The sequence below is a fragment of the Puia sp. genome (assembly GCF_036500295.1).
In the GTDB taxonomy this organism is placed as follows: domain Bacteria; phylum Bacteroidota; class Bacteroidia; order Chitinophagales; family Chitinophagaceae; genus Puia.
Window position 1 is genome coordinate 230,687 of record NZ_DASYCH010000062.1, and the last position, 57,671, is coordinate 288,357.

Below are 57,671 nucleotides of genomic sequence, written 5' to 3' on the forward strand. Positions count from 1 at the left end.
ACAACTATTATTCCTATAAATTCCAGGATGGCTCTGTGCATCAAAGCCATATTCAGCCGACCCCCTGGGTCTCCCGCGGGAAGAACAACCTGAACAACTTCCTGAAGACGGGCTTCCTGACCAAGAATAATATCAGTTTCTCCGCGGTGACGGATAAGTCCAACCTCCGGATGTCCGTATCGAATTCCTACCAGGGCGGGATCACCCCCAATACCCAGTTGAATACGGTGAACTTCAACCTGATCGAAAGCTACCAGGTGACGGACAAGTTCAAGATCGAGGGAAATATCAACTACAATCATCAGTACACAGATAATATCCCGGACGTTGCGTACGGTCCGAACAGCCTGATCTATGATGTGGACATCTGGACCGGGGCTGACTGGAATGTCAAGGCGCCGGATATCGTCAACTACTGGCAGCCGGGTAAGGAAGGCGTTCAGTCAATGTTCGTAGAGTACAAACGTTATCAGAACCCCTATTTCATGAGCTACGAATGGCTCAGGGGTCATTACAAGAACGACCTTTATGGCTGGCTGTCCTTTAACTACAAGTTCGCGAAGAACTTCAACGTTATGCTGCGGTCGAACGTAACGACCTATAACGTACTGCGCACGGAGAAACTTCCCTGGTCTGCTCACCCGTATGGTGACGAGCACAACCATGGCAACTACCGGGAGGACCGTCGTGATCTTTGGGAGAACAACACCGAACTGCTGTTGGGCTATAATAAAGAGAATATCGGGAACTCCGGATTTTCGCTCACTGCCAACGCGGGGGTCTCCGGCCGGAATATGAAATACGGGTCCAGCTATAACAGCACCAACCAGCTGATCGTGCCGGGCGTATATACCTTCGCGAACTCTTATCTGCCGGTGCGGAGCTTCTCCTATGGTTCCAACCTGTTGCTGCTGAGCGCCTATTACTCCGCGGATCTGACCTACAAAAGGTTTGTCACCCTTTCCACAACCGGCCGCGTCGACAAGACCTCGGCCTTGCCGGACGGTCATAATGCGTACTTCTATCCTTCCGTGGCGTTGAGCTCAGTGATCTCCGACTATGTCAACATGCCGGAGGCTATTTCCTTCCTTAAAGTAAGGGGCGCCTTTACGAATGTGAAGGATGGCGGTACGACGCCATTCATCGGAGCATCGTTCCAGGCGTTGGGTGCAACCAGCCCTCTCGGTTATGGGAACAGCTATTATACGCCTTATGACGGGCCTGCCTACAACCTTTCCACGCCTTTTTATACGACGCTTCAGTCCTATAATAACCAGACCGGCGCTGTCGCTCCGAACTACGCGGTCGACAAGAACATCAAGCCCTCTTCCCGGAGCAACTTCGAGTTTGGGATGGATATCCGCTTCCTGAAGAACCGGTTGGGATTGGCTGCCACTTATTTCCAGTACAAGGATGGTCCGCAGATCTCGAATCAGTCGATCTCGGAGACCAGCGGGTTGAGTTATTTTACCACCAACGGCGCCACTACGAAGCGGACGGGCGGCGAACTGGCCCTGACGGGAACGGCGATCCGGACGAAGGATTTCAGCTGGGATGTCGCAGTGAACTGGGCTACGTATAAAGAGGTGTATCAGGCGTTTGCCGGCGGTGTGACGGAGGTGTCCAATGGCACCGGGTATCCCTACAAGATCGGCGACCGGGTGGATCAGTTGTATACGAACATCGAAGCGAAGACCCCGAATGGCCAGGTTATCGTCGACGAATCCGGATTTGCGGTGTACCTGCCCAAGGCGCAGAAATTCGGTCATAGCGATCCTGACTGGTCCTGGGGTATCCATAACAGTTTTAACTACAAGTCCTTTAACCTGGGCTTCCAGTTCGATGGGATGGTTGGCGGCAAGATCCATGACTATGTGTTGCAGAAGCTGACTGAAGGTGGTCGTGGGCTGAACACCGCTACCGGGGTTATCGGGAAGGCGCGGTTGTACGAATCCCAGCATTGGGGTGACCCGGGATATGCGGGAGCTGTCCAAAACGGCAAGCCGATCATGAGCGGCAACCAGGTACAGGTGGCAGGCGGCACGTCCAATATCGCTTACGATCCATCCACCGGGGTGATCACCAACGGCAAGAGCCTGACGTATGCGCGCAATACGGTAGCCACGCCCTGGGTCCAGGACTATGTCAGCAGCTTCTATAACGACGCCGAGCACACTACGATCAGCAAGACCTATGCTAAGCTGCGCGAGGTGGTGCTCTCTTATACGCTTCCCACCAAATGGTATAGCAAAGGGGCCATCAGCAAGATCGATATCTCGCTGGTGGGCAGGAACCTGTTGTACTTCTTCCCGAGCCAGTATCATGATATCGATGTCGACCAGTTTCCCGGCCGGGATCAGTTCAACAACCTGACGGGGAATGCCAACACCCTGCAGACGCCGACAACGCGGAGCTATGGCTTTAACATCAATGTGGTATTCTAAGGCTGACCTACACTAAACAACAAAAATATTTATATGAATTATCTGAAAATTCCGGCAATTATCGCGCTGGCGGCGACGATCCTTACTACCGGTTGTTCGAAAAAATTCGAGCAGTATTCACAGAATGCCAACCAGCCGTTGCCCGGTAAGGTGCCGGCCGGCATCATCCTGAAATCCATTCTGAACGATCTGGTCGTTCAACCCGGTGGGGACGCGGACAAACAAGACCAGTTCATTTGCTCCAACTACGTTTACTATGGGCTCAATTCGTATTGGACGGGGAGCGCTACCCTGGAATACGGCGATCTGAACAATACTCTCGCCATGGAAGCCGAAGCAAGAAGGGCTGCGGGTTCCGATAATAACCCTTATCATGCGTTGGGGCTTTTTTTCCGCGCGTTCTACTTCGTGGATATGAGTGAGAAGGTTGGCGACCTGCCCATGACGGATGCCTTGCAGGGGATCAAGAATACGACCCCCAAATATGATTCGCAAAAGGACATCTTCAAGCAAGCGCTTATCTGGCTTGACTCGGCCAATACCATCCTGGCCGGGCAGATCGCGAGCAAGGTTTTCGAATTCTCCGGGGATTTCTACTATTCCGAAAGGATCAATAACCCACTAGGCCCGATCGCAGCGCTTTCCGAGTGGCAGAAAGTGGTCAACAGCTACAAGCTGCGTGTTCTTATCGAGCTGAGCAAAAGGGCGACCGATAATGCCGATCTGAATATCCCCCAGCAATTCGCAACTATCTTTAATAACCCCACCCAGTATCCTATTTTCACCGCTAGTGCAGACAACCTGCAATATGTGTACAATAGCAGCTACAACTACTATCCCGATAATATCACCAACTATGGTAACAACCAGATCCGTCTGAACCTGGCGGCCACCCTGGAAACGACCCTGGGCCAGCTGCATGACATCCGGGCGATGGTCTTCGGCGAGCCGGCAAGAGGTCTTGGCTTTGCCGATACGGCCTATGAATCGTTTGTCGGAGCGCCATCGGGAATGGACCTTAGCACGATGTCCAAACTGATCGGATCCGGACTGGCCGATTCGAAACTTTCCCTTTATAACCGGAATCTCTTTTATTCCGGCTACACGGGTCAGCCCACTTATATCCTCAGCTATCCGGAAGTATGTTTCTGTATCGCGGAAGGGATCAACCGGGGTTGGATCACGGGCGATGCCAATACCTGGTATATGAACGGGGTAAAGGCCGATCTTGCTTTCCATGGGATCGTCGACGGCGCCAATGTGGTGACGCTGATGGCGGCCTCGGGCGCCGAGATCGCCTATCCGAAATTTTTCGGCTTCGCCGATTATTTCAATCAGCCGGCGATCAAATATGCGGGTAACAATGCCATGGGGCTGGCGCAGATCCTTACGCAGAAATACCTGGCCTATGCCCGGAACTCGGGTTACCAGGCCTATTTCCAATGGCGGAGAACGGGAGTGCCCAAGTTTGATGTGGGCTCCGGCACGGGCAATGGCGGAGTGATCCCCAGGAGATGGCAATATCCCACCAACGAGGGGACGTCCAACGGCGCCAACTATCAGGCTGCATTGCAGAGTCAGTACGGCGGCAGTGACGACATCAACCAGGATGTGTGGATGGTAAAATAAATTAATTAATTATTAAAAGGGAAGCTCCGGTGTGAGCTTCCCTTTTTAATTAGTCGCATTTTCGATAGATTGTAGGATTATTAATAAAATCATCCTTATGACTGCTGAGCAAGCCGAAAAGATCACAAACGAGATAATGGACCTTTACCGGGGATATGGCGGCGCCGGGTATGCGGGGGAGAAGGTGTCCCAGCTGGAACATATGGTTCAGGCGGCTCAGCTCGCTGAAGAACAGGGGTATGACGAAGAGGTCGTTCTGGCGGCTTTTCTCCATGATATCGGCCATATCTCGGAAGCGGCGAAGGGGGACAATGAAATGGACGGGTTCGGCATCAAGGACCACGAAGCCCTCGGCGCGGATCTCCTTCGGGAGAAAGGGTTCTCCAGGAAGGTCGCCCGGCTTGTGGAATCCCATGTGGAAGCCAAGCGATATCTCACCGTAAAGGATCCCGCTTATTATGACCAGCTGTCCGAGGCCAGCAAAAAGACCCTGGAATACCAGGGAGGGCCCATGACCCCGGAGGAGGCCGAAGCCTTTGAACAATATCCGCTTTTCGAACTGATCATCCAGATGCGCAAATGGGACGAACAGGCGAAGATCGAGAAGAAGCCCCTGCCCGACCTGGGTCATTACCGGCAGATGATCTTTCGCCATCTCTCCAAACATCCATAATCGCTTTTCATATGAGCTCTATCCAATTAGTTGTTTTTGATATAGCCGGGACTACGGTACGGGACAATGGCAGTGTCGCGGAGGCCTTTATCGCCGCCTTCCGGGACTTCGGTTTTGAAATGCCGCCGGCGCAGGTAAAGAAAGTGATGGGCTTTCGCAAGATGGATGCGATTGCCCTGTTGCTGGAGAAATTCGCCCCGACGCATAAGGACGATGATGTGCTGATCGATCGCATCCACACGCGGTTTATCGACAAGATGATCTCCTTCTACCGGAGTGATGAAGAGCTGGCGCCCTTCCCGCATGCCGAGCAGGTTTTTTCCGAGCTGAAGCAGCAGGGGATCAAGATCGCCCTCAACACCGGGTTCACGCGCAGCATCACCGACACCATCCTTCACCGGCTTCGCTGGGATGACCGGAGCGGGCTGATCGACAGGGTCATCTGCAGCGACGAGGTTCCGCATGGCCGGCCTCATTCCGATATGATCGAGACGCTGATCAGTGACCTGGGTATCGCCTCTTCCGCGAGCGTGCTGAAAGTAGGGGACACCGAGGTGGATGTCGAAGAAGGGCGCAATGCCGCCTGCGGGACGGTGGTCAGCGTCACCACCGGTGCGTATAGCCGCGAGCAGCTGGAACCTTATCGGCCCGATTTTATCATCGACGATCTGCGCGAGCTGCTGCCCATCATCGAAAAGGCTTAAATTCCTCTATATGTCACCTTCACCGGCCACGCCTCCCACGATGCCCGCCGCAGTCTTGCCTGCGGGTGGCCGGCTGACGTTAAAAGCCCGGCTCCAGCGCAGCCCCGCCTGGGTCTTCGTACTGTATGTCTCCTTAACGTCCTTTACGGTATATGCTTCCATGTATGGCTTTCGGAAACCCTTTACCGCGGCCTCCTTCGACGGCATCACCTTCCTGGGCATTTCATACAAGGTCGTGCTGGTCATCTCGCAGGTTCTGGGCTATTGTCTGAGTAAATTCTATGGCATCCGGTTCATCGCCGGGATGCGGCCGGAGCGCCGGGCCTGGTTCATCGTCGCGCTGATCGGTACGGGCTGGCTTTCGCTGTTACTGTTTGCGCTTGTCCCGGCGCCTTACAATTTTGTCTTTATGTTTGTCAACGGCCTGCCGTTGGGGATGGTATGGGGGCTCGTCTTCGGTTTTGTCGAAGGCAGGCGGGTCACGGAGCTGATGGGCGCGGTCCTGGCCACGAGCTTTGTCTTTGCCTCGGGGCTTGCGAAAACGATCGGGAAGGCCTTGTTGCTGCATGGGATCAGTGAATTCTGGATGCCCTTTCTGGCGGGCGCCGTTTTTGTGTTACCTGCGTTGATCAGCACCTGGCTGCTCAACCAAACCCCGCCCCCTACGCCGGAAGATATCGCCCAGCGAACCATCCGTTTACCGATGGGAAAGGAAGAACGCCGGGCCTTTCTGCGCAGGTTTGGCGCCGCGCTGATCCCGGTGGTGAGCGCCTATGTGATGCTCACCATTCTCCGCGACTTCACCGAAGACTTTGCCAACGAGCTGTGGACGGAGACGGGGTATAAGGACAATGCCGAGGTCTTTGCGGGCACCAGCACCATCGTGTCGCTGATCGTGCTGGCGGTGATCGGCGGGTTCTTCCTGATCCGCAACAACTACCGCGCCTTTCAGCTCAACAACGTTATCATCATCGGCGGGTTTATACTGGCCGCGGGTTCGACCCTGGCCTTTCATTTGCATTTTATCTCGCCGGTGATCTGGATCGTCACCGCCTCTGCCGGCCTCTACCTGGGCTATGTTCCCTATAACTGCTTTTATTTCGAGCGCATGCTTGCCGCCTACCGGGTGCCGGGCAATGTCGGCTTCCTGATCTATATCGCCGACGCCTTTGGCTATCTGGGTACTGTCGTTGTACTGTTGGTAAAGGAATTTGTTCATGTCCGGTACAACTGGGTCGATTTCTTTACGGGGATGTTCTATGTCGCGGCGATTGGGGGTATCCTCGTGGTCTTGTGGGGCTCTGTGCTCTTTGCAAAAATTTACAGGAAAAATAATTAACAAAGGACGTTATGGCATCGAGATCAGCTATCGTTATCGGCGCGGGCATTGTAGGACTGGCTACGGCAAGGGCCCTTGCCGTTCAGGGTTTTTCGGTAAAGGTCTTTGAACGTACGGACCGGGCGGTCGGTGCTTCGATCCGCAACTTCGGGATGATCTGGCCTATCGGTCAGACCGCGGGTAAGATGTATGACCGGGCGGTGCGCAGCCGCAATATCTGGAAAGAGATTGCGCCGCGTGCGGGGTTCTGGCATGAAGGCGCCGGCAGCCTTCACCTCGCTTATCATGCCGATGAATGGACCGTGCTGCAGGAGCTGGATGAGACCTTCCGGGGGGAAGGCCGTCCCATCCGGCTGATGGACAAGGCCGCGATAGCGGCCTCTTCGCCGGCGGTAAAGACCGAGGGACTGATCGGCGGGTTACACAGCGGCGACGAGGTGATCGTCGATCCCCGCGAGGCGATCGCCACCCTTCCCGGCTGGCTGGCAGAACAATATAAGGTGGAATTCTTCTGGGGCAAATGCGTTTCCTATATCTCCGACCAGATCGTTTATATCGGCAACGACAAAGAATACGAAGCCGATCTGGTCTTTATCTGCAGCGGGGCGGATTTCGAGACGCTCTATCCCGAGCAGTTTGCCGAACAGCCGGTGACCAAATGCAAGCTGCAGATGATGCGGCTGGTCTCGCAACCCGATGAATGGCGTATCGGCCCCGCGCTCTGCGGCGGGCTCTCCCTGATCCACTACAACAGCTTCAAGGCTGCGCCTTCGCTTGCCGTCCTGCGCGAGCGGTATGCCGCGGAGATGGCCGACTATCTGCAATGGGGTATCCATGTCATGGTCTCGCAAAACGGCCGGGGCGAACTGACGGTAGGGGACAGCCATGAATATGGGCTTACCCACGACCCCTTCGACAAAGACTTTATCAACCGGATGATCCTCGACTATCTCCGGAAGTTTGCCTGTTTCCAGGACTGGTCCGTGGCGGAGACCTGGAACGGCGTATATGCGAAGCTGACGGATGGAGAGGCGGACCTGTTCTTTTCGCCCGAGCCTTATGTCTATGTCATCAACGGCGTCGGCGGGGCGGGGATGACGCTTTCCTTTGGTTTGGCTGAGGAACTGGTGGCGGGGTTATAGCCAATTCCGTATTTTTACGGGATGAAGACGCTCAGGGCGATAATCGCCGGCAATCGCCTTTTTTTTGCATTCTGGGGGTTGTTTTTCGTTTTGGGGCTGATCCTTGTCCTGTACATGGGAAAGGCGGGCTCTTTTGTCGAGCTCAATCCATATCACCGGACCACGCTGGATACCGTATTTATGTCGGTCACCTTCATGGGTGATGGACTTTTCTCCGTGATCGTCATCGTTGTGTTCCTGCTTCGGCGCTGTTGGTCGAAGGCTACCCAGGTGCTGGCCGCTTTTCTGCTTTCCGCCCTGGTTGCGCAGATCCTCAAAAATCTCTTCTCGATGCCCCGGCCCATGCAATTCTTTCCGCCCGGGGCCTATCCCTATTTCATCAAGGATGTGACGCATCTGGGTTTTGCGAGTTTCCCCTCGGGCCATACCACTTCTATTTTCGCGCTGGCCACCATACTGGCCCTTTTTACCCCCGATCGGCGGGCCAAGCTGGTTTATCTGTTTGCGGGCGTGCTGGTGGGTTATTCCCGGATCTACCTGGGGCAGCATTTCCTGAATGACGTGCTGATGGGGTCCGTTATCGGGACGCTGGTAGCGGTGCTTGTTCATTGGCTCTTCGTCGCCAAAGGCGAAAGGTGGTTCGCCCGCCCGAGGGGCAATATTTAGATAATTTTCGTAGGTTTGCCCACAATTTTTTATAAATCAGCCCGTAATTCATGATCCTAGGCAAAAAACTGGTAATTGTCCTTCCCGCCTACAATGCGGAACTGACCCTTCGGAAGACCTACGCCGAGATACCTTTTGATATCGTAGACGAGGTAGTGCTGGTGGACGATAACAGCAGCGACCGGACCGTGGCCGTGGGCAAGGAACTGGGCATCCGGCATATTATCCGTCATGACAAGAACCGCGGCTATGGCGGTAACCAGAAAACCTGCTATAACAAGGCGCTGGAGCTGGGTGGCGATATCGTCATCATGCTCCATCCCGACTACCAGTACACTCCCAAGCTGATCCCTTCGATGGCCTATCTCATCGCCAATGACGTCTACCAGGTGGTGCTCGGAGCCCGGACCCTCGGAAAAGGGGCGTTGCGGGGCGGGATGCCTTTGTACAAGTATATCTTCAACCGGGGGCTCACCTTTTTTGAGAATGTCATGCTTCGCCAGAAGCTGGCTGAGTATCATACGGGTTACCGTGCCTTTTCCCGGGAGATCCTGCAGCGGATTGACTATGAGATCAATTCGGAGGATTTCGTCTTCGACAATGAAATGCTTTCCCAGATCGTGTACCTTGGTTATGAGATCGCCGAGATCACCTGCCCGACAAAATATTTCGAGGAGGCGTCGAGTATCAACTTCAGCCGCAGTGTGACCTATGGGCTAGGGGTGCTGCGGGTATCCGTGGTCCATCGCCTTTGTAAATGGGGCCTGATGAAGCGAGAAATGTATAAACCAATGAAATAATTTATATTTGGGTAGGTGGCCCTTCTGAACAGGACCCCGACTCTGTAGTAGCTGCAAATAAAAAACAACGAAAAATGGCAGCGAACAACCTTGGCAATCCCGCTGAATATACCGGGAAGCTAACCCTTACCAATAAGGCGATGTCCTTCCACGGGACAACGATCCTGCTGGCGAATATCTCCAAGTTCGATCAATACGGCATTGTCCGTACCAACAAAATAAGCATGGGGCTGATGATCATCGCAGGGATCCTCGGCTTCTTTGCAGTCCAACATTTGTTGACCTGGGGGCCGGTAGTGGTGATCCCGGCCGCGTTGATCCTGTACCTGGGTATCCGGGAACGGCGCCGTCCCAACCTGTTCGGGCTGACGCTGCATCTCAACTCGGGAGAAAGGCATAATATCATCAGCGAGGATAAGGAGGGTATTGGAAGGCTTTATCACCTGATCGGAGAGGCTATTCACAAGGATCATCCGGTGAGCGCCACGTTGAACTTCAATCCGGGAAGAATAGATTTCTATACGGGGGATACTTATAATGTAAGTCAATCACAGGTGGGCGCGATTGGCGCCCAGGCTGTCGCAAACGGCACCACTTTTAATTCCGGCACGGGTCCATCGTCGCCGGCATCTTAGAAAATCAAATCGATCAGGCTATGGCAGACCACTATCACGTTTCCGATACCCAGGCCGGAGCTATCGGCAAGCAGGCAACGGCCAATAATACGACCTTTAACAACTTTGGGTCAACGGAAACAAGCGCCAACGTTCCGGCCGATCAGCCGGTCCGGAAGACAAAGACATTCCTGCAAAGGGTCGGACAATGGCTGGTCAAAGCGGCGGGTGCGCTTGGTTTGCAAGCGCTGAAGAAATTGATTTTCAAGGAATAAATAGGGGGCAGGTGTGAAGGTTATATCTTTATCTTTGCGCCAAACTTCCAGAAAGCATGCGTCTCAGCAAAACCGCCACTATCCTGTTGATCGCCGTGTTCGCCGCCCTGCTGTTCCTCCCTTTTCTGGGCCGCGTTCATCTCTTCGATTGGGACGAGATCAACTTTGCAGAGTGTTCCCGGGAGATGATCAAGATGCATGACTACACCCGGGTGTATGTCGACTTCAAACCTTTCTGGGAAAAGCCGCCGATGTTCTTCTGGATGCAGAGTACGGCCATGAAGGCATTTGGCGTCAATGAGTTTGCTGCCCGTCTTCCCAATGCCATCTGCGGCATCGTCACGCTGATCGTGGTCTTTCTGTGCGGCAGCCGCATCTATGACCGGAGGTTCGGTATACTCTGGGCTCTCGCGTTTGGCGGATCGCTTTTTCCGAACATGTATTTCAAATCGGGCATCATCGATCCCTGGTTCAACCTCTTTACTTTTCTGGCGCTGTATAATTTTATCCTCTATCACTGGAAGCGGAACGGCTATGACAAACCGGGGCTGCAAAAAAGTCAACTGACGTATGTATTGTGGTCGGGGGTGTTTATGGGCCTTGCCGTGCTGACCAAGGGACAGGTGTCGCTGATGGTCTTTCTGATGGTGCTTGGGGTGTATTTTATCTACAACCGGTTCAAGATCTTTTTCAACTGGTGGCATGCGCTGCTGTTCCTGGTTGTCGCCACGCTGGTGACGGCTACCTGGTACGGTTATGAGACCTATACCCGTGGTCCGTGGTTCATCAATGAGTTTCTCAAATATCAATGGCGGCTTTTCACCACGCACGATGCGGATCAGGCCGGCTTCTTCGGCTATCATTATATCGTATTGCTGATAGGCTGTTTCCCCGCTTCGATCCTTGCCATACCCTCTTTCTTCCGTTCGAAATACAATGGCCGCTGGGACCGTGATTTCAAGAAATGGATGCAGATGCTCTTCTGGGTGGTGACGGTGCTGTTCACGATCGTCCAGTCCCGGATCATCCACTATTCTTCGATGGCCTGGTTCCCCGTGACCTTTCTGGCCGCCTATTCCGTCTACAAATGGGAACGGCGGGAGCTGGTCTACAAGAAATATGTCGGTATTTGCCTGGGGGTTCTTGGTGGGTTGATCTCGCTGCTGATCCTGGGGGTGGCGATCCTTGGGTTGAATGTCCATCGGCTGGCGCCCTATGTGGAAGATACTTTCGCCCGCGGGAATATGGAGGCGGATGTGCACTGGTCCGGTTTTGAAGGGGCCATCGGGTTGCTGATGGTGGCGGCCCTGGTCATGGGCCTCCTGTATTTATCAAGGCGGCGATATAGCCGCGCGGCGCTGACCCTTTTTGCGGGAACCGCCATCGTTGTTTTCTTTGCTTCGGCGATCATCGTCCCCAAGGTGGAACGATACAGCCAGGGCGCCGATATCGATTTCTTTATCGCCCGTCAGGGGGAGGATTGTTATGTGCATACCCTCGGCTTCAAGAGCTATGGCGACCTTTTCTATACTTTGAAGGAGAAGCCCACCAACGCCAATTCCTACGATCAGAACTGGCTGCTCACCGGGCCTATCGACAAGCCTGTGTACTTTGTCACGAAGGTCGATCGGGTCCAGCATTGGGCGAACGGCCAGTACCCCGAGCTGAAAGAGCTGTATCGGAAGAATGGATTTGTGTTTATGAAGCGGGAGGTGCCGACGGCCCCGCCCTCGGCGCCGGTTCCGCCACCGCCTGCGCCCTCGCCCTCGCCCTCGCGTTCCGGCCGTTAGACGATCGTGTTGACGATGCCGCCCTCTGCGCGGATCGCTGCTCCATTGGTTGCGGAGGAGAGCGGACTGGCGAAATAGACAACCGTATTCGCCACTTCATCAACGCTGGTAAAACGCTGCAGAAGCGAGCTGGGCCGCCCATCGCGGAAAAAGGATCTTTCCACCTCGTCTACGGTCGTATTCCCACTCTTCGCCAGCGATTCAAGGAAATCGCCCGCGCCCCTGGACTTTGTCGGGCCCGGCAAAATGGTATTGACCGTGACGTCGGTACCCTTTGTGAGTTGGGCGAGGCCCCTGCTGACCGCCAGCTGAGCGGTCTTTGTCATTCCGTAATGGATCATTTCCGTGGGAATATAGATCGCGGATTCGCTGGAGATAAAGAGGATGCGACCCCAATTGTCGGCCAGCATACGTGGAAGGACATGTCGTGACAACCGGACGCCGCTCAGGACGTTCACCTCAAAAAGGAGACGCCAGTCTTCATCCGGGATGGCCGCAAAGGGCTTGGGCTCGAAGATGCCCGCATTGTTAACCAGGATATCGATGGCCGGGAGCCGGCCGATCAGCCGGTCCACCTCTTCGGCGTTGGAGAAATCCGCCGGGATGCCGGATACCGCTGATTTGCCGGTTATCTCTTTCAATTCCTTGACGGCTTTGTCCACACCGTGTTGATTACGGCCGTTGATGATCACCGTTGCCCCTTCTCTGAGGAGTTGTTTTGCAATGGCAAAACCGATCCCGGCAGTGGAACCGCTGATGAAAGCGGTCTTGCCTGTAAGCTGTAAGTCCATGTAATTTATTTTGATCCCGGCAGAGCTGCCGGTAGATCACTTTAACAGCCGGGCGAAAAAATTGTTGGGACGTGCTGCCGGGGCTATTTTTTCTTGCCGCCGGAGAAGAAACGCAGGATACTGCTTACCACTTTGTCGTTGGCGCCCAGCTTTCCCTTCACGGCCGTATACGCGGATATGAGGGCGTTGTCGAGCTTCACGAGCAGTTTGTTGCTGCCGTCGCCCGGTCTTGCCTGGTAATAGGTAGCCCGGCGCACCGGATTTGCTTCCACCGTGTAGTAATACAATGCGATGCTCCGGCGAAAGGTCCCTTCCGGGCACTCCATGGGCAGGGGATGACCATGGTAGGAATCGGCGTCGGTGTTGAAGATGACGCAGCGGTTGAAGACGGGTAATACGCTTTCTTCGCAGGCCTTCATCTGCTTGTCCCAGAGCTCCAGCTTGCCGCCCCAGCTCTCCTGCCAATTGTGATTCAGATAGACCAGCACATTCACCCGGCGCTGCCAGTTGCGGTGGTGGGGATGTACGGTAAAGTCGGCATGAATATTCAGGAATCCGCCGCGGGTGGACTGATGGATGCCGCCGCCTTCCAGCCCGTCATCCTTTTGTAATCCCTGGATCCCGGTGATCTGGCAAAGCCAATGGAGGAATTCGGGGGAGTTGAGGTGGTTGATGGTGCCTTTGATGGTTTCGGGGAGCAGGTCGATCTTATTCAACCCGCGTTTGTCTTCGTTATAATGTTTATAGTTGATCCAGCCGTCGGTCTCATTGAGGCGGTTGAACTCCTTTATACACTCGTCGAGGACAGCCGGGTTGAGGAAGTTTTCAAGCACGATATGGGGATAGGGATCGGCGGCCTGATACTTCTTGCTCAGTGCGGGCAACTGGGCGATCCATTTATTGTAGTCGAATATTTGGGCGGTGGATGTCGGCATACGCCGCAAAAATAGGACTTTTCTTAATCCCGCCGCGATTCGAGGGTAAACCCGATGGTGGTGCCGACATCGGGGGTACTCCGTACATGGATGGTCTGGCCGTGGGCTTCGACAATATGCTTACAGATGGCCAGTCCGAGACCTGTCCCGCCCTTGTCCCGGCTCCTGGCCGCATCGGTCCGGTAAAACCGTTCGAAGATGCGCATCAGATGCTCTTCCTCGATGCCGATGCCGTCATCGCTGATCTCGATGAGCACGTTCTTCTCGTCGATCTTATAGACGCTGGCGACGATACTACCGTTGGGCTTGCCGTACTTGGTGGCGTTCTCGACGAGGTTGATCAGCACCATGCGGATCTTTTCCTTATCGGCGAAGACGGTGATCGGTGACTCGCAGCCCTTTTTGATGGACGTGCGGATATTCTTGTTATGGGTCTTTATCGACAGGGATTCGAAGATCTCCCGGAGAAGGTCCTGGATGATGAAATTTTGTTTGTACAGGAGTTGTTCGCCGCGTTCGAGGGTGGATATTTCATCGAGGTCATTCATGAGATTGACCAGGCGGTCGACATTCTTTGCGGCGTTCTCGAGGAATTTTTTGCGGATGGCCATATCTTCCATCGCGCCGTTCAGCAGGGTGTCCACATAACCCTGGATCGCAAAAATGGGCGTTTTGAACTCGTGGGCCAGATTCTGCAGGAATTCCTTGCGGTAAGCCTCGTTCTTTTTCAGCAATTCGATCTCTTCGTTGCGCTTTTCCCCCCATTTCTCGACATCCTCGCGTACCTCATCGATACTTTTCTGGGGCAGGATGTATTTGAAATAGACCTCCTCTTTCCGGGTGGCCTTTGTCTGGTGAATAAGCTTGTAGATCAGTTTGATCTTGCGGTAGATGAATTTCTCGAGGGTGAAAAGGATCAGCCCGTAGCTGCCGCCGAAGACGAGCAGCAGGGATGTCGCGCCGACTACACCGTTTCCGGTGATGATAAAGATACCCAGGGAGATCGGGAGGGCCAAAAGTCCGGCGGTCAGCGCCGCCAGTTGTCTGGGCGATAGGTTTTTGGTAGAAGGCATGGGTTCATAAAGTTACAAATTGAACTTATAACCAACACCTTTTACTGTTGTGATGCAATCCAGCCCCAACTTTTGACGGATCTTACGGATATGTACGTCGATGGTGCGGTCGCCGACGATGACCTCGTTGCCCCACACCTGGTTGAGGATCTCGTTGCGTAGAAAAACACGCCCGGGCCGGGAGGCGAGGAGGTAGAGCAATTCGAACTCCTTTTTGGCAAGGGTCACGTCTTTGCCTTCGACCATGACCTCGAATTTGGCCGGATCTATGGACAAATTCTCGATCTTGAGCACCTTGTCCTCGGGCTCCTTGTTCACCCGGCGAAACAGGGCGTTCACGCGGCTGATCAGGACCTTGGGGCTTATCGGCTTTGTTACGTAGTCGTCGGCGCCGGTTTCGAGGCCCCGGACATGCGAGCCTTCGTCGCTGAGCGCGGTGAGGAAAAGGATCAGTGTCTCTTTAAAGGAAGGTTGGGAACGCAGCATCTCGCACACCTCCACGCCGTTCTTTTTCGGCATCATGATGTCGAGGATGATCAGGTCGGGCCGGACGATCTTGGCCTTACCGATGGCCTCGTCGCCGTCCTTTGCTGTTATCACCTCATATCCTTCTTTTGTGAGATTGTATTGAATGATCTCAAGGATATCGGGCTCATCGTCGGCTATCAGGATCTTCTTGCCTTTGGATTCCATTCTGAAAATTTACGCAAACCTACTCGAAATAAACCGGAGGGGGGAATTCCGCCAAATCAGTTTACAATTTGTTAATACATAAATAACACAAGAGCAGGCCTTATGTTGCCCGGTTTAACCCTGGGGGCCAAACCGAGCCTTTTAATTCCAATTGCTTGGAGTTATCAGGTCTGTTATCTACTTTTACCGCACTCCAAAGTTACTCCTGGTTCGTGACCTGGCGGCGCCCGGTCGAGTTTCCTAACTGATCCATCTCCTGGTAAAATCATAACATTTTTAAGGTTTTTAAAATTATTAAAATCAGACTTTTATGGCAAAAGTGTGTATACTTTTTTTGCTATGGGCCGGGTTGTGCTTACCCCTGTTTGCCCAGAAGAAGACTATTGCCGTGATCGGCAGTTCGACCGCTGCGGGGTTTCACCTTCCGATTGACGATCAAGGTCAAATCATGGAGGACCAGGATGACAACCTGGACAACGGACTGCCCCCGAATTCGTGGGTGAACCGGCTCCGGGTCTATTATGATGGCCTTCACCTTTTGAATGAGCTGGACAATTTCGCTATCTGGGGGCAGAATATTTACCAGGCGATGCCCGATGACTATCATTATGTAGGGGGAGATACCCGTGACGACGTAGACGGGCGGAACAATATCAGCAAGGCATTGAGCGTCAATCCCGACATTATCCTCGTCAATTTTCCTTCCAATAACTATGATTTCTATCCGATCGACGAGACGATGGCGCGCATCCACGATATTTATGATGCGGCTATTGCCAACGGGCATACGGTCTGTTATATCTGTACGACCCAGCCGCGAACGAGTGAAGGATTTGCGATCCTGGACAACCGGACGAACCTGAAGACGATCCGCGACCGGATCGTGGCCGACTTCCCGAATCACTATATCGATTTCTATACCCCGCTCGTCGACGACCAGGTGGAGACCTCCCCGGGGGTGCCGAATGACAACTATCTGGGTATCAAGGCGGAATTCTCGCTGGGTGACGGCACACACGTGAACGAGGCGGGTCATGGGGTACTTTATAACGCGGTGCTGGCCAAGAACCTCGTCCCGATCGCCAATCTGCCGCTCGCAGTAGGGAAGATCGGGGTAAAACGCATCGACGACACGCATATCACCGTGACCTTTACGGTCTATGAAGGGAATACGGAAAAAGAATTCTTTATTTGGGTGAAGGACAAGGCCGGCAATACGAAATCGGTCCGTGTAGTCATTCCCGACAAGACCAAAACCACTCAAACCATTACCGAAACTATTCAAATTTACTGATCATGAGAAAGGCAATAATGTTTTTAACTCTTTGCTTTGCATTGATAACTATAGTGTTGGCATCGGGTAGTTGTACGAAGAAAGTTATCGCGCCTCCGATGCCTACGGCGGAGGATCTGACTGTGGTGGTGGGTTCCGTCAGCGCCACCGGGGATACGACCATCTATCTCCAGACGGTGGTACGGCCGCATTGAACCCGTTGAATGGTAGCCTTTTTGGTAGTATTTTTGCAATTATTGTCAAAAGGTTGCCTATGTATCGACCGGTACGATCCCTTGTTTTTTTGTCGTTTTGCGCTCTGGCACTTGCAGGTCCCTCAAGGGCGCTGGCGCAGCCTAATTCCTATCCTTACAAGGTGGCGCAGGATCGTATGCTCTGGCATGACTATGTGGACAAGGAACAGCAGCGGCTGATCCAGCTGGGCGGCGGGAGGAACGACAGCCTGGTCCGGCTATCGAAGGACGAATCGGTCAACCTGCAGGTGACGGATGCGCTTATCCGCCAGGTTGACGAGCTACAGGAGCAGATAGAGCTGGATTCCACCCTCAACACCAATAACAAGAAGCGATACCTGCGCGGACTTTCGGATGTTCTGCAACGGTTTGACAGGGCCCTTCAGTCGAAAGAGATCCAGGCCACCCAGGCTCCCGGGCTGATCGACGCCTTTGTCCAGGGAATGAAGCTGGACCGAAAAGGGGAAAGCATCGAACCGGTTATCGCTGCCTGCACTTATGAGACGGGGAAGATCGTCGTCGAATGTTTTAATTATCCTGCGGAGAACAAAGGGGCGAAACCCGCCAGACTGTTGCTTACGCGAAGGTATTACGAAATGCATCCATCGTTGATCTTCAATTATTTATCAACGCACCCCGGCCTGCCTTTCGAAGACAGTCTCATCATTATCGCCGGTCGTCATGACATCGGCCAGTTATATGATTTTGCCGCGGCGGGCAATGATCTGGGTTATCATATCCGCAACAGCAAGGATTCCCTGCTGCATATGGTGGCTAAACTGGCCACGAGCCGGAGCGGCCGCCTGTATTTCCCTTTTCTCGATAACCTGGTCAAGGGCAAGATCACGATGGAGGACATCGATAAGGTAAAGGACGATGACCTCAACTACTACCGGCTGCTGGTGAAGACCCGGCTCGACTATGCCGAACGGCTGCTTCCGCCGCTTCGGGATACCCCGGTGGAAATGAATGCGCTTACCCAGATGCTGGAGAAGAAAGGCAAACAGGTGTTCGTCAGCGAGATCAATGCGCTGCACACCGCGGAAAATCCCGCGATCCGATTCAAGATACTCGATCCGCTGACCCCGCAGGAGTTGTATTATCTCGTGGTGCTGAGCGAGGATGAGATCTATACGTCGAGTTATCTTGGCGTGTACGACCGCATCTTTCAGCGAATGAGATCGCCCAATGGGGATAGTCTGCTGCTGCAGGTGCATGGGGACTACTTTCGGAAATTCATCAAGATGGCCGCGGCTTACAACAAGCTGGAGCATTTTCTGGGGACGATGGATAAGCAAAACGCCGGCACGGTCATGAAATCCTTTGTCATCCATCTCGAGAATGCGGGGGAGGAGGAAGCGGTGGATGTCGCGGACTCTTACAGCAGTATCGTGGAGAAGAGTCCTGCCCTTGCCCGGTTTATCCTCAACGAAACAAAATGGAATTACGATAAGAACGTGGCTGCCAACGACAAAAAGGGGATCATCATTTACCGGTTGTTGGAGACGCTTTTCGAGTCCGCCGACACGACGAACAAGGTCGACCTGTCTGCGAAGCTGGGGATCCCGCCGATCTATACCGTTGATCGTCAGTCGCTGACGGACGACAGCGGCCGGGTTATCGAGCAGGTGTTCTTTTATGGGGACAAGGATAAGGACGGGCAGAATTCCTTTGCGGACTTTATGCGCATCTTCCAGTCAAGACCCGGCACCCGGCCCGAATGGAAGATCACGGAGAACCCGCAATGGACGACCATTACCTCCCTCCGCGGGAAGCCTGTTCTCATCTTCGCCAATAAGCCGCTTTTGGGCGAAGACGACCCGGACGCCAAGGCGCAAAAAGCGCTTTGCGACTACCTCTACGACCGTCATCTGAAACCGACGATCGTTATCCACCGGGGCCACAGCTATCACGTCAAATATACCATCGAGCAGATGCCGGCCACTGCCCGGATCGTCGTGCTGGGTTCGTGCGGCGGCTATAACAATCTCAGTGAAGTGTTGAAGATCAGCGAAGATGCTCATATCATCTCGTCCAAGCAGGTGGGGACGAAGACGGTCAACGAACCGATCCTGCAGGCGATGAACAACACGCTCGTCGCGGGCAGGAATATCGAGTGGCTGCCGATGTGGCGTGATCTGGAAGCCGGTTTCCGGAAGGACCCGGCCGCGCGGGAAAAATTCGACGACTATATTCCACCGTATAAGAATCTAGGCGCCATCTTTATAAAAGCGTACCGCAAGGCGATGGATCAGGAGGAATAGATGAGCGGCATGCCCGATTGGCGACAAACATGCTATCTTTGCGGGCCGCGGCGGAGGCTATTTTTATCAAAAGCGAGGGTCGCGTTCAAATGGCGGAAGAGATCAAGAAAAAGAAGAAGATTTTCGACTTTACCTTATTACGGCGGGTTTTCCGTTATGCGACCCCCTATAAGGACCGGCTTTACGGATCGATCGTCCTGGCGATCGTGCTGGCCATCCTTTCCCCGTTGCGCCCCTGGTTCATCCAGATCACCATCAACCATTATATCCGGGACAGCCTTGTAAAGGCGGTTGTCTGGATCACCGTTGCGCAGATCGTGATGCTTATCGCGGAGACGATCGCCCGGTTCTTTTTTTCTTTTATCACTGCCTGGCTCGGTCAGACGGTTGTCCGCGATCTGCGCGTCGATGTCTATAAGAAAGTGCTGGGGCTCAATCTGTCGCAGTTTGACAAAACGCCTATCGGGACCCTTACGACCCGCACCATCAACGATATCGAGGCGATAAACGATATTTTTTCCGACGGCCTGATCCCCATCATTGCCGATCTGCTGTCGATCCTTTCCGTATTGGCGTTCATGTTCTGGACCGACTGGCGGCTCACCCTTGTCTGTCTGGCGCCTTTTCCTTTTCTGCTGGTGGCCACCTGGTTTTTCAAGGAGTCGGTGAACAAGAGCTTTATTCGCGTACGCAATGCGGTGGCGGCGCTGAATGCGTTTGTGCAGGAACATATCACCGGGATAGCGATCGTCCAGGCCTTTGCTGCGGAGAAGCGCGAGGACGTGAAGTTCCGGAAGATCAACCGCGAACACCGCAACGCCAACATCAACGCCATCTTCGCCTATTCCGTATTCTTCCCGATCGTGGAGATCATCCTGGCCGTGTCCACCGGGCTGCTGGTATGGTGGGGCGCCAGGCAGGTCATGAGCCTGCCGCACGCCGAGGCGAAGGAACTGGGTGGCAAGATCATCTCCTTCTTCCTCTATCTCAACCTGCTGTTCCGGCCTTTGCGGGTCATCGCCGATAAGTTCAACGTGCTGCAGATGGGCATGGTCGCCAGCGAAAGGGTCTTCCGGGTGTTGGACAATGACGATTATATCAAGACGCAGGGCGACTATACCCCGGTCCGGATGAAAGGAAAGGTCGAATTCGATAAGGTTTCATTCGCCTATGTCGATGACCGGTACGTGCTGAAGAATATCTCCTTTACCATGCAGGCCGGCGAGACGATTGCCATCGTCGGGCATACCGGCAGCGGGAAGACCTCCATCATCAGCCTGCTGAACCGGCTGTATCATATCCAGCAGGGTGAGATCCGTGTCGATGATGTGCCCATCGAAGACTATGAACTCGATGCGCTTCGGCGGAGCATCGGGGTCGTATTGCAGGATGTGTTCCTCTTCTCCGGTTCGGTGGTCGACAACATCACTCTCCGGAATGAAGAGATCCCCATGGAGCGGGTGGTCGCCGCGGCAAAGCTTATCGGGATGCATGATTTTATCATGCGACTGCCGGGCGGATATCACTATAACGTCATGGAGCGCGGCGGCTCGCTTTCGCTGGGTCAGCGGCAGCTGTTGTCCTTTATCCGCGCCTTACTATATGACCCGTCCATCCTCATCCTTGACGAGGCCACCTCTTCGGTCGACACAGAATCCGAGCAACTGATCCAGGAGGCCATCGACAAGCTGATCGCCGGCCGCAGTTCGATCGTCATCGCCCACCGGCTTTCCACCATCCGCAAGGCCAGTCAGATCATCGTTCTCGATAAAGGGGAGATCCGCGAGATCGGGACGCATGAGCAGCTGTTGGCGAAGGGCGGATTTTACAGCAAATTGCATGAGATGCAGTTTAGCAAGCATGCCTCGCCGGCTGCTGAGCGGAAGGTGTCGTAAAAAATTCCCATTCCTCAAATCCGCGCGGCGATCCTTCTCGTACATCAATAGCTACCTCCCCTTCCCGGCCATCCGGTGCATTCCCATCATTGCCATCGTGCATACCTCCCATTAATATTTGTTATGAAGAAGATCCTTTTCTTTCCTTTTGTCCGTGAAGCGGCGATCTGTTCTTTTCTTTCCCTTATTCTGGGGCTTGCCGGCTTTCTCGACCACGCCGGGATATCACCGGTGGTTGCCGGCGGTTTGCAATGGTCGGCCTTTTTGTTGCTGGGAATGGCGCATATCCGGCACTTCCGGCGCCTGCTGGTCCGGCTGCGCATTGAACGGTTGTTGTTCTCACCGTTCGGCTGGGGAGTGACCCTTGGGCTTACCTTCATTAGCGTTGCCGTTTTGTTGCTTTTATATGGGTTCACCAACGCGGACCGGCTTCTGCTTGCCGTGGCCGGCGGTAGCGCCTTCCTGCTGCCCTTTATGATCGCCGGCGCCTGGGAGACCCTCAATGCGATACCCGGGAAGGAATATAAGGTTTGGTTCAACCCCGAGAAGATGGATAGCTTCCCGCTGACGAAGACCCGTCAGCTGCCGGTGCGATTAAAGGTGCGGCGCAAGTATTTCGATAACCGGGAAGAGCTTTTTCCCCTGACGGCGCCCGCGAGGTGGAAGGTGGGCCGGTTCTTTTATCATTTTATGCTGGACGAAGAGAGCAAGGGGGCACCGGCTTTTGAGAAAGAGGACGAGTTCCGGAATCCTTATGGGTGGCAATTCTATTCCACCGACTTCGGCGGTGTTGTCCGAAAATTCCTCGACCCGCAGCGGACCCTTGAAGAGAACAATGTGAAAAAGAACGGCGTCATCGTGGCCCGCCGGGTCAAAGCGACCCCATTCCCGATAAACAAATCCTGAGAACTGCATGAAACCCGAGAATTTCGAACAACGACAAAAACTGCTGCGGCGATTCCTCTTTCTCTATGTGGGATCACTCGCGTTGCTTATCCTGGGCTTCTGGGCGCTGAGCAGCCGGGAGCCGGCGGCTGTACCGGTGCAAAACCTCGTGCCGACCGCGGAAGGCCGGCAGAAGACAGACCGGATCACGGCGGAGCTCGACTCCTCGCGGCAGCAAGTCTGGCGGCTGCGCCGGGAACTGCTGACCAAGGACAGTCTGATCGACCAGCTGGTCATGGCGCCGGTGCCGGATATCCCCGACGGGGCCTATGAAAGGCATGAGCTTGCCCGGTTGCAAAAGGAACAGCTCGCCGCGAGGGATGCATTGCGGAAGATAAGATATGACAGCGCCCTGCTTCGCGAACAGCTGGACGACCAGGTCAGGGCGGGTAGTGGCGCGGGTGGCAGCATGCGCGGACGACGGTGAACCAACTGGTCAGATCACCCGATGCGGAGGTCCGGCGGAGGGCGAAGGAGCGCATGGTCATGCTGAGGAATATTGCTTCGACTGCACATGATTGATATTGATTATCAATAGACTGAATCATCCCTTGCCCCAAGTAGAGCGGCGTTGTTTCGTCACAGGAGGCCGTCCCGGTTACCGGGGCGGCCATTGCCGTAAAACAGGGTGTTTTTTTTAATCTTATTTTCATAGTCTGACCCACCAACCGTATCTTTGCGGCAAATTTCAGGACGGTATGGCATTGAAATGCTTCAAATCTATAGTGGTCGCGGTTTTCAGCGTAATTGCGCTGTTTTTTTTTAATATGTCCGCAGCACACGCTGCGCCTGGCGATCAGGGAGAAGCCGGGAAGAAGGAAAATGCCAGGCTAAACCCGTCCAAGATCATCCTGGAACACGTCGCGGACGCTCACGAATTCCATTTTTATACGTTCAATAAGAAGCCGGTGTATATCCCACTGCCGGTGATCCTTTATTCGCCGGGGAAAGGCTGGTCGGTGTTTTCCGCCTCGAAATTCGAGCATGGGGAGAATGTCGTCAACGGTTACCGGCTGCTGAATGAGGAGTATGTTGCAGAAAAGAAGCTGGATGAAAAGATCTATAAGCCCGGGAAGATATGGGCCGTCAACGAGGCCGGCGAGGTAGATCCTTCCGTCAAGGTGTATGATCTTTCACTGGGCCGCAATGCCGTTCAGGCGATGATCTCCGCCCTGCTGCTGATCTGGATGATGCCGGGTGTTGCCGCAAAATACAAGAAGGGACAGGGGGTGAAAACAGCGCCCACGGGATTCCAGAACCTTATCGAACCGGTGGTGACCTTTGTCCGGGACGAGGTCGGCAAAACGAATCTGGGGGACAAGTATGAAAAATACATGCCTTTCCTGCTTACGATCTTTTTCTTTATCCTGATCAATGCCCTTATCGGGCTGATCCCGGGGACGGCCAATGTCACGGGGAATATTGCTTTCACCGGGGCTCTCGGGGTGCTGGCCTTTATCGCGATCATGTTCAGCACCGGCAAGCATTACTGGGCGCATATCGTCAACCCGCCTGTTCCCGGTCCGATCAAGGTCATCATGTGGCCGGTGGAACTGATGGGCATCTTTACAAAACCCTTCGCCCTGATCATCCGTCTTTTTGCCAACATGATCTCGGGGCATATCATCATCCTCAGCTTTATCTGTCTGATCTTTATCTTCGGGGCCATGAATACGGCGCTGGGTTGGGGAACCTCACCTTTCTTCGTCGCGCTCTCGATCTTTATTTACCTGATAGAAGTGCTGGTTGCCTTTATCCAGGCCTTTATCTTTGCCAACCTGACGGCGGTGTTTATCGGACAGGCCTTTGAAGGGGGCCATGACGATGGACATGGGCATGTGCAGGAAACCGTAATAGCATAAATCCACCTTTTTTTTAATTATAAAACCAAAATAAGATGACGTTGATGACAACTTTACTGGCTGATGTGGTTCAGCCTGGTTATGGCGCACTCGGCGCAGGCCTCGCTGCCATTGGCGCCGGTATCGGTATCGGGCAGATCGGAAAGGGTGCTGTTGATTCCATTGCACGCCAGCCGGAAGCTTCGAACGACATTCGTGCCAACATGATCCTGGCTGCGGCCCTGGTAGAAGGTGTTGCCCTTCTGGCTGCCGTTGCCGGTCTGCTTGCTGTATTCCAGAAGTAAGGCACGTAAAAAAAAACGTACTGCATCCGACGCACAGGGCCGAGGATGCAGTATTTTTCTCTAAAAACTATTTTAAGTTATACTATGGAACTCTTAACTCCCGACTTAGGCTTATTTGTTTGGAACGTTATCATTTTCCTTCTGTTGCTGATCATCCTTCGGAAGCTGGCGTGGAAGCCCATTTTGAAGTCGCTTAACGAGCGGGAAAAGGGTATTTCCGATTCGCTGGCATCAGCCGAGAAGATCAAGGCGGAGATGGCTCAGCTGAAGAACGAGAACGAGGCCTTGTTGGCCAAGGCCCGGGAAGAAAGGGCGCAGCTGCTGAAAGAAGCCCGGGAAACAAAGGACAAGATGATCAACGAGGCAAAAGAGCTGGCCAGGCAGGAATCGGCTAAGATCATCGCCGATGCGCAGGCTGCCATCGAACAGCAAAAGATGGCTGCCATCACCGAAGTCAAGAACCAGGTGGGTACGCTGGTGGTGGAAGTGGCGGAAAAGGTATTGCGCCGTCAGCTGGAGAACAAGAGCGAACAGGAGAATTATATCCGTCAATTGTCCAACGAAGCGAAATTCAACTAATCTATGACGCCCAATCCCCGTTTAGCGGCCCGTTACGCAAAATCGATCCTGGATCTGTCCCTTGAAAGGGGCCAGCTGGAAGATGTATATAAGGATATGTTGCTGCTAAAGCAGACTTGCCGGGACAGCAAGGAATTGGTGAACCTCCTGCGCAGCCCCGTCATTAAGTCCGACAAGAAGGGCAAGATCCTCGACGCGATCTTCACGGGCAAGATCAGCCCGCTGACCAGCGCTTTTATCACCCTGCTGCTGAACAAGGATCGTGAAGGGCATCTCCCCGAGATCGCCCAGGCGTTTGTGGAGCAGTATAAGACGCACAAGGGTATCGCGACCGTTAAGCTGACGACGGCGGTGCCGGTGAGCGATGACGTCCGGCAGGTCATTCTGCAAAAGCTGAAGACCGAGCGCAATTTGCAGCAGGTGGAACTCGATACCGAAGTAAGGCCCGAACTGATCGGCGGCTTTATTCTCGAGATCGGCGATGAGCGGATGGACGACAGCGTTGCTTTCGAACTGAACAATATCAGAAAGCAATTCCAGAACAACGACTTCATATATAAGATCCGATAAAAGACGGGCGCAGCCCGTTGGAACGACAACAAACAAACTTCAAACTGAATACAATTATGGCAGAGATCAAACCGGATGAAATTTCAGCGATATTGCGTCAGCAATTGAGCAACTCCAATGTTTCGGCGCAGCTGGAAGAAGTTGGGACCGTCCTGCAGGTAGGGGATGGGATCGCCCGTGTATATGGGCTGAGCAATGTCGGCGCCGGTGAGCTGGTGGAATTCGAGAATGGCGTAAGGGCCATCGCCCTCAACCTGGAGGAAGACAATGTCGGGGTGGTATTGATGGGGGATAGCGGAGACATCAAGGAAGGTGCAACCGTTCGCCGTACCGGTAAGATTGCATCCATCCGTGTTGGTGATGGGATGTTGGGCCGGGTGGTCAATACGCTTGGCGAACCCATCGACGGGAAAGGTCCGATCGCCGGTGAAAGATATGAGATGCCGCTCGAGCGGAAAGCGCCGGGCGTTATCTTCCGCGAACCGGTGAAGGAGCCGCTGCAAACAGGTATCAAGGCTATCGACGCCATGATCCCCATCGGCCGCGGCCAGCGGGAACTGATCATCGGTGACCGGCAGACCGGCAAGACTGCCATTGCCATCGACACCATCATTAATCAGAAAGAGTTCTATAAGGCAGGAAAGCCCGTCTTCTGTATCTATGTAGCGATCGGGCAGAAAGCCTCCACCGTTGCCGGGGTAATGAAGACCCTGGCGGACAACGGGGCGCTCGACTATACCGTGATCGTAGCTGCTTCGGCTTCCGATCCGGCCCCCATTCAGTTCTATGCGCCCTTCGCAGGCGCCGCGATCGGGGAATATTTCCGCGACTGCGGAAAGCCCGCGCTCATCATCTATGATGATCTTTCCAAACAAGCCGTAGCCTATCGCGAGGTGTCGCTGCTGCTGCGTCGTCCGCCCGGCCGTGAAGCGTATCCCGGCGATGTATTCTACCTGCATAGCCGTCTGCTTGAGCGCGCCGCCAAGATCATTGCGGATGACGGTGTGGCGAAGAAAATGAATGATCTTCCCGATTCCATTAAGCATCTCGTAAAAGGCGGCGGTTCGCTGACGGCCCTGCCGATCATCGAGACCCAGGCCGGTGACGTCTCCGCATATATCCCGACGAACGTTATCTCCATCACCGACGGGCAGATCTTCCTGGAAGGCAACCTGTTCAATGCAGGTATCCGTCCGGCGATCAACGTAGGTATCTCCGTTAGTCGTGTAGGGGGTAATGCTCAGATCAAATCGATGAAGAAAGTGGCCGGTACCCTCAAGCTGGACCAGGCGCTGTACCGGGAAATGGAAGCCTTCTCGAAGTTTGGCGGAGATCTCGATGCCGCGACCAAGCTGGTTATCGACAAGGGAGCGCGCAATGTGGAGATCCTGAAGCAGCCGCAATATTCGCCCTTCTCGGTGGAGAAGCAGGTGGCGATCATCTATCTTGGAACGCAGGGTTTGCTGCGTCAGGTGAAGGTGAGCAAGGTGCGGGAATTCGAAGATCATTTCCTGCTGGAGATGGAAAACAAGTTACCGGATATCCTCGCTGAATTTAAGAAGGGTAACCTGCCTGACGATGGCGTCAAGAAAATGGTTGAGCTGGCCAATGGGCTCATTCCTCAGTATAAGTAAAAACTTAGTTGACAATTCTCAAAAACCGCCCTCGTGGGCGGTTTTTTCGTTAAAAAAAAGTAGGCATAAACGCTTGCACATTTCGAAACCTTTTGCAATCTTTACATCGTCATCACCGACACCCCCTCCAAGCTCCCGAAAAACAATTCGATACTTTTTATTTCCAATCCTTTATTGCAGTTCATCCGTTAACGAACGAAAAATGACCGGGTTTTTATATCGCCGGGGAATCCGTACCAATCCACGACTCCTCTTTTGCGGTTAATCCCGTATTCATCTGATTCTCATAGTAGCATCTTCTATCCTCGGCCGGTGGGCCAATGGATGGAATGGCTATCCAACATAAGATATTGATAACACGAAGATTTTAGTTTTAAAGGGTACGATCAACAACCGCCGGGCTTTTCTAAGCCTGGCTTTTTTTTGCCCGGCAGCGCTGGCCGCAGACCCGGCCCCGGCGCTCGCGCTGGCCCGGCAGGCCGGCCGGCACGCTTTTACCGGCGGATTTCCGCCATTCGCCTGCCTTTTTCTGCGCTCAGCCGAGATTTCTAAACAAATTTATATTTTAGTTTGATTTATAATATAAACCAAACTACCTTAGCTGAAAATAATGAGAAATGAGACCAGTCGCCCTCTCCATAGTCCTGCTTCTGCTTGCAGGCTGGCTGCCTGCCCAAACCAGGGTCTCCGGCACCGTTAAAGACCCCAAGGGGCATCCCATTCGCGGCGCGAGCATTACCATTAAGAATTCCTATGACGGCGCCACTACCGACTCCCTTGGCAACTTCCACTTTACCGCAAGCGATAAGGGCTCTTTTACCCTTACGACGACCAATATCGGCTATAATCCCGTCGAACAGCCCATTGCCCTCGCCGGCACCCCTATCGAACTGCATATCGTCCTCAAGGAACAGCTTAGTGAATTAAAGGCGGTAACGATCACTGCCGGCTCTTTTACCGCAGGGGACGCGAAGCGGGGTGCTGTACTTAGTTCGCTCGATGTGGCCACGACTGCAGGCTCCAATGCCGATATCACGGCGGCGCTCAAGACCCTGCCCGGCGCTCAGCAGGTAGGTGAGCAGGAAGGCCTTTTTGTCCGTGGCGGCGCGGGTTATGAGGCGAAGCAATATATCGATGGGACCCTTGTCAATAACCCTTACTACACCAGCGTACCCGATATCGCCCAACGCGGCCGGTTCTCTCCCTTTCTTTTTAAGGGCACCGTTTTCAGCACCGGCGGCTATTCTGCCCTGTATGGGGAAGCGCTGTCTTCGGTCGTCCTGTTGGAATCGATCGATCTGCCCGAGAAATCGGAGATCGACGCCACCCTCTCGCCCCTGGTGGTGGGTTTGGGAACGCAGCAACTGGCAAAAAACAAACAATCCAGCTATGGCTTTAGCTATAACTATGTCAACGCCTACGCCTATTTCCATGCGGTGCCGCAGGATGTGGATTACTTCAAAATGCCGCAGTTTCACAATGCCGATGCCAACTTCCGCATCCGTACAAAGGGTGGCGGGATGATCAAATACTACACGACCTTCGCCTATAACGAGCTGGGGATCCGCCGCCAGGACTGGGACAGCCTGAGCCGGAAAGATGCCTTCGGACTCACCAACCACAACTGGTACAACAACCTGAGCTATCGCGGGTATCTGAACAATGGCTGGAAGATGGATCTGGGCGCGAGCTACAGCACCAACCTGGACAACCTGGGTCAGAAGGTGGTAAGCGCCGCCAACCAACCGGTAGCCTTCCCCGACTCGGCGTTCTGGATGAATTACAAATCATTCAATATCGACCAGCGACAGGATCTGTCACAGGTGCGCGCCGTGTTTGACAAGAAACTGGGCGCATTGAGCGCGATCCGTTTCGGTTCCGAGTACTGGTATTCCTATAACTATCAGAAATACCTGAACCCGGCCTATCACACCGACACTTTATACAAGTTCAAGGATAATTTCAACTCGGTGTTTGCCGAATCCGATATCTATCTGACCAACGCACTGGCCGCCAAGGTGGGCGTGCGGTTTGAACACTCCTCGGTGATCAACAAGTCGGATCTTGCTCCCCGCCTGTCCTTTGCCTATCGCACGGGGCGCGAGGCCCAGGTATCGCTTGCGTATGGCGTTTTCTACCAGAAACCGGAGAACAGCCAGCTCTTTTATACGACCAATGTCGGCTTTACGAAGGCCACCCATTATATCATCAACTATCAGAAGATGTCGAAGGACCGGATCTTCCGGATCGAAGCGTATTATAAAAAATATGATGATCTGATCAAGACCGTTCCCACCAGTTACTTCTATTCCACCTTTAACAACAGTGGCAGCGGGTATGCAAAAGGGTTTGAGTTGTTTTGGCGCGATAAGAAGTCGATCAAGGACTTTGACTACTGGATCAGCTATTCCTACCTGGACACCAAGCGCAATTACCTGAACTTTACCGAGTCGCTCAAGCCCAACTTTGCGGCGACCCATACCGCTTCCATCGTCATGAAGCGCTTTTTCACCAAGATCAAATCCGGGTTCAACGTCACCTACAGCTATGCGACGGGCCGGCCTTACTACAACTTCGTGCTCAACGGGCTGAAATATAACCTGGCCGAGCAGGGAAAGATCAAGGACTACAACAGCCTTAATTTCAGTGCCGAATGGGTGCCCACCGTCGGCAACACCAAGGCGAAGACCTTTGTGGTCCTCTTTGCGAGCGTGAGCAATGTCCTTGGATACAACACGGTATATGGATATAATTTCTCTTACAGCGGCCTGTACAAACAGCCGATAACCCCGCCTGCCAACCGCTTTTACTTTATCGGCTGCTTCCTCAGCTGGGGTGTCGACCGGTCGCAGGACGCCATCAACAACAATTTGTAAAACCATCCATCATTTATAAAACTACAACTATGCGTAAATCGCTCCTTTTCCTGGCCCTGCTGGTCACCATGGCCGCAAGTGCACAGAACGACAAGTACTCCCAGGTAATGCAGAAGAACATTGTCCTGCTGGATTCCGCCAAGACGATCGACGAGTTGACGAGCCTGGCCGCCACCTTCGACCGGATCGGCGATGCCGAGAAAGACAAATGGCTGCCTTATTACTACGCCGCGCTGGCTCAGACCTGGATCGGCTGGAATCCTGCCACCAAGGACAAAGACGCCAATTCGGCCAAGATCAACGCCTATCTGGCCAAGGCTGAAGCCCTTGAAAAGAACGGTGAGCTCTATGCGGTGGAGAATATGTCCGCTACGCAGCAGATGCTGGTGGATCCCCAGACCCGCTGGGCTACTAATGGCAAGGATGCCGGAGCCGCACTGCAGAAGGGAATGGCTGCCGACCCGAATAACCCCCGGCTTTACTACCTGCAAGGCATGAGTCTTTTTGGCACACCGACCCAGTTTGGCGGGGGTAAGGACAAGGCCAAGCCGCTTTTCGAAAAATCAGTATCGCTGTTCAAGAGCGCCAAGCCCAGCCCGCTTGCCCCCACCTGGGGTCAGGAGCAGGCGGAACGGATGCTCGCACAGTGTCAATAAAATGTGTATGCCCGGACCGACTTCGTCGGCCGGGCATCTTACCTTTAGATTTTGTCTATGCAACAACAGGAAAATGAAATGACGGGTCACGAAAGCCTGGAACTTATCTCCAGGATGATCCATAAAGCCCGACGAGATTATTTGGACAGCGGACTAAGCGCGCTGCTTTGGGGAAGCGTCATCAGCTTTTGCAGCCTGGCCGCCTTTATCAACGAGATCTACCTGAAAATACCCCGGTTTGGCTATATCTGGTTCCTGACCTTCGTAGCGGTTGTCCCGCAGGTGGTGATTGCCGTTCGGGAAGGGAAGATCAGAAAATACAAGGCATTCGAGGAAGACCATATGGGTGGCATCTGGATCAGCTTTGCCATCGCGGTGTTCCTGCTGGGTTTTATTTTCGGCAGGTATCCTACCGACGCGCAGGCCGCGGTCTACCTGACGTTATATGGCGTCCCGACCTTTGCGACGGGGTATGTCCGCCGGTTTCGGCCGATGTTGCTCGGCGGCATCGCCTGCTGGGTCTTTGCCATCCTGAGCCTCTATTGCGGCTATCCGTATACCCTGTTGTGCATGACCGCAGGCGCCCTGCTGGCCTGGTTCATTCCCGGTCTGATCCTTAGAAAACGCTATCTGAAAGCCAAAGAAACCCATGTTTAAAGATCTTAACCCGATATTGCATTCACAGTTGCGCCTGGCGGTGGTATCCATTCTCATCTCCGTAAAGGAGGCGGAATTCACCTATCTGCGGGAGAAGACGGATGCGACGGCGGGAAACCTGAGCGTGCAGATCAACAAACTAAAAGAAGCCGGATATATCGACGTTACGAAATCCTTTAAGGACAACTACCCGCAAACCATTTGCAAGATCACCCCCGTGGGGATACAGGCCTTTGAAGAATATGTCCGCGATCTGCAATCTTACCTGAACATAAAAAAATAAGGGGACCGGCCGGTCCCCTTATTTTTCCTATCTAAAATTTCTTTAGCTTTTTGCCAGCTTCATCGTCAGCCGTTCGTTGCTGTTGATGATGACTTCCAGCTGATACATGCCGGGCTGCAGATTGGAAGTTCCTTCGATATTGTAGACGTTGGAACCAAAATCACCCATGGCGGATTGTTTTATCAGTTCGCTACCGTTGTTATCCGTCACGCGAACCATTACAAATGATTTCTCCTTGAGCTGGACGTTCACCTGGATATCATTGATATTCGGGTCGGGCGTAACGCTTACCGCGGCGACGCTCCGGGTACCGTACGAACGCAGGATGAGCACCTTTGAATAAGTCACTTTGTTATTGCCGTCCACCTGGCGGAGCCGGTAGTAGAGGTCATTCTTCCGTTCCTGCTCGTGCATCTTGTCATTGAAGGTGTACTGACCGACTGCAACGGCTTCTTCTGCCTTTACCTCGCCCACCTTCTTGTAATACTCGCCATCCAGGCTCCGTTCGATCTCGAAAACCCGGCTATGGTTGTCGCCGGCGGTATTCCAGTTGAGGGCCACTTCCTTCCGGCTGTACAATGCCTCGAAGCCGACCAGGGAGCTCTTGTTGGGAAACCGGATCGTAGCGGTCGTATTGATCGAGCAAAGTGCGGGCGAACCGTTATCACATATCTTGTAGGTAAACTGCGTGCTGTTGCCCGTAAAACCATCCTTCGGCGTAAAGACAAAGCTTCCGTCTTTTTGAAGTTGGACCTGGCCGTCCTGGGATTCGGTCATCAGGTAGGCGGTCATTGTCTCGTGATTGGGGTCATAGTCATTGCTCAGCACGTTACCGGCAGCCGTATGCGAAGCTGTACCGGAGAATTTATCTTTCAGCGACACGGGAGCGACGTTGCAGGTGGAAGCGTAGTGCGGAGCGGCGGTGATCGTCAACTCGTCGATGGCGATGCGGGTAGCGCCGCCCGTCCCGCGGTAGTTGATGCAAACGCCATAGCTGCCGGTAAGGTTCAGCGGATGCTTATAGGAATAAACGTGACCGGCTTCACTCCCGGTCATTTCGAGGCTATCGAGGGTGGCCACGGGGTTGTTGTTGCCGTCGATGGCTACGACCCTGATCCAGCGGCGGTCTTTCACCGGCTGATTGAAGCTATAGGTAAAAGAGAGAACGGTGGCGCTGGTGAGATCCAGCAGGGGAGTATAGATACCTGTGCGTTCGGTGGCGCTGGCGCCTGTACCGGATACCATTGCCCCATCACCTTCGATATTGGGTATCCAACCGGCGCGATTGATGTCGAAATCGGAGAAGAACCAGCATTTGCCCTGTAAATATCCTTTCACCTCGGTTAAACGAACACCGGGGCGGGAGTTGAAGTTATCGATCGTAGCAGCGGGAGCAGCAAACAGCGGTTGAAAGAGAAGTGCAGAGAGAACAGTGAAAGAGACTGTTAACAAGTTCCTTTTCATCTTTGTAATTTTCAGAAGGTGATTAATTTGTAAATAGACCGTTTGGTAACACAGGGGCTATTCAAAGGAAGGAACTAGATGATTCGGCTTGTTTTTCGGGGAAATTGAGATTGGGCGAGAGATACCCGGGACCGGGTAACAGGTCAAAGATAGAACGCAAATCCTGTTTTTGCAAGCTCCGCCTTGAAAAAAGTTATCTCTCTGATTAATACCGCTTTGGCGAGGCGGGGAATTCCGAAGATATTTAGAAAGTAAGATCGCGCCGGGTGGTGCGGCCTGATTCGTCGATCTTCTCATCGGCGACATTGCCGAGGACGGCCGCGCCCATCTTCCTCATCGGGTTGCTCCGGTTCTCGTCATATTCCTGCCGGTTGTGAATGATATCGAGGCAGGAATAGATGGAGGCGATGAAGGAGGTGTTGTCGGCTTTGTTCTTGCCGGCGATATCGAAGGCGGTGCCGTGATCGGGCGAGGTGCGGACCATCGGCAGTCCGGCGGTGAAGTTCACCCCTTCGCCGCTGGCCAGTGACTTGAAGGGGATAAGTCCCTGGTCATGGTACATGGCGAGGATGGCGTCGAACCGGTTATGATAGCCCCGGGCGAAGAACGCGTCGGCGCTGTAGGGCCCGAACACCAGCATCTGGTGTTTGGCGTCCTTGATGGCGGGTTTGATGATCTCTTCTTCTTCTTTTCCGACGAGACCTTCATCTCCGGCGTGGGGATTCAGTCCGAGTACGGCGATTCGCGGCTTGTCGATGCCGAAATCCCGGACCAGGCTGTCCCGCAGGATCGTCAGCTTGGAGAGGATCGCTTCGCGGGTGATGTATTTTGCGATGTCCTTTACGGGCACATGCTCGGTGACCAGACCGACCCGGAAGCCTTCCGACACCATCAGCATGAGGACATCGTTTACATTGAAGGCCTGTTTCAGATAGGGGGTATGACCGGTGAAGTCGAAGGTTGCCGATTGGGTATTCTTCTTATGCAGCGGGGCCGTCACAAGCCCCTGGATCTTCTTATCGCGAAGGGCTTCCACGGCCATGGTCAGCGATTTGACGGCATAGGCGCCGCCGATATCGGTCAACTGACCCGGAGCGACGGCGATCTCTTCTTCCCAGCAGCTATACAGGTTGACCTGCTTGTGGGCGATGCGGGTAAAATCCTTTGCGCTCTGGTAAGTGAAGTTTATCTCCGGGGTGAATTTCCGGTAGAAATTGATGAGTTTGGCGGATCCAAAGATCAGTGGGGTACACATCTCCAACAGCCGATGATCGGAAAAGGTCTTGATGATCAGTTCCGTTCCTATCCCATTCACGTCTCCTACGGACACCCCGATCACCGGTTTTTGCATTGGTTGGCTCATACACTATGATTTTCAGGCATCGAATATACGATTTATTGCGCAGTCGGGAATGGCGGCGTAAATTTGCGCTTCATGTATACGTTGAAAAAGTCGCTCGGCCAGCATTTCCTTCGGGATGAGAATATCTCGCGAAAGATCGTGGCGGCGCTTCGCGAGCGGCCGTTTACGCAGCTGCTGGAGGTAGGGCCCGGCGCGGGGGCGCTGACGAAATATCTGCAGGAGCTGGAGGGTATTGCGTTTAGGGCTGTGGAGCTGGATGACGAAAAGGTTCGTTATCTGCAGGATACCTGGCCCGGACTGGAAGGAAAGCTCATTCACGCCAGCATCCTGGATGTCGAAAAGCCGTTTTCGGGAGGGTTCACGGTGATCGGCAATTTCCCCTATAATATCTCCTCGCAGATCCTTTTTAGGATGCTCGACTGGAAGGACGATCTCCAGACGATGATCGGGATGTTCCAGAAGGAGGTAGCCCAGCGGGTGGCGGCAAAGGAAGGAAGCAAGACCTATGGCGTTCTCAGTGTGCTGATCCAGGCTTTTTTCGATGTGGAATACCTTTTCGAGGTCCACGAGCAATGCTTTAACCCGCCGCCGAAGGTAAAGAGTGCGGTGATCCGGCTGACGCCCCGATCGGCGCCGGCCTTCCGTGATGAGAAGAGCTTTTTTCTGCTGGTGAAAACGGCGTTTAACCAACGCAGGAAGCAGCTGCGGAATGCCGTGAGACCGCTTTTTGACGAGGCGGTGTTGCAGGACCCCTTCTTCAATAAACGGGCCGAGCAGCTTTCGGTTGCCGAATTTGCACAATTAACTCTGAAAATGCGTTCCTAGACGGGCTGGGCCCGTCGGCCGAAGGCCAGACATTAGCATATATACCATGAAAAAAGCAATCGTTACAGCAAAGGTCCACGAATACCTCCTCAACAGGCTGGCTGAAAAAGGATATACCGTTCAATATGCTCCGCAGATCACCTATGATGAATTGCTGGGATCCCTTGATGGGTTGGAGGGGTTGATCGTGACGACCCGGCTGAAGATCGACCGGAATATCATCGATCGGGCTCCGGGGCTCCGATGGATCGGCCGGCTTGGCAGCGGGATGGAGTTGATCGATACCGAATATGCGGAGCAGAAGGGAATTCGTTGCGTAAGCAGTCCCGAGGGCAACCGCAATGCCGTCGGGGAGCAGACGCTGGGCATGCTGCTGGGGCTGATGAACAAGCTATTTACCAGCAGTGCGGAAGTAAAGGAGGGAAAGTGGGTCCGCGAGGCCAACCGGGGTACGGAACTCAGCGGGAAGACGGTGGGGATTGTCGGCTTCGGCAATGCGGGGGGCGCCTTTGCCCGGGTTCTGGCCGGGTTCGACGTGACCATCCTGGCACACGATAAATACAAGTATGGGTTTGCGCGGGAGAATATCCGGGAGGCTTCCTTCGAGCAGGTGGCCCGGTATGCCGATGTCATCAGCTTTCACGTACCCCTGACGGACGAGACCCACCATCTGGCCGGAGACGCCTTCTTTAACTCGTTGGAAAAGAAACCCTGGTTCATCAATGCCAGCCGGGGGAAGGTCCAGGATACGGCTGCGTTGATCCGCGCGCTCGAAAACGGCAGGATTGCCGGGGCAGCGCTGGATGTGCTTGAAAACGAGAAGCTGGAGACCTACTCGGAGCTGCAGCGACAGCAATTGGACTGGCTGATTGCCCGGCCGGACGTCCTGATCACGCCGCATATTGCCGGGTATACCCACGAAGCTTTTCTTAAAATGGCCCAGGTAACCCTCGAAAAACTGGGGATTTAGGCCTTTTTCCCTATTTTTGTAGTGTAATAATAGTGCAATGCCTTGGATCTCTCCGAGGCGTTGTATTTTTTTTCTCTAATAATAAGGAGGAGTTATGAGTGGATTTACTTATTACACAAAAGATTCGTTGGAACAGTTGAAGGCCGAACTGCAGAAGATGAAAACGGTGGAAAGACAGGCCGCATCCAAGGCAATCGCCGAAGCCCGCGAAAAGGGAGACCTCAGAGAAAACGCCGAATATGATGCCGCAAAGGAAGCGCAGGGATTGCTGGAAGCCAAGATCCAGCGGCTGGAAGGGGAGCTTGTCAATGCCCGGATCATCGACGAGGGGTCTATCGATACGAGCAAGGTGTCGATCCTTACCAAAGTAACCGTCACCAACCTCATCAACAAAAAGCAGATGACCTATCATCTTGTGTCCGAGAAAGAGGCCGACCTCAAGATGGGCAAGATCTCCGTCACCTCGCCCATCGGCAAAGGGTTGCTGGGGAAGCATGTAGGTGATGTGGCCAATGTGCAGGTGCCGGCCGGCAGCCTGCAGTTCAAAATCGAAAACATCACGGTGTGACGCTTTTTTCCAAGATCATAAACGGGGAGATCCCATCCTATAAGATTGCCGAGGACGACCGGTTCTTTGCTTTCCTGGACATCAATCCTCTCCGGGAGGGCCATACTCTTGTCGTGCCCAAGGTAGAAGTCGATAAGTTCTTCGACATGCCGGAAGCCTATCTTGCCAATATGCTTTTGTTTGCTCAGCCGATCGCCCGGGCGATCGAGCAGGCGTTTGACTGCGACCGTTGCGGGCTCTCGGTCGTCGGACTGGAAGTCCCGCATGCCCATCTTCACCTGGTGCCCATCGACAGCAGCGATGACCTCAACTTTACCCGGCGCAAGTTAAAACTGAGCCCGGAGGAATTTAAAGCCGTTCAACAGAAGGTATTGAGCTATTTGTAAGGTAGACGCGGGACGCGGATGCCTGGACATGCCGCGGGGCATGTAGCCGCGGAACCACGCGGCCTAGCGGTTGCGAATTTTGTCGGGATTCTGCTGGACGAAGGCTTCCCAACTGGCGGCTTTCTTCCCTTTTGTACCGCCGGTTTTTTTGGTGGCCGCATTTTCGCCGGCCAGCAGGGTGGCGGTCCGGTATTGAAAGAAATGGCATACCGCCACGGCCAGTGCGTCCGACGCATCGTATGCCGGCAGTTCCACCTCGAGTTTTAGGATCCGCTGCAGCATTTTCCAGACCTGTTCTTTCTCCGAGTTACCGTTGCCGGTGATGGATTGTTTCACCTTTTTGGGCGAGTATTCGGTGACGGGGATGCCGGCGTGCATGGCCGTGGCAATCGCGACCCCCTGGGCCCGGCCCAGCTTCAGCATACTCTGCACATTCTTGCCGAAGAAGGGGGCTTCGATGGCAAAGTCGCCGGGGCCATGGCGACGGATCAGTTCCAGCACTTTGAGGTGGATGAGTTTTAGCCGTTCGTAACTGTCTTGCCGGGTAGGAAGTCGGAGAATCCCCATATCGATCAGCGTGACCTCGTGACCTGCACATTGGATGAGGCCATAGCCCATGACGACCGTTCCGGGGTCGATGCCTAAAATTATTTTGGGGCGCTTTTGCAAGAGGAGGATTATTTTTGATACCGATTGTCGAACAAAAGTATTAAAATACTCGGCCCCCTGGTCTTTTTACTTTTAGCAGGGTTCATCTACCGGCAGGTGATCCATCAGCCGGGGTGGAAAGAGTCCCTTCAGCAGATGGGGGTGGCGATCCGGGGGCCGCAGCAGTGGAAACTCTGGTTGGTGTTGCTGCTGATGCCGGTAAACTGGGGTATCGAAGCCCGTAAATGGCAGCTGGCGCTTCGGCCGATCGGGGGCATTGGCTACGGGGACGCCTTTCGGGCCGTCTTTACCGGCACGACCATGGCCTCCTTCACCCCCAACCGGATGGGGGAATATCTGGGCCGGATACTCTATTTAAAAGAAGGGAAGCGGATCAAATCCATCTCGCTGACCATGGCGTGCAGCATCGCGCAACTGATGGTCACTCTGCTGATCGGATTGGCCGGCATTCTTTATTTGCGGGCAACCGCGCAGACTGCCCTGGCCGGTCTCCCACATGGACAAATGGCGCTAACGGTTCTGCTATGGATCGTTGTCGTTCTTTTGATAATATTAACATTTATTTATTGCCGGCTTACTCTCGTGGCATCGTTACTGCTTAAGATTCCCGGATTACGCAGATATAGCGCCTTTATAAAAGTTTTAGAAAATTTTGATGCAGCGATCTTGTTGAGGATTTTGTTCTTATCTTTTGGCAGGTATATTGTGTTTATCGTTCAATATAGTCTTGTGTTTCCCGTTTTTGGAGTGGCGCTGGGCTTCTGGCAGGTGTGGAGCGGTATGAGTGTGGTGTTCCTGGTGATGGCCGTCGTTCCCACGCTCACTTTCCTTACGGAATTGGGGTTGCGATGGGAGGCGAGTATCCAGGTGCTGGAATTATACAGTTCGAATGTCGTGGGGATCTTTGCGACTTCGTTTGCGATCTGGCTGATCAACCTGATCATACCGGCCCTGATAGGAAGTTTGTTAATTGTAAGTATCAAATTATTCAAAAGCAGATGAGAGTAATTATTGCGGTCTGTATCTTATTGCTAACGTTGACATCACCCTTACTGGCCTGGAATGCCTTTCATCATCGCCATGGAGCTACTGCCGACCGGCGTGGCGACAGCACCGCTCCGCGGCCCGGCCGGGTTCAGCAGTCCGAACAACCTCCGCAACCCGGCAGTGAATTCTGCGCCGGGATGCGCAATCATGCCTTCATGGCCGGGGAATACCTCGAGTACCGGGTAAACTATGGGGTTGCCGGCATCCATCTTACCACGGGGGGCGTTGCCTCCTTTACGACGACCCTGGAAAAATTCCAGGGGAAGGATGTCTATCATCTCGTCGGCGAAGGAAAGACCTCGGCCTTTTACGATAAATTCTTTAAGGTGAGGGACAAGTACGAGTCCTATATCGATACTGCTACGCTTCAGCCCTACAAATTTATCCGGGACGTCAATGAGGGTGGTTACAAGACCTACGAGAATGTCTCCTTTATAAAGGCCGCTCATACGGCTATCACCAATACGGGGGTTTATTCGGTTCCCGATTGTATCCAGGATGTGCTAAGCGCCATCTTCTATGCGCGGAATATCGACTTTTCGTCCCATAAGGTGGATGACAAGATCCCCTTCAATATGTTCCTCGACCGCCGGGTTTATCCTCTCTATGTCCGTTACCTCGGTAAGGAGGTGATCCGCACCAGTTATGGGAAGTTTCGCACGATCAAGTTCCGGCCGTTGCTGGTGAAGGGAACGATGTTCGAAGGCGGCGAGAAGATGACGGTGTGGGTCTCCGACGATCCCAATCATATCGCGGTCCGGATCGAGAGTCCGATCACGGTGGGGAAGGTGTCGGTGGATATGAGCAAGCACCGGGGGTTGCGGTATCCGCTTACTTCGTTGATCGATCTGTAAATGATCGCTATCTTGCAAGGACGAAAACTGAATTCTATGAACGTCCTTGTCAAAACAAGCGCATTGCTGCTTTTTCTCATTCCCGGCTGGCTCACCTACACCGACAGCGCCAACAAATACACTGTCAATTACCCAAAGGAGTGGAAGCAGACGGCCTTCGGCAATGCCATAGCCTTTATGAGCCCGAGGGCTGATGACAAAGACCTGTTCCAGGAGAACGTCAATATCATGGTGCAGGACCTTTCGGCACAGCCCGTGACCCTTGAACAGTATACCGAACTCACGCGTAAGCAGCTCAAAGAGAACATTGGCGAAAACGCCAAAATTTTACAGAGCGCGAAGACCATCGCCGGCCAGAAGGCGGTGCAGTTGATCTACAACATGACCTATCAGGGTCGGCAGCTGAAGATCAAGCAATTTTATTTTATTAAAGACAACAAGGCTTGGCTGCTCACCTACACGGCGCAGCCGGCTACGTTTACCCGGTACGAAAAGCAGGCTACCGCGATCATCAATAGTTTTACTTTTCAAAAATAGGCGATGAATCTGCGTATCCAACTCCAGCAGGGCGATATTACAAAGATGACGACTGATGCCATCGTCAATGCGGCGAATAGTTTGCTGCTGGGCGGTGGCGGCGTCGATGGGGCTATCCATCGCGCCGGGGGCCCGGCCATACTGGATCAATGCCGGGCCATTCGCAACCGCCAGGGCGGTTGCGCCACCGGGGAGGCTGTCATTACCAGTGGTGGAAACCTTCCGGCAAGATATGTCATCCATACCGTCGGACCTGTTTGGCAGGGCGGGGGTAACCGCGAAGAAGCCCTTCTCGCCAACGCCTACCGCAACAGCCTTCAACTTGCGGCGGATCATGGCTTGCATTCTGTCGCCTTCCCGAACATCAGCACCGGCATCTTCGTCTGTTTCGACCGGGAGAACTATGATCTTTATGCTGAACTGCTTTGAAGTCGGAGCGGACAATCGGCGTATCGCAATCGTACAGTCGAAGATGGCGGTAGCCGTGTAAGAGGCTGCAAAACAATAGCATATCAAACTGGCATATCCTTGGCGGCGCCAATGGGGCAGACTTGCGCCAATTGGGCGTGGGTGCGTCAATCCGGCGCATGCGCACCGGTGAGGCACGGTTTCGCCGACAAACCAACAACCCGACGATATGCTTAAAAATTACTTCAAAACCGCGTGGCGGACGATCGTTCGCAGCAAAGGATACAGCGCGCTGAATATTTTTGGACTGGCCATGGGGATGGCCGTTGCGCTGCTTATCGGACTATGGGTTTACAACGAATATTCGTTTGATAAATTTCTGCCGGACTATCAGCGGGCGTACCTGGTGCGCAGGAACTATTACGGCAACGGAGACACGGTCAATTACAACGGCAGCTCGCTGAAACTGGCGGATGCGCTGCGGGACCAGGTTCCAGAAATGCAATACGTGGCAGAAACGGATTACATGCGCTCCCATGGCCTGCTGGTGGGGAACAAGAAATTGTATATGGCCGGCTCCCATGTCGCCGGCGATTTTCTGAAGATATTCCCGTTTCCGCTGGTGAAAGGTAATGCCGCGGCCGTCCTTGCGGATCCCTACTCCATCGTGCTGACGGAAAGCACGGCAAAAGCGCTGTTCGGCCCGGAAGACCCGATGGGTAAGGCCGTTCGCTTCGATAACAAGGACAACCTAAAGGTCACGGGGATCCTGAAAGACCTGCCCGCCAATTCCAGCTTCAAATTCAACTACCTGGTGCCGTTCGCCTATCTTGAAGCGAACGATGAGTTTACGCATTCTGCGCGTCACATGAATTTTGAATGGAACGGCTTCCAGACCTATGTGCAGCTGAAACCGGGGGTTTCCTATGACAAGGTCGCGGCCAAAATAAGGGACATCGAAAAAGTCGACAAGGACAATATCATGTCCGTAGTGACGAATGTCATTCTGCAACCCATGCAAAATTGGCATTTGTACGGCAACTATGAAAATGGAAAAGAGACCGGCGGCTTTGTCGAATATGTCCGGATGTTTGCCATCATCGGCGTGCTCGTATTGCTGATCGCCTGTATCAACTTCGTGAATATCACCACCGCCCGCTCGGAAAAGAGGGCCCGGGAAGTGGGCGTCCGGAAGGCCATCGGCTCGCGGCGGAAAGATCTCGTTATTCAGTTCCTGACAGAATCGCTTTTGCTGACCGCCATCGCTTTCCTGCTTTCGCTGCTGCTGGTTCAACTGGCGCTACCTGCGTTAAACAACCTGACTGGAACGGATATCCGCATCCCCTTTTCCAGCGGCGCGTTCTGGCTGGTCCTGACAGGCGCTGTCCTCGTCACGGCACTGACAGCCGGCAGCCGGCCGGCCTTTTACCTGTCCTCCTTCAATCCCGTACAAGTGCTGAAGGGCACAAAGGCGGCCCGGACCTCGGCCTTGCCGAGGAAGATATTGGTAGTACTGCAGTTCAGCTGTTCCGTTGCGCTGATCATCAGCGCGTTCATCATCTACCAGCAGATCCAATATGCCCGGAACAGACCGGCAGGATACGATCTGAACCGGCTCGTGATGACGAACATGAACAGCGACCTGGCGCATAACTATACGGCCATTAAGAATGAATTGCTGCAAAAAGGTATTGCGGAAAGCGTCACCTGGGCGTCCAGTCCCGCCACCCGCAGCGGCTGGCACCGGGATGTCGATGACTGGCCGGGCAAACGCCCGGGGGAAACGGTAAACATGGGGCGGATCAGCATCTCCGAAGGTTATTTTGCAACCCTGGGCATGACGATGAAAGAAGGCCGCGATTTCAGCGGCAGCGGTGACACACTGAACGTCATTTTCAACGAAGCGGCTGTCCGGCTGCTGCGCCTGAAAAACCCGCTGCATCAGGTGATCACCAACTGGAAAACAAAAATGCAGATCATCGGGATCGTAAAAGACGCGCTGACCGTATCCCCTTATCAGCCTGCCGATCCAACGATGTTCCTGTACGACCCGAACCCACAGGGCACCATGATGTATCGTCTTTCACCCCGGTTGCCGGCTCATGAGGCTGTCGCCCAACTGACCGCCATTTTTTCGAAGTACAATCCCGCCTTCCCCTACGAGTACCAATTTGCGGACGCCAGCTATGCCAGAACGTTCGACACCGAAGTGCTGATCGGCAAATTAGCCGCATTGATCGCCGGAATGGCCATCTTCATTTCCTGTCTGGGTCTGTTTGGACTGGCTGCTTACATGGCCGAACGGCGAACCAAGGAGATCGGCATCCGCAAAGTACTGGGTGCATCGATCGGCCAATTGTGGTTCCAGCTGTCGAAAGAGTTTATTGTACTGGTCCTGATCAGCTGTGTGATCGCCTCGCCCATCGCGCTGTATTTTTTGCGGAGTTGGCTGCAGAAATATCCCTACCGCATCCAGATAGGCGCAGACGTGTTCCTGGCGGCCGGCCTGATCGCCATGGCGATCACGCTGGTTACCATCAGCTTTCAATCCATCCGGGCGGCGGTCATGAATCCGGTAGAGAGTCTGAGAAGTGAATGATGGCCCCAAAAAGGCTGATCTTCAAACCACTGGCAGATATCTGATATAAGTCCTATATTAGCGAAATGGATATCACGGAGTACTCCTACGTGATCGTCGGCAGCGGGCTGCTCGGGTCCGTCACTGCCGAACGAATCGCTAACCAACTGAATCAACCCGTACTGGTCATCGAAAAACGCGACCATATTGGCGGGAACTGCTATTCTGCCACCGACCCGGCCACCGGCATCGAATATCACCGATACGGCACCCATATCTTTCATACCTCCAACGAGAAGGTCTGGAACTATATCCGCCGGTTCACCAGTTTCAACACCTACCGGCACAAAGTCCTCAGCTGCTATAAGGACAGGATCTACCCTTTTCCGATCAATCTGGCCACCATCAATCAATTTTTTGACCGGAATCTGAAACCCCAGGAGGTGGAGCATTTCCTCAATACCCTGCGGCAACCGGTCAAAGGGACTCCTGCCAACTTCGAAGAGCAGGCCATCTCCCTGCTTGGCCCCGAACTGTACGAGGCTTTTTTCAAACACTATACCATCAAGCAATGGCAGGTAGACCCCCGGCAGCTACCCCCGGCTATCTTCAACCGCCTGCCTTTCCGCAACAACTATGACGACAACTATTTCTTCGACCGCTGGCAGGGCATCCCGGAAAAGGGCTATACCGACCTCTTCCAGCGCCTGCTTGCCGATAAGAAGATAAAGGTGCTGTTGAACACAGATTTCTTCGAGGTCCGCCACCTGCTGAAAAAGGACGCCTGTCTTATCTACAGCGGCCCTATCGATCGTTTCTTCGACTATAAATACGGCAAGCTCTCCTGGCGGACCCTCCGGTTCGAACAGGAGACCGTCGACACGGAAGACTACCAGGGGAATTCGGTGATCAACTTCCCCGAGGCGGATATCCCCTATACCCGCATCCACGAGCCCCGGCATCTGCATCCCGAAAAGGAATACCCGAAGGATAAGACCATCATCATTCGCGAATACTCCCTGGCCGATCGCGGCGACGACCCGTATTACCCCATTGCCGCGGCGGAGAACCAACGGCTGCTGGGCCTCTATCAAAAGGAGGCCGCACAGCTGAACAACGTCTTCATCAGCGGCCGGCTCGGCGACTATAAATATTACGACATGCACCAGACGATCGACAGAGCGCTGGAGATCTTCGAAACCCGCATCCTGCCACAAACGCATCCGATCCATGCCGTCTAACCCCCAACTGGCCGTTGTCATCCCGGTATACAACGAAGCGGCGAACCTGCCCGCCCTTCTAAGCGACTGGCAGCCCGTATTCCGGGCTACCGGCGTTCCCTATACGGTGATGCTTATCGATGACGGCTCGAAGGATGACAGCCTGTCCCTGCTGCGATCAATGGCCGCCGGGGACTCCACGCTCGATGTCCATACCCAGGCCAATGCGGGTCATGGGGCGGCCATTCTCAACGGATATCACCATGCGCTGGAGGCCGAATGGGTCTTCCAGATAGATTCCGACCACCAACTCGACACCGCCGCCTTCGGAAGCCTGTGGGCTCAACGCGATGCCTACGATCTTCTTATCGCCCAGCGCAGGGACAAGAATGCATCGAAGGGCCGGCATTGGGTGAGCCGGGTATCGACCTGGATGGTCCGGTTAATTTATGGCAAAGGGGTAGAGGATGTGAACAGCCCTTATCGCCTTATGCGGGCCGGGCTGCTACGCTCTGCCCTGGAGAAGATCCCGGCGCGGAGCTTTGCGCCCAACGTTCTGCTCACTTCCTGGTTTATCCTGCAAAAAACAAGGATATTTACCACGGTGGTCGAGCTGCGGGGTCAGGGCCTGCGGCAGAGCAGGCTCAACCGTTATTTTCTGAGTGGGGCTATCCGATCTTCTATTCAGACTCTTTTATTCCGGATCAGATGACGAGAAAAAACTCATTTGTTCTCTTCTTTCTCCTCGGCATTTCCTTTTTGCTGAGCCTCTGCTATTGCCCGCCGTTTGACGCGATGTTCGACGACCGCGAGGTATTCAGCTATGGGGGCATGGCGATTCTGAAAGGGCTGGTCCCTTATCGCGATTTTTTTGATCACAAGCCGCCCGGCATCTTTTTCATCAATGCCGCCGGTCAACTCCTGGGGGGAGGGCTATGGGGCTTATGGGTGATCAATATGGTCCTCGCGCTTCTGGCTACCGGGGCCCTGTACCGCATCTGCCTGCAAAACCGCCTGCATTTTCCCTGGCTCCTGCCGCTTTTGTTCAACCTGATGGTCCGCGACAACCTGGTCAGTCTGGGCGCCGGCATGACGCGGGAATATACCACCTACTTCTTTGTCCTCTTTTTTTGCATCTTCATGGGGAAGGCCCGGTTTCGCGAGAACCTGCTTGGCCTTTTTACGGGATTGATCTTTTTCACCCAGCAGGAACAGGTTCTCGCGGTACTGCCATTCCTGCTTTATGCCCTGCTGACGGAGCGATCCCGCCCCGTTTATCTTCGCATCGCCCGGATAGGCCTGGGTTTTGGGCTTGTTCTGCTTCCCATCCTTTTTTATTTCGCCTGGAATCATTCCCTTGCATATCTATGGGAAGACGGATTCCGGTTCAATATGGTCTGGTATACGGCACAGCCCAAATCCCTGGGCGACCATTTCCGGACGATCAAACGATGCCTGGATGCCGGTAACTATGAAGTGCCCTTCCTGATCGCCCTCGTATTGGGGGGGACCGCCTTTTTCCTGCGCCATAAAAGAAAGGGCCTGTTGCTGGCTGCCCTGGCGGCTTTTTTTCTGTCGCTTGCACCGGAAATGATGGGCAACCGATTCGAAGGCAGGGCCAATCCGATCGATTCGCTCCCCTATTTCCTTCCACTGGCGGGCAGCGTATGCGCCCTCCTGTTTGTCGTCTTTGCTTTTTCGGATGACGCGATCCTGGGGAGCAGGCCCATTCAACTGCCGTACGCGTTACTGCTCTGTTGCGGCCTGGCCTATACGGCGTTGCAGCATTCCACCCATCTGATCAGACGCAGCGAAGACACCGATATCAATTCCCCCGCACTCAACTATCTGCGTCAGCACCGGCCCGGCAATTACGAGCTTTATGTCTTCAATTACGATGACTACATTTATGCTTACAATGAGTTTCGCATCCTTGCCCCGTCGCGCTGGATATACCATCATATGTGGGACTGGTATGATAAATGGGATACCGACCACGCCCTGCTGACCGGCATCACCAACGATCTGCTGCGACACCATACGACCTATATCATCATGGACACGGTCCGGATGAAACAATTTCTCAACCCTGCCAATGCGGAGTATTGGCAGAGCTTTATGCAAACCTATTACGAGCAGCTGCCGATCTCCGACACCAATAAAAACATCCTGTGGAAACGGAAAGACGCGCTGACCTATTCGAATCGATAAGAACACCATATGAACCGTCACCGGATCACGCTTTTGTTCCTTCTGGCCGCATCGTTACTGCTGAGCCTCTTCTATATCCCCCGATACAATGAGATATCTGGAGATAAGGAGGTTTATCGCTATGCGGGTTTGCTCCTGCACAAAGGAGGAGTTCCCTACCGGGACGTATTTGATCATAAACCGCCGCTCATTTTTTTTGTCAACTATGTGGGTGTTCTGCTGAACGGATGGGCACAGTGGTTTATCGACGCGACGCTTGCGCTGCTGGCGACCTTTCTTTTCTATCGTCTGGGGAGAAAATATCAAATACCCCTTCCCTGGGTTCCGCCCTTGTTATTCAATCTCATGATCAGGGACCATCTCCTTTGTCTCGGGATCGGCATGACCCGCGAATACACGGCGATCTTCGTGATCTTTTTTTTCTGTATTTTTTTGGGGAAGCATCGGTTCCGGTATTTCGCGCTCGGAGCGATAAGCGGCGCTATCTTTTTTATGCAGCAGGACCAGGTGCTGCAACTTCTTCCGTTCTTCCTTTACAGCTTTTTGCCCGGCAGCGATCCTTCGCCTGTCGGGGGGCGTGTGCTACGGACATTCCTGGGTTTTGCGTCGGTTGCGCTGCCGTTGATCCTTTATTTTGCCTGGAATAATGCGTTGTCCTTTTTCTGGAAGGATGCCTTCCTGTTCAACCTCGGCTGGTATACGCAGACTTTGCCGGAGTCCTTCAGGGACCATCTTATAAAGTTGAAGACCCTGATGGACATTGGAAATTATGAAGTGGCGGTCCTGGTAACGGTTACTCTCGGGGTATGTGCTTCCCTGTTCCCGGCTTCCCAGCGGAAGCTGATCATCATCGCGTTGTTGGCCGTGCCCTTGTCCATCGTCACGGAATTCATGGGCGGACGGGATCAGGTGCCGAAAATATACCAGGCGACTTTTACTCACTATGTTCTTCCACTGGCGGCTTCCATCCCCATTTTGTTGTTCTGTGTCTTCGCTTTTACCCGCGAACCGGTATTATCCGGGTATAAGGCGCAGGGAATATTCAGTTTCCTTGTTTTTTTCAGTCTGGCCTATACGGCGCTTCAGCACGGCACTCATTTGAAAAGTAAAGATATCGATGAGGTGGCCGAGTCCCCGGAAATAGCCTATATCCGGCAGCAGCGACCGCCGGACTATCAGTTCTATGTATTCGGCAGTATCAACAGCCTGTATATCGCCAACGAGGTGAATGCCCTGGCGCCTTCGCCCTGGATCTATCAGCATTTCTGGCGGCTGTACCCTGACTGGGATGCCGATCTCAGGCTGCTGCATTCCATCGAAGAGGATGTCAGGCGACATCAGACTACCTTTATACTCGATCTTACCGACGGCGGTGACTGGTTCTCGAACCCCAGGGCCGATGCGGAGTGGCATGGCTTTCTGCGCGACAACTATCAGCCGGTGATGGAGAATCAGCATCTCGGGTCTGTCTTGTGGAAGCGGAAAGAGGCACGCTAGAGATCGGCCAGCCGGAAACCGGCGCCCGGGCGGATACCCTTTTCCGTTGATTCCGGGATACAGCATTCGGTTCGGGAATCGTGTTCGAAGAAGAGGACATAGCCTCCCGCCGCGGCTTCCTCCAGGAAGGCGCGTTTTTCCTGCAGGCTCGTCAGCGGGAACATATCATAAGCCATCACCCAGGCGATAGGAAAATGTCCCGTGGAGGGAAGCAGGTCGGCCATGAACACCAGGGTCTTGTCCCTGTATTGCAGCTGGGGGAGCATCATCGCATCGGTATGGCCGTTGACCAGGCGGCAGGTGAGACCGGGGATGATCACGTCGGTCAATAATTCGGATGTTTCGCGTTGCGCATCGACGAAGCGAAGCTGTCCGCTTGCCTCGATCGGCAGGATATTCTCTTTCAGGAAGGATGCCTTTTCGCGATCGTTTGGTGCTGTAGCCCATTTCCAGTGCCGCGAATGACTCCAATACGTGGCGTTCTTAAAGGCCGGCACCAGCCGGTCGCCTTCGCGGACGATGCTGCCTCCACAATGGTCGAAATGCAGATGGGTGAGCAGTACATCGGTGATATCGCTGCGGTGATAGCCGAGGGCCGCGAGGGAACGATCCAGCGTATCGTCGCCATGCAGGTAATAATGGCTGAAGAATCTCGCGTCCTGTTTGTCACCGATCCCGTTGTCGACCAGGATGAGCTTCCCGCCCTCCTCGATCAGCAGACAACGCATGGCCCAGGTGCAGAGATTGTTCTCATCGGCGGGATTGACCTTGTTCCAGAGTGACTTTGGCACTACGCCGAACATTGCCCCGCCGTCCAGTTTAAAGAAGCCCGTATTGATGGTGTGCAGTTTCATATCGCTGATCTCTGTCGGATACGCGCCGAGTTTAGCCAGACGACCCCCAGGATAAAGAAGAGGATCAGGCAGACGATCGCATTTTTCACGCTGCCGGTAATCTGGATCACGAACCCAAAGGTAAACATCCCGATCACAATGGCGAGTTTTTCGGTCAGGTCGTAATAGCTGAAATAGGAAGCGGTGTCCTTCGTCGCCGGCATCAGCTTGGAATAGGTACTCCGGCTCAGCGACTGGATACCGCCCATCACGAGACCTACGCCCAGCGCCAGCAGGTAAAACGAGTTTTCTATCGGTTGTTGATGCGGTTGGAGATCATGTTTCCAGCGCGAGAGTTCGGCCAGGACACCGGCATCCGCGGCGTCATAGGCAGGCGGCGCCATCTGTCCCTTCCGGGCTTCCAGGTCTTCTTTCTGCTGTTCCAGCTCGGCGATCTTGTCGTGAAAAGGCCTTAGGTGTTCTGCCTGACCCGCCGTCAGGTAGGCAGAGATGCAGATGAGGATCCAAAAAGCGACGACACCCATCAGTACGCGGATGTTGCCGTATTTTCTGGACAGCTGGCTCATCCAGGTGGCGCCTACGATGGCTACCAGCTGGATCAGCACGATCGTTATGATCAGTTTGGTATCATCAAGCTTCAGGACGGTGCTGCCAAAAATAGTTGCCGCCGTCATCACCGTTTGGACACCGATACTATAGAAAAAGAAGCCGCGCAGATAACGTTTGAGGACGGCCAGCTTTTTTACCTCGGCATATACTTTCTTCACCTCGGCGAAGCCCGTTTTAAAGACATTTGTCGCCGCTTTGGCCTGACGCGTCGTTTTTGGCAAAACGGCAAAGGTCAGTTGGGCGAACCCGGCCCACCATAATCCCACCAGCAGGAAGTTCAGCCGCAGGCTTAGAAACGGCTTTTCCGGCATCAGCAGGACGATGGCAAAGCCGATGAGCTGCATGATCACGCTGCCGATATAGCCATAGGAATACCCTTTTGCGCTGACGCTGTCCTGGTCTTCGGGTGCGGCGAGCTCGGGCAGGTAGGCGTTGTAAAAGACCAGGCTGCCCACATACCCCATCGAGGCAAGCATAAAGCAGAATACACCCAGTCCGACATTGCTGCCGTCAAAGAGAAACAGGGCGCTGCAGCCAAGCGCGCCCATATAGCAGAAAAACTGCATAAAGCGCTTCTTGTTGCCCCGGGTATCCGCGATGGAGGTGAGCACGGGATACAGCACCGCGATCACCAGATAGGCGGCCGATACGGAATAACTATACAGGGAAGAATTGTTCACCTTCATGCCAAGGAAGGGGATGCTGTCGCTGCGGAAGTGGTGGGCGGTTGCTTTTGTAAAGTAGATCGGGAAAAAGGTCGTCGTGATCACCAGGTTGTACACCGAATTGGCCCAGTCATACATGGCCCAACCGTTGATCACCCGTTTGGACGCCGTTTGGGTCATAACATGCCCCTCCAAAGTAGGATGAGCATCACCAGCCCGACAATGATGCGGTAGTATCCCCAGGGCTTGAAGCCGTATTTTTTCAGGAACCCGATAAAAAACCGGATGACGATGATGGCGACGAAGAAGCAAACGAGGCTGCTCAGTCCGAGGAGGGAGGCGTTCTCCCGGTTAAGGACATCGGGATGTTCCTTATGGACATCCCAAAAACTTTTCACCGATGCCGCCAGCATGGTCGGTACGGCGAGGAAAAAGGAAAATTCCGCGGCGGCTTTGCGGGTTAGCGTCTGGCTCATGCCACCGAGGATCGTGGCTGCGCTACGGCTGAATCCGGGCAGGACGATGGACAGGATCTGGTAGCAGCCGATGACAAAGGCATTGCGATTCGTTACCTGCTGCTCATCGTCGATGCGGGGAGTCTTAAACCAGTTGTCGGCGAAGAGAAAAAGGATGCCGCCGCCGATCATGACCCCGGCGACGAAATACAGGTTGCCGAGTGCGGTATCGATATGCTTTTTCAGCAGGACGCCGACCACTATTGCGGGGATCAGGGCGATGACCAGCTTGATATAAAAGCTGAACCGGGAGAAATCGAAGAATTTCTTATAGTAGACCACTACGACGGCCAGGATAGCCGCCAGCTGGATCACGATCTCGAACATATCCGAAAAGGGAGTGGAGGCGACCCCGATGATGGGGTTGGTAAACTTCATATGCGCCGTCGACGAAATAGGTAAAAACTCCGTCAGTCCTTCCACTACTGCGAGAATAATGGCCTGTATGATGGTCATGATGTCTTATTGACTTTCCTTCTTGTCTTTGCGGAAAATGGCGAAGATCTCGACGACAAACCCGCCGAGGATCAGGATGGGGGCGAGCGTTATCCGGGTAAAGCTATATATCTCTTTGGGATTGAAGACATTAGGATCTTTGCTCTTACCTCCGCCCATCAGAATGAGACCGAGGGCGATAAGCACCAGGCCGATGAGCATCCAGCGATAGTTCTCCTTCCCAAACAAGGGGGCTTGCTGGCGGGGAGCCTGTGCTGCAGGCCGGGAGGCGGTGGGGGCTGCTTTTTTGGTCGTTGCCATGAAAAATAAATGTTTTGGGCCTGCAATATAGGAAAATCTAGTAGAGGTCGTCCAATTTCATTTTTAAGTATTTCACTACGCTGCGGTGGGTGCTGATAAAGGAGATACAGATGCCGAGCAGGATCATTATGGCGAACATGGCAGAGAGCAGGGCATTGTCCCTGAGCGCTTTTATCTCCGGTAGCCAGGTTTCGGCTGCGAAGATGATGCCGACGATGGCGGCGATGGCGATGACGCCGCTGATCGCGCCGTTTATGATCGCCCGGCGGTCCATGGGGCGGGCGATGAACCAACGGGTGGCGCCTACCATCTGCATGGTCTTGATCAAAAAGCGGTTGCTGAACATCGCCAGCCGGATCGTATTGTCGATAAGGAAGATCACCGCGACGGAGATGGCGAGGGTGATGATCAGCAGGATCACGCTGGCCTTCCGGATCCAGTCGTCTGCCTGGGTCACCAGCTTCTTATTGTATTTCACTTCATCCACGGAGATATTCTGGGCGAAGTCGGCTTTTATCTTGTTGAGGGAGTCTGCATTCGCATACTCGCTGCGGACGTGAAAATCGACTGATGCCGGCAGGGGGTTTTGCTCCAGAACAGAATTGAAGTCATCGTTGCCGGTGCCCACGAACTGCTTGCGCGCCATTTCCTTTGTGATGTACTCATAGCTCTTCACGTAGGGTTGCGCCGCTACAAACTGCACCAGGGCCGCACTATCCTTGGCCGAAAGGTTGGACCGGACATAGATCTGCACTTCCACATTTTCCCGGATATTCTCGCCCAGCCGGTTGGCGTTGATGACGATCCAACCCAATAACCCCAGCAGGAACAGGACCAGGCTGACGCCTACGATTGCCATAAAATAGGAGGGTGTCGAACGTTTCGCAGATCCTTTTCCGAATTGCCCCATGGAGTTCTTAGTTTTAATTGGGTTAGTACACAATGTCCGGCTGATAGCAAAAATAACGGTTTTTCGCGGCCGATTTTGTAAATTTGCAACCCTAATAATGCTGTTTACTACCCCTTTAACGATCGATTGCCAGCATTATTTCGGTATCAATCACTCTTTTAACTTTTTTCCAACAGAGGCGGCGTGAGTCCCCTCTAATCAATCAGGATCCAGCATGGAATACAATTTTGGCGAAATAGAAAAGAAATGGCAGCGGCATTGGACCGAGCAGGGCACTTACAGGGTATCCAACGATGCTTCCCGGCCGAAGTTCTATGTGCTGGATATGTTCCCTTACCCCAGTGGTGTGGGGCTTCACGTCGGGCATCCCCTGGGCTATATCGCCAGTGATATCTATGCCCGGTACAAACGCCTGAAAGGCTTTAACGTTCTTCACCCCATGGGCTATGATGCCTTTGGCCTGCCTGCCGAACAGTACGCCATCGAGCATGGTATCCACCCCGCGGTCTCCACGGCGGACAATATCGCCAATTTCCGGCGGCAGATGGACAACATCGCCTTTTCCTTCGACTGGTCCCGGGAGTTTCGGACCTCGGACCCCGGCTACTATAAATGGACCCAATGGATCTTCTTACAGCTTTTTGACAGCTGGTATGACCGGAAGCAAAAAAAGGCGGTGCCGATCGAATGGCTGGTAAGATATTTCGAGAAAGAGGGAAATGGACATCACCCTTGTCCCGGAGACGCCTCTATCCGGTTTACCGCGGGAGAATGGGCGGCCTTTGACCGTCGCCGGCAGCAGGAGATCCTGATGAACTACCGCCTGGCCTATTGCGGCTATGGCGAGGTCAACTGGTGCGAAGCGCTGGGCACGGTGTTGGCCAATGACGAGGTGATCAACGGGCTCAGTGAGCGGGGCGGCCATCCCGTCGTCAAAAAGAAGCTGCGGCAGTGGTATCTCCGGATCACCGACTATGCCGACCGCCTGCTCGAAGGCCTCGAAACGGTGGACTTCAGTGATTCGATGAAGGAGATGCAAACCAACTGGATCGGCAAGAGCTTTGGCGCCGAGATCGATTTTGGGATACTTGATCATCCCGGCCGTCAACTGCGTGTCTATACCACCCGTCCGGATACCCTCTTCGGCGTGGACTTCATGGTCATCGCGCCCGAGCATGAGCTTGTGGAGGCGATTACTTCGGACGGACAGCGCGCGGCCGTGGAGGAATATCTGACCTATGTGAAAAGCCGGAGCGAGCGGGAGCGGATGGCCGAGAAAAAGATCACGGGCTGCTTTACCGGCGCCTATGCCGTCCATCCTTTCAGCGGGTTGCATATTCCTATCTGGACCTCCGAATACGTATTGGCGGGCTATGGCACGGGCGCGATCATGGCCGTCCCCTGTGGTGATGAACGCGACTTTAAATTTGCCCGGCACTTCGACCTGCCCATCACGAATATCATCGGCGAACACTTCAACGGCGAAGAAGCCAACCCCACCAAGGAAGCCGTTCTGCAGAACAGTGGTTTCCTCGACGGCCTGATCATGAAGGACGCCATCGTCTTCGCCATAAAAAAACTGGCGGATAAGGGCATCGGCACTCAAAAAGTGAATTTCCGCATGCGCGACGCGGCTTTTAGCCGCCAGCGGTATTGGGGTGAGCCTTTTCCTATCACCTGGGAAGACGGGATCGCCGAGGCGCTGCCTGAGTCGGCCCTCCCGCTGGAGTTGCCGCATGTCGAGAAATACGGACCCGGTCCGGAGGGCGAAGGTCCGCTGGCGAATGTCCCCGAGTGGACGGCCCGGCATCTCGAGACCAACACCATGCCCGGGTATGCCGGCAGCAGCTGGTATTTCCTGCGGTATATGGACCCGCATAACGACGGCAGCTTCTGCAGCCGCGCCGCCGCTGACTACTGGGGCCAGGTGGACCTGTATATCGGTGGTACCGAACATGCCGTGGGTCACCTGCTGTACAGCCGGATGTGGACCAAGTTCCTTTATGACCGTGGCTTTATCGGGCATGACGAACCATTTAAGCGGCTTGTCAACCAGGGGATGATCCAGGGCAGCAGCCGGTTTGTCTACCGGCTCGAGCTGCGTGGCACCGGGAATATCGAAGAGCTGACGAGGAAGACGCCGGTCTTTGTTTCCGGCGGGATCGCCGCCATCCAGGGAATCCCGGAATTTCATGAATTGGTCGGGCTGGCGGTGCGGGATCACTTCGCCGATACTTCCATCACACTGGAAGCCATCACCGTCACCCCGCTGCATGTCGATGTCAACTTCGTCGACGGCACCGAGCTCGACACCGAAGCCTTTCGGAAATGGCGGCCCGAATATGCGGATGCGCGGTTTATCCTCGAAGAGGGTAAATATTTCTGTGGATCGGAGACCGAGAAGATGAGCAAACGGCTTTACAACACCGTCAATCCCGACGATCTGGTCAATAAATATGGCGCCGACACCTTCCGCATGTACGAGATGTTCCTCGGCCCTGTCGAGCAGAGCAAGCCCTGGGATACGAAGGGGATCGAAGGGGTACACCGGTTTATCCGCAAGTTCTGGCGGCTCTTCTTCGACGAGCAAAAGGGCAGGGTCTGGACGACGGGAAAAGCCACGGACCCCGAATGGAAAGCGCTTTACCGGACGATCAAAAAGGCGGAAGAGGCGACCGATCGTTTTTCGTTTAACACCGGGGTCAGTGCGTTGATGATCGGCGTCAACGATCTCACCGACCTGAAGTGTAACAAGAAAGAGGTACTGGAGAAACTGGTCGTTGCCATCGCTCCCTATGCCCCGCATTTTGCCGAAGAGGTCTGGCATCAGCTGGGTAACGCCGGTTCGGTGCTGGATGCGCCCTACCCTGTCGTGGAAGAGAAATACCTGGTCGAATCGACGAAGAACTATCCCATCGCTATCAATGGCAAGACCCGTCACGAGTTGAATATTGCCCTCGATGCAACGCAACAGCAGGTGGAAGCCATCGTGCTGGCGGATGAGATCGTCAGGAAATGGCTCGATGGGAATCCGCCGAAAAAGGTGGTGTATGTCCGGAACAAGATGATCAATGTAGTTGTTTAAATTCTTGAATACAGCATGCCTCTTACCTCCATATTGCAGTCGCACCGGGCGGATCTTCACCCGGTTGTGCCCTTCGATGCCGGCAGGGATAAGCTATATGCCTTCGACTTCACCGACAATAATACGGCGCTCTCACCCGATGAAATAGCCGATACCGAACGTTTCGCCGACTGGATCAACCGCACCCTGCGGCAGAACCAGGCCCGCTATGGCATCGGCGGTTATGGCGAACACCGCACACTCTATGGCCGGAGTAAACATTTTGATCGAGAACTCAACCGCGGCAGCGGGTCGCGGGAGGCTGGTAAGGCCGGGTCCCCGGAAGCCGGTGGCGTCGAGCCCCGGCGGCTGCACCTGGGTATTGATATCTGGGGGCCGGCCGGTACGAAGGTGATGGCGCCGCTAAACGGCATCGTCCATAGCTTTGCCTTCAACAACAACGACAGCGATTATGGCGCGACGCTGATCCTCACGCATAACCTCGATGGCGTCGGCTTTCATACCTTATACGGCCATCTCAGCCTCAACTCCCTGAAAAATCTTACCGAGGGAAAGAATATCCGGAAAGGCGAGGTCATCGGGGAATTTGGGATGCGTTTTGAGAACGGCAACTGGCCGCCGCACCTGCACTTCCAGCTGATTGCCGACATGCAGGGGTGGAAGGGGGACTATCCCGGGGTCTGCCGGTTTTCCGAAAGGCAGCAATGGCTGGCTAACTGCCCCGATCCCAATCTCATTTTGCAACTGCAAGCATAGTCTTCGCGATCTCCTCCCATTTCCGGTTTTGAATTCTTCGTATCTCATAGTAGTTCCGTTTTGCGTAACTGGTTTTTCCCGATAGCGGGCGGCTTTGCCGGACATCGATCGCAAATTTGCGCCTCTAAACGACCTACGATGAAACGCATACTACCGCTTCTTTTTTTATCGATACTTATTGCGCCGGCTTTTGTTTGGGCGGACCCTGCCCCACCCATCAAAGGTAGGGTGCTTACTGCTGACGGGCGACCCGCCGCATCGGTCACCGTTCGTGTTAAGAGCAATGGCCGTACCACCCTCACGGATGAGGAGGGCGGCTTTGCGTTTGCCAACCTGGCCGCAGGCGAATACGATCTGGAAATATCCCTTACCGGCTTTGCCACCACCACCCAGCATGTTACGGTGGAACTACGGCGCACCGCAAATCTGTCTATCCGGCTGCAGGTGTCCGAGCAGCAACTGCAGGAAGTCGTCGTCACGGGCGGGACAAACCGCTTTTCGCGCCGCACCAGCGACGATCTTGCCAAGATGCCGTTGAAGAACGTTGAGAACCCCCAGGTATATACGACGATCACCAGGGACCTGCTGGCCGATCAGCTTGTCTTCTCGGTCGATGACGGACTTCGCAATGCCGCCGGCGTGCAGAAGATGTGGGATGCCACGAGCCGCAGCGGCGATGGCGGCGGGTATTTTAATGCCCGGGGATTTATCCTTCAGAGCCAGCTGCGTAATGGCGTGGCCGGGAATGTCACCAGCAGGATCGATGCCGCCAACCTGGAGCGGATCGAGGTGCTCAAAGGACCCTCTGCAACGCTTTTCGGCAGCACGCTTACCTCTTATGGCGGGTTGATCAACCGGGTGACGAAAAAGCCCTATGACCGGGTCGGGGGTGAGGTGAGTTATTCGGCCGGCAATTTTGGGTTCAACCGGATCAGCGCCGATGTCAATACGCCCCTGAACGCCGACCACAGCGTACTTCTTCGGGTGAATACCGCCTACACCGACGAAGGCAGCTTCCAGGACAATGGATCTTACAAGAGTTTTGTCTTTGCACCCTCCCTTGCTTACAAGGTGAGCGACCGGCTTTCGTTCCTGTTCGATGCGGAGATCTACCGGAGCCGTAGCATCACCCCACTTATTTTCTTCTTCCCCTATGGCCAGACCATTGCTTCGATGGGTGTCGACCGGGCCGACAAGCTCCCGGTCGACTACCGCCGCAGCTTCTTCAGCGACGACCTCTCGCAGCAGTCCGCGGTGAGCAATTTCTTTGCCCGGATGAACTACCGGTTCAACGACAACTGGAGCACGCAGACCAATGTCACGG

54 protein-coding genes (2 of these 54 running past the window's edge) are annotated in these 57,671 nt (G+C 54.1%); 42 read left to right on the forward strand and 12 right to left on the reverse strand.

Annotated elements, in window-relative coordinates; genetic code table 11:
• The 11 genes from VGM48_RS13185 to VGM48_RS13235 form a co-directional block, all read left to right on the forward strand.
• Positions 1-2,444, forward strand: the 3' portion of a protein-coding gene (locus tag VGM48_RS13185) for a SusC/RagA family TonB-linked outer membrane protein (protein WP_331579820.1). 919 nt of this gene lie to the left of the window's left edge; only the last 2,444 of its 3,363 coding nucleotides appear in the window; its start codon lies off the left edge, out of view; its stop codon occupies positions 2,442-2,444.
• Positions 2,445-2,477: 33 nt separating this feature from the next.
• Positions 2,478-4,073, forward strand: a complete 1,596-nt coding sequence (locus tag VGM48_RS13190) for a SusD/RagB family nutrient-binding outer membrane lipoprotein (protein WP_331579822.1) — start codon at positions 2,478-2,480, stop codon at positions 4,071-4,073.
• A 97-nt stretch (positions 4,074-4,170) separates the two neighbouring features.
• Positions 4,171-4,746 carry a phosphonate degradation HD-domain oxygenase gene (locus tag VGM48_RS13195; protein ID WP_331579824.1) on the forward strand — a complete coding sequence of 192 codons (576 nt, stop codon included), beginning with the start codon at positions 4,171-4,173 and terminating at the stop codon, positions 4,744-4,746.
• An 11-nt stretch (positions 4,747-4,757) separates the two neighbouring features.
• Positions 4,758-5,450, forward strand: a complete 693-nt coding sequence (locus VGM48_RS13200; protein ID WP_331579826.1) for an HAD family hydrolase — start codon at positions 4,758-4,760, stop codon at positions 5,448-5,450.
• 10 nt (positions 5,451-5,460) lie between these two features.
• On the forward strand, positions 5,461-6,789 hold the full coding sequence (locus tag VGM48_RS13205) for a DUF5690 family protein (protein WP_331579828.1): 1,329 nt from the start codon (positions 5,461-5,463) through the stop codon (positions 6,787-6,789).
• Between the two features lie 11 nt (positions 6,790-6,800).
• Positions 6,801-7,931 (forward strand): TIGR03364 family FAD-dependent oxidoreductase, encoded by a 1,131-nt coding sequence (locus tag VGM48_RS13210; RefSeq protein ID WP_331579830.1) that lies wholly within the window; start codon positions 6,801-6,803, stop codon positions 7,929-7,931.
• Between the two features lie 21 nt (positions 7,932-7,952).
• A complete protein-coding gene (locus VGM48_RS13215) occupies positions 7,953-8,597 on the forward strand; it encodes a phosphatase PAP2 family protein (protein ID WP_331579832.1) in 645 nt (214 codons plus the stop codon).
• A gap of 50 nt (positions 8,598-8,647) precedes the next feature.
• A complete protein-coding gene (locus VGM48_RS13220) occupies positions 8,648-9,397 on the forward strand; it encodes a glycosyltransferase family 2 protein (RefSeq protein ID WP_331579834.1) in 750 nt (249 codons plus the stop codon).
• A 74-nt stretch (positions 9,398-9,471) separates the two neighbouring features.
• Positions 9,472-10,032 carry a DUF6232 family protein gene (locus tag VGM48_RS13225; protein WP_331579836.1) on the forward strand — a complete coding sequence of 187 codons (561 nt, stop codon included), beginning with the start codon at positions 9,472-9,474 and terminating at the stop codon, positions 10,030-10,032.
• A gap of 20 nt (positions 10,033-10,052) precedes the next feature.
• Entirely contained in the window at positions 10,053-10,286 is a 234-nt protein-coding gene (locus tag VGM48_RS13230; RefSeq protein WP_331579838.1) for a hypothetical protein, read from the forward strand.
• 56 nt (positions 10,287-10,342) lie between these two features.
• A complete protein-coding gene (locus VGM48_RS13235) occupies positions 10,343-12,076 on the forward strand; it encodes an ArnT family glycosyltransferase (RefSeq protein WP_331579840.1) in 1,734 nt (577 codons plus the stop codon).
• Here VGM48_RS13235 and VGM48_RS13240 read toward each other — a convergent pair.
• From VGM48_RS13240 to VGM48_RS13255, 4 genes are all read right to left on the reverse strand, one after another.
• Positions 12,073-12,867, reverse strand: coding sequence for an SDR family oxidoreductase (locus VGM48_RS13240; RefSeq protein ID WP_331579842.1), 795 nt, complete (start codon positions 12,865-12,867; stop codon positions 12,073-12,075). The two genes, VGM48_RS13235 and VGM48_RS13240, sit on opposite strands and share 4 nt — an antisense overlap.
• 83 nt (positions 12,868-12,950) lie before the next feature.
• The gene (locus VGM48_RS13245) at positions 12,951-13,802 is read right to left on the reverse strand and encodes a 2OG-Fe(II) oxygenase (protein WP_331579844.1); all 852 of its coding nucleotides are present in this window, start codon (positions 13,800-13,802) and stop codon (positions 12,951-12,953) included.
• Positions 13,803-13,825: 23 nt separating this feature from the next.
• Entirely contained in the window at positions 13,826-14,875 is a 1,050-nt protein-coding gene (locus VGM48_RS13250; RefSeq protein ID WP_331579845.1) for a sensor histidine kinase, read from the reverse strand.
• Between the two features lie 12 nt (positions 14,876-14,887).
• The gene (locus VGM48_RS13255; protein ID WP_331579846.1) at positions 14,888-15,568 is read right to left on the reverse strand and encodes a response regulator transcription factor; all 681 of its coding nucleotides are present in this window, start codon (positions 15,566-15,568) and stop codon (positions 14,888-14,890) included.
• Between the two features lie 310 nt (positions 15,569-15,878).
• Here VGM48_RS13255 and VGM48_RS13260 point away from each other — a divergent pair, with 310 nt between their 5' ends.
• From VGM48_RS13260 to VGM48_RS13330, 15 genes are all read left to right on the forward strand, one after another.
• A complete protein-coding gene (locus tag VGM48_RS13260; protein ID WP_331579847.1) occupies positions 15,879-16,862 on the forward strand; it encodes an SGNH/GDSL hydrolase family protein in 984 nt (327 codons plus the stop codon).
• A 2-nt stretch (positions 16,863-16,864) separates the two neighbouring features.
• Positions 16,865-17,056, forward strand: a complete 192-nt coding sequence (locus VGM48_RS13265; RefSeq protein ID WP_331579848.1) for a hypothetical protein — start codon at positions 16,865-16,867, stop codon at positions 17,054-17,056.
• A 59-nt stretch (positions 17,057-17,115) separates the two neighbouring features.
• Positions 17,116-19,359, forward strand: a complete 2,244-nt coding sequence (locus VGM48_RS13270; RefSeq protein WP_331579850.1) for a hypothetical protein — start codon at positions 17,116-17,118, stop codon at positions 19,357-19,359.
• Positions 19,360-19,388: 29 nt separating this feature from the next.
• A complete protein-coding gene (locus tag VGM48_RS13275; protein WP_331579852.1) occupies positions 19,389-21,254 on the forward strand; it encodes an ABC transporter ATP-binding protein in 1,866 nt (621 codons plus the stop codon).
• Positions 21,255-21,377: 123 nt separating this feature from the next.
• Entirely contained in the window at positions 21,378-22,160 is a 783-nt protein-coding gene (locus VGM48_RS13280; protein ID WP_331579854.1) for a TssN family type VI secretion system protein, read from the forward strand.
• A 7-nt stretch (positions 22,161-22,167) separates the two neighbouring features.
• On the forward strand, positions 22,168-22,626 hold the full coding sequence (locus tag VGM48_RS13285) for a hypothetical protein (RefSeq protein WP_331579856.1): 459 nt from the start codon (positions 22,168-22,170) through the stop codon (positions 22,624-22,626).
• A gap of 340 nt (positions 22,627-22,966) precedes the next feature.
• Positions 22,967-24,061 carry a F0F1 ATP synthase subunit A gene (gene atpB, locus VGM48_RS13290; RefSeq protein ID WP_331579858.1) on the forward strand — a complete coding sequence of 365 codons (1,095 nt, stop codon included), beginning with the start codon at positions 22,967-22,969 and terminating at the stop codon, positions 24,059-24,061.
• Between the two features lie 35 nt (positions 24,062-24,096).
• The gene (atpE, locus tag VGM48_RS13295; RefSeq protein ID WP_188933632.1) at positions 24,097-24,345 is read left to right on the forward strand and encodes an ATP synthase F0 subunit C; all 249 of its coding nucleotides are present in this window, start codon (positions 24,097-24,099) and stop codon (positions 24,343-24,345) included.
• A gap of 84 nt (positions 24,346-24,429) precedes the next feature.
• Entirely contained in the window at positions 24,430-24,924 is a 495-nt protein-coding gene (atpF, locus tag VGM48_RS13300; protein ID WP_331579860.1) for a F0F1 ATP synthase subunit B, read from the forward strand.
• A 3-nt stretch (positions 24,925-24,927) separates the two neighbouring features.
• On the forward strand, positions 24,928-25,494 hold the full coding sequence (atpH, locus tag VGM48_RS13305; protein ID WP_331579862.1) for an ATP synthase F1 subunit delta: 567 nt from the start codon (positions 24,928-24,930) through the stop codon (positions 25,492-25,494).
• A 56-nt stretch (positions 25,495-25,550) separates the two neighbouring features.
• Positions 25,551-27,128: a F0F1 ATP synthase subunit alpha gene (atpA, locus tag VGM48_RS13310; RefSeq protein ID WP_331579864.1), complete on the forward strand. Its 1,578-nt coding sequence runs from the start codon at positions 25,551-25,553 to the stop codon at positions 27,126-27,128.
• Between the two features lie 617 nt (positions 27,129-27,745).
• Positions 27,746-30,004 (forward strand): TonB-dependent receptor, encoded by a 2,259-nt coding sequence (locus VGM48_RS13315; RefSeq protein ID WP_331579866.1) that lies wholly within the window; start codon positions 27,746-27,748, stop codon positions 30,002-30,004.
• Between the two features lie 29 nt (positions 30,005-30,033).
• Positions 30,034-30,660, forward strand: a complete 627-nt coding sequence (locus VGM48_RS13320) for a hypothetical protein (RefSeq protein WP_331579868.1) — start codon at positions 30,034-30,036, stop codon at positions 30,658-30,660.
• Positions 30,661-30,717: 57 nt separating this feature from the next.
• Positions 30,718-31,317 carry a hypothetical protein gene (locus VGM48_RS13325; protein WP_331579870.1) on the forward strand — a complete coding sequence of 200 codons (600 nt, stop codon included), beginning with the start codon at positions 30,718-30,720 and terminating at the stop codon, positions 31,315-31,317.
• Positions 31,310-31,600: a transcriptional regulator gene (locus VGM48_RS13330; RefSeq protein WP_331579872.1), complete on the forward strand. Its 291-nt coding sequence runs from the start codon at positions 31,310-31,312 to the stop codon at positions 31,598-31,600. The genes VGM48_RS13325 and VGM48_RS13330 overlap by 8 nt, the downstream gene beginning before the upstream one ends.
• A 42-nt stretch (positions 31,601-31,642) precedes the next feature.
• Here VGM48_RS13330 and VGM48_RS13335 read toward each other — a convergent pair whose 3' ends face one another.
• Entirely contained in the window at positions 31,643-33,064 is a 1,422-nt protein-coding gene (locus tag VGM48_RS13335) for an Ig-like domain-containing protein (protein ID WP_331579874.1), read from the reverse strand.
• Positions 33,065-33,308: 244 nt separating this feature from the next.
• Positions 33,309-34,427 (reverse strand): 4-hydroxythreonine-4-phosphate dehydrogenase PdxA, encoded by a 1,119-nt coding sequence (pdxA, locus tag VGM48_RS13340; protein ID WP_331579877.1) that lies wholly within the window; start codon positions 34,425-34,427, stop codon positions 33,309-33,311.
• A 72-nt stretch (positions 34,428-34,499) separates the two neighbouring features.
• Between pdxA and rsmA the strand changes: the two genes are divergently transcribed.
• The 4 genes from rsmA (at position 34,500) to VGM48_RS13360 (ending at position 37,176) form a co-directional block, all read left to right on the forward strand.
• Complete coding sequence (gene rsmA, locus VGM48_RS13345) at positions 34,500-35,252, forward strand: 16S rRNA (adenine(1518)-N(6)/adenine(1519)-N(6))-dimethyltransferase RsmA (RefSeq protein ID WP_331579879.1); 753 nt, start codon at positions 34,500-34,502, stop codon at positions 35,250-35,252.
• Between the two features lie 46 nt (positions 35,253-35,298).
• Entirely contained in the window at positions 35,299-36,222 is a 924-nt protein-coding gene (locus tag VGM48_RS13350) for an NAD(P)-dependent oxidoreductase (protein WP_331579881.1), read from the forward strand.
• Between the two features lie 94 nt (positions 36,223-36,316).
• Positions 36,317-36,790, forward strand: a complete 474-nt coding sequence (greA, locus tag VGM48_RS13355; protein WP_331579883.1) for a transcription elongation factor GreA — start codon at positions 36,317-36,319, stop codon at positions 36,788-36,790.
• Complete coding sequence (locus VGM48_RS13360) at positions 36,787-37,176, forward strand: HIT family protein (RefSeq protein WP_331579885.1); 390 nt, start codon at positions 36,787-36,789, stop codon at positions 37,174-37,176. Before greA ends, VGM48_RS13360 begins: the two co-directional genes overlap by 4 nt.
• A gap of 63 nt (positions 37,177-37,239) precedes the next feature.
• Here the strand turns inward: VGM48_RS13360 and ruvC are convergent, their stop codons facing one another.
• Positions 37,240-37,845, reverse strand: coding sequence for a crossover junction endodeoxyribonuclease RuvC (ruvC, locus tag VGM48_RS13365; RefSeq protein ID WP_331579887.1), 606 nt, complete (start codon positions 37,843-37,845; stop codon positions 37,240-37,242).
• Between the two features lie 24 nt (positions 37,846-37,869).
• On the opposite strand from ruvC, the gene VGM48_RS13370 reads away from it, so the two are divergent.
• The 9 genes from VGM48_RS13370 to VGM48_RS13410 all read left to right on the forward strand — a co-directional run bounded on the left by VGM48_RS13370 (position 37,870) and on the right by VGM48_RS13410 (position 48,197).
• Positions 37,870-38,847, forward strand: coding sequence for a lysylphosphatidylglycerol synthase domain-containing protein (locus tag VGM48_RS13370; protein ID WP_331579889.1), 978 nt, complete (start codon positions 37,870-37,872; stop codon positions 38,845-38,847).
• On the forward strand, positions 38,844-39,746 hold the full coding sequence (locus VGM48_RS13375; protein WP_331579891.1) for a DUF3108 domain-containing protein: 903 nt from the start codon (positions 38,844-38,846) through the stop codon (positions 39,744-39,746). The genes VGM48_RS13370 and VGM48_RS13375 overlap by 4 nt, the downstream gene beginning before the upstream one ends.
• Before the next feature lie 36 nt (positions 39,747-39,782).
• On the forward strand, positions 39,783-40,283 hold the full coding sequence (locus VGM48_RS13380; RefSeq protein ID WP_331579893.1) for a PsbP-related protein: 501 nt from the start codon (positions 39,783-39,785) through the stop codon (positions 40,281-40,283).
• A 3-nt stretch (positions 40,284-40,286) separates the two neighbouring features.
• A complete protein-coding gene (locus VGM48_RS13385; protein WP_331579895.1) occupies positions 40,287-40,712 on the forward strand; it encodes a macro domain-containing protein in 426 nt (141 codons plus the stop codon).
• Positions 40,713-40,920: 208 nt separating this feature from the next.
• A complete protein-coding gene (locus tag VGM48_RS13390) occupies positions 40,921-43,290 on the forward strand; it encodes an ABC transporter permease (RefSeq protein WP_331579897.1) in 2,370 nt (789 codons plus the stop codon).
• A 65-nt stretch (positions 43,291-43,355) separates the two neighbouring features.
• Complete coding sequence (gene glf, locus VGM48_RS13395) at positions 43,356-44,510, forward strand: UDP-galactopyranose mutase (RefSeq protein ID WP_331579899.1); 1,155 nt, start codon at positions 43,356-43,358, stop codon at positions 44,508-44,510.
• A complete protein-coding gene (locus tag VGM48_RS13400; RefSeq protein ID WP_331579901.1) occupies positions 44,500-45,201 on the forward strand; it encodes a glycosyltransferase family 2 protein in 702 nt (233 codons plus the stop codon). Before glf ends, VGM48_RS13400 begins: the two co-directional genes overlap by 11 nt.
• A complete protein-coding gene (locus tag VGM48_RS13405) occupies positions 45,198-46,700 on the forward strand; it encodes a hypothetical protein (RefSeq protein WP_331579903.1) in 1,503 nt (500 codons plus the stop codon). Before VGM48_RS13400 ends, VGM48_RS13405 begins: the two co-directional genes overlap by 4 nt.
• 9 nt (positions 46,701-46,709) lie before the next feature.
• Positions 46,710-48,197, forward strand: a complete 1,488-nt coding sequence (locus VGM48_RS13410; RefSeq protein ID WP_331579905.1) for a hypothetical protein — start codon at positions 46,710-46,712, stop codon at positions 48,195-48,197.
• On the opposite strand, the gene VGM48_RS13415 is transcribed toward VGM48_RS13410, so the two are convergent.
• The 5 genes from VGM48_RS13415 to VGM48_RS13435 are packed head-to-tail and all read right to left on the reverse strand — an operon-like array spanning position 48,194 to position 52,455.
• Positions 48,194-49,051: an MBL fold metallo-hydrolase gene (locus VGM48_RS13415; RefSeq protein WP_331579906.1), complete on the reverse strand. Its 858-nt coding sequence runs from the start codon at positions 49,049-49,051 to the stop codon at positions 48,194-48,196. The two genes, VGM48_RS13410 and VGM48_RS13415, sit on opposite strands and share 4 nt — an antisense overlap.
• A complete protein-coding gene (locus VGM48_RS13420) occupies positions 49,048-50,505 on the reverse strand; it encodes an MFS transporter (protein WP_331579908.1) in 1,458 nt (485 codons plus the stop codon). Before VGM48_RS13420 ends, VGM48_RS13415 begins: the two co-directional genes overlap by 4 nt.
• Positions 50,502-51,296 carry an undecaprenyl-diphosphate phosphatase gene (locus VGM48_RS13425; RefSeq protein ID WP_331579910.1) on the reverse strand — a complete coding sequence of 265 codons (795 nt, stop codon included), beginning with the start codon at positions 51,294-51,296 and terminating at the stop codon, positions 50,502-50,504. The genes VGM48_RS13420 and VGM48_RS13425 overlap by 4 nt, the downstream gene beginning before the upstream one ends.
• A 6-nt stretch (positions 51,297-51,302) precedes the next feature.
• Positions 51,303-51,596, reverse strand: coding sequence for a DUF3098 domain-containing protein (locus VGM48_RS13430; RefSeq protein WP_331579912.1), 294 nt, complete (start codon positions 51,594-51,596; stop codon positions 51,303-51,305).
• Between the two features lie 37 nt (positions 51,597-51,633).
• On the reverse strand, positions 51,634-52,455 hold the full coding sequence (locus VGM48_RS13435) for a cell division protein FtsX (protein WP_331579914.1): 822 nt from the start codon (positions 52,453-52,455) through the stop codon (positions 51,634-51,636).
• Positions 52,456-52,720: 265 nt separating this feature from the next.
• Between VGM48_RS13435 and VGM48_RS13440 the strand changes: the two genes are divergently transcribed.
• The 3 genes from VGM48_RS13440 to VGM48_RS13450 form a co-directional block, all read left to right on the forward strand.
• Positions 52,721-55,591 (forward strand): leucine--tRNA ligase, encoded by a 2,871-nt coding sequence (locus VGM48_RS13440; protein WP_331579916.1) that lies wholly within the window; start codon positions 52,721-52,723, stop codon positions 55,589-55,591.
• Positions 55,592-55,606: 15 nt separating this feature from the next.
• Positions 55,607-56,347 (forward strand): peptidoglycan DD-metalloendopeptidase family protein, encoded by a 741-nt coding sequence (locus VGM48_RS13445; protein WP_331579918.1) that lies wholly within the window; start codon positions 55,607-55,609, stop codon positions 56,345-56,347.
• A gap of 138 nt (positions 56,348-56,485) precedes the next feature.
• Positions 56,486-57,671, forward strand: the start of a protein-coding gene (locus VGM48_RS13450; RefSeq protein WP_331579920.1) for a TonB-dependent receptor. Its footprint extends 1,259 nt past the window's final position; only the first 1,186 of its 2,445 coding nucleotides appear in the window; it begins with the start codon at positions 56,486-56,488; its stop codon lies off the right edge, out of view.

Coding starts and splice junctions, on each gene's coding strand:
- VGM48_RS13190 (WP_331579822.1), top strand. CDS start 2,478: ATGAATTATCTGAAAATTCCGGCAATTATCGCGCTGGCGGCGACGATC.
- VGM48_RS13195 (WP_331579824.1), top strand. CDS start 4,171: ATGACTGCTGAGCAAGCCGAAAAGATCACAAACGAGATAATGGACCTT.
- VGM48_RS13200 (WP_331579826.1), top strand. CDS start 4,758: ATGAGCTCTATCCAATTAGTTGTTTTTGATATAGCCGGGACTACGGTA.
- VGM48_RS13205 (WP_331579828.1), top strand. CDS start 5,461: ATGTCACCTTCACCGGCCACGCCTCCCACGATGCCCGCCGCAGTCTTG.
- VGM48_RS13210 (WP_331579830.1), top strand. CDS start 6,801: ATGGCATCGAGATCAGCTATCGTTATCGGCGCGGGCATTGTAGGACTG.
- VGM48_RS13215 (WP_331579832.1), top strand. CDS start 7,953: ATGAAGACGCTCAGGGCGATAATCGCCGGCAATCGCCTTTTTTTTGCA.
- VGM48_RS13220 (WP_331579834.1), top strand. CDS start 8,648: ATGATCCTAGGCAAAAAACTGGTAATTGTCCTTCCCGCCTACAATGCG.
- VGM48_RS13225 (WP_331579836.1), top strand. CDS start 9,472: ATGGCAGCGAACAACCTTGGCAATCCCGCTGAATATACCGGGAAGCTA.
- VGM48_RS13230 (WP_331579838.1), top strand. CDS start 10,053: ATGGCAGACCACTATCACGTTTCCGATACCCAGGCCGGAGCTATCGGC.
- VGM48_RS13235 (WP_331579840.1), top strand. CDS start 10,343: ATGCGTCTCAGCAAAACCGCCACTATCCTGTTGATCGCCGTGTTCGCC.
- VGM48_RS13240 (WP_331579842.1), bottom strand. CDS start 12,867: ATGGACTTACAGCTTACAGGCAAGACCGCTTTCATCAGCGGTTCCACT.
- VGM48_RS13245 (WP_331579844.1), bottom strand. CDS start 13,802: ATGCCGACATCCACCGCCCAAATATTCGACTACAATAAATGGATCGCC.
- VGM48_RS13250 (WP_331579845.1), bottom strand. CDS start 14,875: ATGCCTTCTACCAAAAACCTATCGCCCAGACAACTGGCGGCGCTGACC.
- VGM48_RS13255 (WP_331579846.1), bottom strand. CDS start 15,568: ATGGAATCCAAAGGCAAGAAGATCCTGATAGCCGACGATGAGCCCGAT.
- VGM48_RS13260 (WP_331579847.1), top strand. CDS start 15,879: ATGGCAAAAGTGTGTATACTTTTTTTGCTATGGGCCGGGTTGTGCTTA.
- VGM48_RS13265 (WP_331579848.1), top strand. CDS start 16,865: ATGAGAAAGGCAATAATGTTTTTAACTCTTTGCTTTGCATTGATAACT.
- VGM48_RS13270 (WP_331579850.1), top strand. CDS start 17,116: ATGTATCGACCGGTACGATCCCTTGTTTTTTTGTCGTTTTGCGCTCTG.
- VGM48_RS13275 (WP_331579852.1), top strand. CDS start 19,389: ATGCTATCTTTGCGGGCCGCGGCGGAGGCTATTTTTATCAAAAGCGAG.
- VGM48_RS13280 (WP_331579854.1), top strand. CDS start 21,378: ATGAAGAAGATCCTTTTCTTTCCTTTTGTCCGTGAAGCGGCGATCTGT.
- VGM48_RS13285 (WP_331579856.1), top strand. CDS start 22,168: ATGAAACCCGAGAATTTCGAACAACGACAAAAACTGCTGCGGCGATTC.
- atpB (WP_331579858.1), top strand. CDS start 22,967: ATGTCCGCAGCACACGCTGCGCCTGGCGATCAGGGAGAAGCCGGGAAG.
- atpE (WP_188933632.1), top strand. CDS start 24,097: ATGACGTTGATGACAACTTTACTGGCTGATGTGGTTCAGCCTGGTTAT.
- atpF (WP_331579860.1), top strand. CDS start 24,430: ATGGAACTCTTAACTCCCGACTTAGGCTTATTTGTTTGGAACGTTATC.
- atpH (WP_331579862.1), top strand. CDS start 24,928: ATGACGCCCAATCCCCGTTTAGCGGCCCGTTACGCAAAATCGATCCTG.
- atpA (WP_331579864.1), top strand. CDS start 25,551: ATGGCAGAGATCAAACCGGATGAAATTTCAGCGATATTGCGTCAGCAA.
- VGM48_RS13315 (WP_331579866.1), top strand. CDS start 27,746: ATGAGACCAGTCGCCCTCTCCATAGTCCTGCTTCTGCTTGCAGGCTGG.
- VGM48_RS13320 (WP_331579868.1), top strand. CDS start 30,034: ATGCGTAAATCGCTCCTTTTCCTGGCCCTGCTGGTCACCATGGCCGCA.
- VGM48_RS13325 (WP_331579870.1), top strand. CDS start 30,718: ATGCAACAACAGGAAAATGAAATGACGGGTCACGAAAGCCTGGAACTT.
- VGM48_RS13330 (WP_331579872.1), top strand. CDS start 31,310: ATGTTTAAAGATCTTAACCCGATATTGCATTCACAGTTGCGCCTGGCG.
- VGM48_RS13335 (WP_331579874.1), bottom strand. CDS start 33,064: ATGAAAAGGAACTTGTTAACAGTCTCTTTCACTGTTCTCTCTGCACTT.
- pdxA (WP_331579877.1), bottom strand. CDS start 34,427: ATGAGCCAACCAATGCAAAAACCGGTGATCGGGGTGTCCGTAGGAGAC.
- rsmA (WP_331579879.1), top strand. CDS start 34,500: ATGTATACGTTGAAAAAGTCGCTCGGCCAGCATTTCCTTCGGGATGAG.
- VGM48_RS13350 (WP_331579881.1), top strand. CDS start 35,299: ATGAAAAAAGCAATCGTTACAGCAAAGGTCCACGAATACCTCCTCAAC.
- greA (WP_331579883.1), top strand. CDS start 36,317: ATGAGTGGATTTACTTATTACACAAAAGATTCGTTGGAACAGTTGAAG.
- VGM48_RS13375 (WP_331579891.1), top strand. CDS start 38,844: ATGAGAGTAATTATTGCGGTCTGTATCTTATTGCTAACGTTGACATCA.
- VGM48_RS13380 (WP_331579893.1), top strand. CDS start 39,783: ATGAACGTCCTTGTCAAAACAAGCGCATTGCTGCTTTTTCTCATTCCC.
- VGM48_RS13385 (WP_331579895.1), top strand. CDS start 40,287: ATGAATCTGCGTATCCAACTCCAGCAGGGCGATATTACAAAGATGACG.
- VGM48_RS13390 (WP_331579897.1), top strand. CDS start 40,921: ATGCTTAAAAATTACTTCAAAACCGCGTGGCGGACGATCGTTCGCAGC.
- glf (WP_331579899.1), top strand. CDS start 43,356: ATGGATATCACGGAGTACTCCTACGTGATCGTCGGCAGCGGGCTGCTC.
- VGM48_RS13400 (WP_331579901.1), top strand. CDS start 44,500: ATGCCGTCTAACCCCCAACTGGCCGTTGTCATCCCGGTATACAACGAA.
- VGM48_RS13405 (WP_331579903.1), top strand. CDS start 45,198: ATGACGAGAAAAAACTCATTTGTTCTCTTCTTTCTCCTCGGCATTTCC.
- VGM48_RS13410 (WP_331579905.1), top strand. CDS start 46,710: ATGAACCGTCACCGGATCACGCTTTTGTTCCTTCTGGCCGCATCGTTA.
- VGM48_RS13415 (WP_331579906.1), bottom strand. CDS start 49,051: ATGAAACTGCACACCATCAATACGGGCTTCTTTAAACTGGACGGCGGG.
- VGM48_RS13420 (WP_331579908.1), bottom strand. CDS start 50,505: ATGACCCAAACGGCGTCCAAACGGGTGATCAACGGTTGGGCCATGTAT.
- VGM48_RS13425 (WP_331579910.1), bottom strand. CDS start 51,296: ATGACCATCATACAGGCCATTATTCTCGCAGTAGTGGAAGGACTGACG.
- VGM48_RS13430 (WP_331579912.1), bottom strand. CDS start 51,596: ATGGCAACGACCAAAAAAGCAGCCCCCACCGCCTCCCGGCCTGCAGCA.
- VGM48_RS13435 (WP_331579914.1), bottom strand. CDS start 52,455: ATGGCAATCGTAGGCGTCAGCCTGGTCCTGTTCCTGCTGGGGTTATTG.
- VGM48_RS13440 (WP_331579916.1), top strand. CDS start 52,721: ATGGAATACAATTTTGGCGAAATAGAAAAGAAATGGCAGCGGCATTGG.
- VGM48_RS13445 (WP_331579918.1), top strand. CDS start 55,607: ATGCCTCTTACCTCCATATTGCAGTCGCACCGGGCGGATCTTCACCCG.